53 protein-coding genes (2 of these 53 only partly in view) are annotated in these 56,266 nt (G+C 70.5%); 31 read left to right on the top strand and 22 right to left on the bottom strand.

All coding sequences use genetic code 11. From position 1 onward, the window contains the following. On the top strand, positions 1 to 1,471 hold the 3' portion of the coding sequence (locus tag ABCU91_RS01365; protein ID WP_413354487.1) for a rhamnogalacturonan lyase. 824 nt of this gene lie to the left of the window's left edge; only the last 1,471 of its 2,295 coding nucleotides appear in the window; its start codon lies beyond the left edge, outside the window; its stop codon occupies positions 1,469 to 1,471. Between the two features lie 178 nt (positions 1,472 to 1,649). On the opposite strand, the gene ABCU91_RS01360 is transcribed toward ABCU91_RS01365, so the two are convergent. Further along, complete coding sequence (locus ABCU91_RS01360) at positions 1,650 to 2,954, bottom strand: cellulase-like family protein (RefSeq protein ID WP_413354486.1); 1,305 nt, start codon at positions 2,952 to 2,954, stop codon at positions 1,650 to 1,652. After that, positions 2,951 to 6,172 carry a DUF5107 domain-containing protein gene (locus ABCU91_RS01355; RefSeq protein ID WP_413354485.1) on the bottom strand — a complete coding sequence of 1,074 codons (3,222 nt, stop codon included), beginning with the start codon at positions 6,170 to 6,172 and terminating at the stop codon, positions 2,951 to 2,953. Before ABCU91_RS01355 ends, ABCU91_RS01360 begins: the two co-directional genes overlap by 4 nt. Before the next feature lie 93 nt (positions 6,173 to 6,265). Here ABCU91_RS01355 and ABCU91_RS01350 point away from each other — a divergent pair, with 93 nt between their 5' ends. Continuing rightward, on the top strand, positions 6,266 to 7,129 hold the full coding sequence (locus ABCU91_RS01350) for a helix-turn-helix domain-containing protein (RefSeq protein ID WP_413354484.1): 864 nt from the start codon (positions 6,266 to 6,268) through the stop codon (positions 7,127 to 7,129). Between the two features lie 49 nt (positions 7,130 to 7,178). On the opposite strand, the gene ABCU91_RS01345 is transcribed toward ABCU91_RS01350, so the two are convergent. The 3 genes from ABCU91_RS01345 to ABCU91_RS01335 form a co-directional block, all read right to left on the bottom strand. After that, on the bottom strand, positions 7,179 to 7,961 hold the full coding sequence (locus ABCU91_RS01345) for an alpha/beta fold hydrolase (protein ID WP_413354483.1): 783 nt from the start codon (positions 7,959 to 7,961) through the stop codon (positions 7,179 to 7,181). A 70-nt stretch (positions 7,962 to 8,031) separates the two neighbouring features. Beyond that, entirely contained in the window at positions 8,032 to 8,301 is a 270-nt protein-coding gene (locus ABCU91_RS01340; RefSeq protein WP_413354482.1) for a hypothetical protein, read from the bottom strand. After that, entirely contained in the window at positions 8,298 to 8,618 is a 321-nt protein-coding gene (locus ABCU91_RS01335; RefSeq protein WP_413354481.1) for a hypothetical protein, read from the bottom strand. The genes ABCU91_RS01340 and ABCU91_RS01335 overlap by 4 nt, the downstream gene beginning before the upstream one ends. A gap of 155 nt (positions 8,619 to 8,773) precedes the next feature. Here ABCU91_RS01335 and ABCU91_RS01330 point away from each other — a divergent pair, with 155 nt between their 5' ends. Next, positions 8,774 to 10,906, top strand: coding sequence for a beta-galactosidase (locus ABCU91_RS01330; protein WP_413354480.1), 2,133 nt, complete (start codon positions 8,774 to 8,776; stop codon positions 10,904 to 10,906). 98 nt (positions 10,907 to 11,004) lie between these two features. Here the strand turns inward: ABCU91_RS01330 and ABCU91_RS01325 are convergent, their stop codons facing one another. The 5 genes from ABCU91_RS01325 to ABCU91_RS01305 all read right to left on the bottom strand — a co-directional run bounded on the left by ABCU91_RS01325 (position 11,005) and on the right by ABCU91_RS01305 (position 16,467). Next, the gene (locus ABCU91_RS01325; protein WP_413354479.1) at positions 11,005 to 11,964 is read right to left on the bottom strand and encodes a serine hydrolase domain-containing protein; all 960 of its coding nucleotides are present in this window, start codon (positions 11,962 to 11,964) and stop codon (positions 11,005 to 11,007) included. A 34-nt stretch (positions 11,965 to 11,998) separates the two neighbouring features. Further along, positions 11,999 to 13,090 carry a mandelate racemase/muconate lactonizing enzyme family protein gene (locus tag ABCU91_RS01320; RefSeq protein WP_413354478.1) on the bottom strand — a complete coding sequence of 364 codons (1,092 nt, stop codon included), beginning with the start codon at positions 13,088 to 13,090 and terminating at the stop codon, positions 11,999 to 12,001. A gap of 31 nt (positions 13,091 to 13,121) precedes the next feature. Then, the gene (locus ABCU91_RS01315; RefSeq protein ID WP_413354477.1) at positions 13,122 to 14,039 is read right to left on the bottom strand and encodes an NAD-dependent epimerase/dehydratase family protein; all 918 of its coding nucleotides are present in this window, start codon (positions 14,037 to 14,039) and stop codon (positions 13,122 to 13,124) included. Further along, positions 14,036 to 15,367, bottom strand: coding sequence for a Gfo/Idh/MocA family protein (locus tag ABCU91_RS01310; protein WP_413354476.1), 1,332 nt, complete (start codon positions 15,365 to 15,367; stop codon positions 14,036 to 14,038). The genes ABCU91_RS01315 and ABCU91_RS01310 overlap by 4 nt, the downstream gene beginning before the upstream one ends. 107 nt (positions 15,368 to 15,474) lie before the next feature. Continuing rightward, entirely contained in the window at positions 15,475 to 16,467 is a 993-nt protein-coding gene (locus ABCU91_RS01305) for a LacI family DNA-binding transcriptional regulator (protein WP_413354475.1), read from the bottom strand. Positions 16,468 to 16,639: 172 nt separating this feature from the next. Between ABCU91_RS01305 and ABCU91_RS01300 the strand changes: the two genes are divergently transcribed. The 3 genes from ABCU91_RS01300 to ABCU91_RS01290 all read left to right on the top strand — a co-directional run bounded on the left by ABCU91_RS01300 (position 16,640) and on the right by ABCU91_RS01290 (position 19,898). Continuing rightward, positions 16,640 to 17,602, top strand: a complete 963-nt coding sequence (locus ABCU91_RS01300; protein WP_413355357.1) for a M24 family metallopeptidase — start codon at positions 16,640 to 16,642, stop codon at positions 17,600 to 17,602. A 45-nt stretch (positions 17,603 to 17,647) separates the two neighbouring features. Continuing rightward, complete coding sequence (locus ABCU91_RS01295; RefSeq protein WP_413354474.1) at positions 17,648 to 18,466, top strand: hypothetical protein; 819 nt, start codon at positions 17,648 to 17,650, stop codon at positions 18,464 to 18,466. Positions 18,467 to 18,575: 109 nt separating this feature from the next. Next, positions 18,576 to 19,898, top strand: coding sequence for a DUF222 domain-containing protein (locus ABCU91_RS01290; protein ID WP_413354472.1), 1,323 nt, complete (start codon positions 18,576 to 18,578; stop codon positions 19,896 to 19,898). 33 nt (positions 19,899 to 19,931) lie between these two features. Here ABCU91_RS01290 and ABCU91_RS01285 read toward each other — a convergent pair whose 3' ends face one another. The 5 genes from ABCU91_RS01285 to ABCU91_RS01265 form a co-directional block, all read right to left on the bottom strand. After that, a complete protein-coding gene (locus ABCU91_RS01285) occupies positions 19,932 to 20,156 on the bottom strand; it encodes a hypothetical protein (protein ID WP_413354471.1) in 225 nt (74 codons plus the stop codon). Positions 20,157 to 20,205: 49 nt separating this feature from the next. Further along, the gene (locus ABCU91_RS01280; RefSeq protein WP_413354470.1) at positions 20,206 to 20,880 is read right to left on the bottom strand and encodes a rhamnogalacturonan acetylesterase; all 675 of its coding nucleotides are present in this window, start codon (positions 20,878 to 20,880) and stop codon (positions 20,206 to 20,208) included. Positions 20,881 to 20,885: 5 nt separating this feature from the next. Next, the gene (locus ABCU91_RS01275) at positions 20,886 to 22,844 is read right to left on the bottom strand and encodes a DUF6807 family protein (RefSeq protein ID WP_413354469.1); all 1,959 of its coding nucleotides are present in this window, start codon (positions 22,842 to 22,844) and stop codon (positions 20,886 to 20,888) included. A gap of 65 nt (positions 22,845 to 22,909) precedes the next feature. Then, positions 22,910 to 23,293: a fluoride efflux transporter CrcB gene (gene crcB, locus ABCU91_RS01270; protein ID WP_413354468.1), complete on the bottom strand. Its 384-nt coding sequence runs from the start codon at positions 23,291 to 23,293 to the stop codon at positions 22,910 to 22,912. Then, positions 23,290 to 23,727 carry a fluoride efflux transporter FluC gene (locus ABCU91_RS01265; RefSeq protein WP_413354467.1) on the bottom strand — a complete coding sequence of 146 codons (438 nt, stop codon included), beginning with the start codon at positions 23,725 to 23,727 and terminating at the stop codon, positions 23,290 to 23,292. The genes crcB and ABCU91_RS01265 overlap by 4 nt, the downstream gene beginning before the upstream one ends. Positions 23,728 to 24,002: 275 nt before the next feature. Between ABCU91_RS01265 and ABCU91_RS01260 the strand changes: the two genes are divergently transcribed. The 14 genes from ABCU91_RS01260 (at position 24,003) to ABCU91_RS01195 (ending at position 39,454) form a co-directional block, all read left to right on the top strand. Then, on the top strand, positions 24,003 to 25,778 hold the full coding sequence (locus tag ABCU91_RS01260) for an ABC transporter ATP-binding protein (protein WP_413354466.1): 1,776 nt from the start codon (positions 24,003 to 24,005) through the stop codon (positions 25,776 to 25,778). After that, positions 25,775 to 26,668, top strand: a complete 894-nt coding sequence (locus tag ABCU91_RS01255) for a hypothetical protein (RefSeq protein ID WP_413354465.1) — start codon at positions 25,775 to 25,777, stop codon at positions 26,666 to 26,668. The genes ABCU91_RS01260 and ABCU91_RS01255 overlap by 4 nt, the downstream gene beginning before the upstream one ends. A 225-nt stretch (positions 26,669 to 26,893) precedes the next feature. Next, on the top strand, positions 26,894 to 28,180 hold the full coding sequence (locus ABCU91_RS01250) for an ABC transporter substrate-binding protein (protein WP_406923303.1): 1,287 nt from the start codon (positions 26,894 to 26,896) through the stop codon (positions 28,178 to 28,180). A gap of 67 nt (positions 28,181 to 28,247) precedes the next feature. Then, entirely contained in the window at positions 28,248 to 29,240 is a 993-nt protein-coding gene (locus tag ABCU91_RS01245) for a carbohydrate ABC transporter permease (RefSeq protein ID WP_413354463.1), read from the top strand. After that, the gene (locus ABCU91_RS01240) at positions 29,237 to 30,175 is read left to right on the top strand and encodes a carbohydrate ABC transporter permease (protein ID WP_091357157.1); all 939 of its coding nucleotides are present in this window, start codon (positions 29,237 to 29,239) and stop codon (positions 30,173 to 30,175) included. Before ABCU91_RS01245 ends, ABCU91_RS01240 begins: the two co-directional genes overlap by 4 nt. 2 nt (positions 30,176 to 30,177) lie before the next feature. Beyond that, positions 30,178 to 30,834: a hypothetical protein gene (locus ABCU91_RS01235; RefSeq protein WP_413354462.1), complete on the top strand. Its 657-nt coding sequence runs from the start codon at positions 30,178 to 30,180 to the stop codon at positions 30,832 to 30,834. 202 nt (positions 30,835 to 31,036) lie between these two features. Then, the gene (locus ABCU91_RS01230) at positions 31,037 to 32,164 is read left to right on the top strand and encodes a Gfo/Idh/MocA family protein (protein WP_406923432.1); all 1,128 of its coding nucleotides are present in this window, start codon (positions 31,037 to 31,039) and stop codon (positions 32,162 to 32,164) included. A 3-nt stretch (positions 32,165 to 32,167) separates the two neighbouring features. Next, on the top strand, positions 32,168 to 33,370 hold the full coding sequence (locus ABCU91_RS01225) for a dihydrodipicolinate synthase family protein (protein WP_413354461.1): 1,203 nt from the start codon (positions 32,168 to 32,170) through the stop codon (positions 33,368 to 33,370). Next, entirely contained in the window at positions 33,367 to 34,239 is an 873-nt protein-coding gene (locus ABCU91_RS01220) for a sugar phosphate isomerase/epimerase family protein (RefSeq protein WP_413354460.1), read from the top strand. The genes ABCU91_RS01225 and ABCU91_RS01220 overlap by 4 nt, the downstream gene beginning before the upstream one ends. Positions 34,240 to 34,284: 45 nt before the next feature. Continuing rightward, on the top strand, positions 34,285 to 35,328 hold the full coding sequence (locus ABCU91_RS01215; protein WP_413354459.1) for a LacI family DNA-binding transcriptional regulator: 1,044 nt from the start codon (positions 34,285 to 34,287) through the stop codon (positions 35,326 to 35,328). Next, positions 35,325 to 36,431, top strand: a complete 1,107-nt coding sequence (locus tag ABCU91_RS01210) for a glycerate kinase (RefSeq protein ID WP_413354458.1) — start codon at positions 35,325 to 35,327, stop codon at positions 36,429 to 36,431. The genes ABCU91_RS01215 and ABCU91_RS01210 overlap by 4 nt, the downstream gene beginning before the upstream one ends. A gap of 11 nt (positions 36,432 to 36,442) precedes the next feature. Next, positions 36,443 to 38,332 (top strand): DUF2264 domain-containing protein, encoded by a 1,890-nt coding sequence (locus ABCU91_RS01205; RefSeq protein ID WP_413354457.1) that lies wholly within the window; start codon positions 36,443 to 36,445, stop codon positions 38,330 to 38,332. A gap of 175 nt (positions 38,333 to 38,507) precedes the next feature. Continuing rightward, the gene (locus ABCU91_RS01200) at positions 38,508 to 38,918 is read left to right on the top strand and encodes a DUF4383 domain-containing protein (RefSeq protein ID WP_406923311.1); all 411 of its coding nucleotides are present in this window, start codon (positions 38,508 to 38,510) and stop codon (positions 38,916 to 38,918) included. Further along, on the top strand, positions 38,918 to 39,454 hold the full coding sequence (locus tag ABCU91_RS01195) for a hypothetical protein (RefSeq protein WP_413354456.1): 537 nt from the start codon (positions 38,918 to 38,920) through the stop codon (positions 39,452 to 39,454). The genes ABCU91_RS01200 and ABCU91_RS01195 overlap by 1 nt, the downstream gene beginning before the upstream one ends. A gap of 62 nt (positions 39,455 to 39,516) precedes the next feature. Here ABCU91_RS01195 and araA read toward each other — a convergent pair whose 3' ends face one another. The 4 genes from araA to ABCU91_RS01175 all read right to left on the bottom strand — a co-directional run bounded on the left by araA (position 39,517) and on the right by ABCU91_RS01175 (position 44,671). Next, positions 39,517 to 41,019, bottom strand: coding sequence for an L-arabinose isomerase (araA, locus tag ABCU91_RS01190; RefSeq protein WP_413354455.1), 1,503 nt, complete (start codon positions 41,017 to 41,019; stop codon positions 39,517 to 39,519). Then, on the bottom strand, positions 41,016 to 42,689 hold the full coding sequence (locus tag ABCU91_RS01185) for a xylulokinase (RefSeq protein ID WP_413354454.1): 1,674 nt from the start codon (positions 42,687 to 42,689) through the stop codon (positions 41,016 to 41,018). Before ABCU91_RS01185 ends, araA begins: the two co-directional genes overlap by 4 nt. After that, positions 42,686 to 43,396, bottom strand: coding sequence for an L-ribulose-5-phosphate 4-epimerase (locus tag ABCU91_RS01180; protein WP_413354453.1), 711 nt, complete (start codon positions 43,394 to 43,396; stop codon positions 42,686 to 42,688). The genes ABCU91_RS01185 and ABCU91_RS01180 overlap by 4 nt, the downstream gene beginning before the upstream one ends. Before the next feature lie 282 nt (positions 43,397 to 43,678). Then, positions 43,679 to 44,671, bottom strand: coding sequence for a LacI family DNA-binding transcriptional regulator (locus ABCU91_RS01175; protein WP_413354452.1), 993 nt, complete (start codon positions 44,669 to 44,671; stop codon positions 43,679 to 43,681). 128 nt (positions 44,672 to 44,799) lie between these two features. Between ABCU91_RS01175 and ABCU91_RS01170 the strand changes: the two genes are divergently transcribed. The 5 genes from ABCU91_RS01170 to ABCU91_RS01150 all read left to right on the top strand — a co-directional run bounded on the left by ABCU91_RS01170 (position 44,800) and on the right by ABCU91_RS01150 (position 50,062). Next, entirely contained in the window at positions 44,800 to 46,590 is a 1,791-nt protein-coding gene (locus ABCU91_RS01170; RefSeq protein ID WP_413354451.1) for an alpha/beta fold hydrolase, read from the top strand. 36 nt (positions 46,591 to 46,626) lie between these two features. Then, positions 46,627 to 48,609 (top strand): M13 family metallopeptidase, encoded by a 1,983-nt coding sequence (locus tag ABCU91_RS01165; RefSeq protein ID WP_413354450.1) that lies wholly within the window; start codon positions 46,627 to 46,629, stop codon positions 48,607 to 48,609. Beyond that, entirely contained in the window at positions 48,606 to 49,130 is a 525-nt protein-coding gene (locus ABCU91_RS01160; protein ID WP_413354449.1) for a 2'-5' RNA ligase family protein, read from the top strand. Before ABCU91_RS01165 ends, ABCU91_RS01160 begins: the two co-directional genes overlap by 4 nt. A 561-nt stretch (positions 49,131 to 49,691) precedes the next feature. Then, positions 49,692 to 49,901 (top strand): hypothetical protein, encoded by a 210-nt coding sequence (locus tag ABCU91_RS01155; RefSeq protein WP_413354448.1) that lies wholly within the window; start codon positions 49,692 to 49,694, stop codon positions 49,899 to 49,901. A gap of 23 nt (positions 49,902 to 49,924) precedes the next feature. Beyond that, positions 49,925 to 50,062 (top strand): hypothetical protein, encoded by a 138-nt coding sequence (locus ABCU91_RS01150; RefSeq protein ID WP_400362460.1) that lies wholly within the window; start codon positions 49,925 to 49,927, stop codon positions 50,060 to 50,062. 463 nt (positions 50,063 to 50,525) lie between these two features. On the opposite strand, the gene ABCU91_RS01145 is transcribed toward ABCU91_RS01150, so the two are convergent. After that, positions 50,526 to 50,711 carry a hypothetical protein gene (locus tag ABCU91_RS01145; protein WP_413354447.1) on the bottom strand — a complete coding sequence of 62 codons (186 nt, stop codon included), beginning with the start codon at positions 50,709 to 50,711 and terminating at the stop codon, positions 50,526 to 50,528. Between the two features lie 84 nt (positions 50,712 to 50,795). Here ABCU91_RS01145 and ABCU91_RS01140 point away from each other — a divergent pair, with 84 nt between their 5' ends. From ABCU91_RS01140 to ABCU91_RS01120, 5 genes are all read left to right on the top strand, one after another. Then, the gene (locus tag ABCU91_RS01140; RefSeq protein ID WP_413354446.1) at positions 50,796 to 51,068 is read left to right on the top strand and encodes a hypothetical protein; all 273 of its coding nucleotides are present in this window, start codon (positions 50,796 to 50,798) and stop codon (positions 51,066 to 51,068) included. A gap of 66 nt (positions 51,069 to 51,134) precedes the next feature. Continuing rightward, the gene (locus ABCU91_RS01135; RefSeq protein ID WP_157532651.1) at positions 51,135 to 51,365 is read left to right on the top strand and encodes a hypothetical protein; all 231 of its coding nucleotides are present in this window, start codon (positions 51,135 to 51,137) and stop codon (positions 51,363 to 51,365) included. Then, the gene (locus ABCU91_RS01130; protein ID WP_413354445.1) at positions 51,355 to 51,555 is read left to right on the top strand and encodes a hypothetical protein; all 201 of its coding nucleotides are present in this window, start codon (positions 51,355 to 51,357) and stop codon (positions 51,553 to 51,555) included. The genes ABCU91_RS01135 and ABCU91_RS01130 overlap by 11 nt, the downstream gene beginning before the upstream one ends. Positions 51,556 to 51,808: 253 nt before the next feature. After that, positions 51,809 to 52,075 (top strand): hypothetical protein, encoded by a 267-nt coding sequence (locus ABCU91_RS01125; protein WP_413354444.1) that lies wholly within the window; start codon positions 51,809 to 51,811, stop codon positions 52,073 to 52,075. 1,173 nt (positions 52,076 to 53,248) lie between these two features. After that, on the top strand, positions 53,249 to 54,052 hold the full coding sequence (locus tag ABCU91_RS01120) for a MerR family transcriptional regulator (protein ID WP_413354443.1): 804 nt from the start codon (positions 53,249 to 53,251) through the stop codon (positions 54,050 to 54,052). Positions 54,053 to 54,151: 99 nt separating this feature from the next. On the opposite strand, the gene ABCU91_RS01115 is transcribed toward ABCU91_RS01120, so the two are convergent. Next, positions 54,152 to 54,625 (bottom strand): MarR family winged helix-turn-helix transcriptional regulator, encoded by a 474-nt coding sequence (locus ABCU91_RS01115; protein WP_413354441.1) that lies wholly within the window; start codon positions 54,623 to 54,625, stop codon positions 54,152 to 54,154. An 81-nt stretch (positions 54,626 to 54,706) separates the two neighbouring features. Here ABCU91_RS01115 and ABCU91_RS01110 point away from each other — a divergent pair, with 81 nt between their 5' ends. After that, positions 54,707 to 55,486, top strand: a complete 780-nt coding sequence (locus tag ABCU91_RS01110; RefSeq protein WP_413354440.1) for an SDR family NAD(P)-dependent oxidoreductase — start codon at positions 54,707 to 54,709, stop codon at positions 55,484 to 55,486. A 158-nt stretch (positions 55,487 to 55,644) separates the two neighbouring features. Here the strand turns inward: ABCU91_RS01110 and purU are convergent, their stop codons facing one another. Beyond that, a protein-coding gene (purU, locus tag ABCU91_RS01105; protein WP_413354439.1) for a formyltetrahydrofolate deformylase crosses the window boundary here: on the bottom strand, positions 55,645 to 56,266 show its 3' portion. Its footprint extends 257 nt past the window's final position; the window shows 622 of its 879 coding nt (coding positions 258–879); its start codon lies off the right edge, out of view; it ends in the stop codon at positions 55,645 to 55,647.

Below are 56,266 nucleotides of genomic sequence, written 5' to 3'. Positions count from 1 at the left end.
CTCGCACTCCGACGACTACCGGCTGAGCGCCGAGGACTACGCCTCCCACCTCGCCGACGTCTTCCAGGGCTGGTCGGAGCGCGACGAGGTCGTGTCGGGCCAGTGGCCCGCGACGATCGAAGAAGCGCTCGGCACCGAGCCGACGCACGACTACCCGCTGTCGCGCGCCGACGCCGAGGAGCTCGTCGACTATTTCATCGACGTCTACGCCCCCTCGCGTTCCGCGCGCAACGTGCTGCGGAATTTCGAGGGCTTCATCGTCGACGGACCCGAGTACCTCACGGTGTTCGAGGGCAAGACCGGCAAGGAGCTCGAGACGGTCCGCTACGAGCCGGGCCGCGGTGACGACGGCCTGCTCTGGGGCGATTACGCGATGTCGCGCATCGAGCCGGGCAACCGCGTCGACCGCTTCCTCTCGGGCGTCGCCTACCTCGACGGAAAGCGTCCGTCGGCGGTCTTCGCCCGCGGCTACTACACCCGCTCGACCGTCGCGACGTACGACTGGAACGGCAAGCACCTGACCAAGCGCTGGTTCGTCGACAGCGGGCACGTCCCGCTGACGAACCCGTTCAACGACGGGCCGCATGGGCGCGACGGCACCGATCCCGAGTACGGCACGCTCACGACGCAGGGCTTCCACAGCCTGAGCGCGGCGGACGTCGACGGTGACGGCAAGCAGGAGATCGTCTACGGCTCGGCGACGCTTGATGACGACGGCAGCCTGCTGTACTCGTCGTTCGACACGATGCCCGAGGGCAGCGCGACGCCCGGCGAGAACGTGCGTCTCGGTCACGGTGACGCGATGCACGTCGGCGACTTCGACCCGAACCGCCCCGGCAAGGAGATCTTCACCGTCCACGAGGGCGGCGCGTACGCCCCGTACGGCACGGCGATGCGGGATGCCGCGACGGGCGAGGTGCTCTTCGGTGCCTACTCGGGCCGTGACACCGGCCGCGGCATGGTGGGCGACGTCCGCCCCGACGTCGACGGCGTCGAGGTCTGGTCGAGCATGCCGGCGGGAACGGATGCCTCCGGCCTCCTCTCCGCCGACGGCGACACCCTGCAGCCCACCAACCCCGGCACGAACATGTCGATCCGGTGGGCCGGCGATCTCACGACGCAGATCGTGAACGGCGCGCAGACCGTGACCCCCACGATCGACGACTGGACGCGCGGGACGATGCTCACGGCATCCGGCACCCTCACGAACAACGGCACGAAGGGCAACCCGTCGCTCGTCGCCGATGTGCTGGGCGACTGGCGCGAGGAGCTGCTCGTGCGGACGGCCGACTCGTCCGCGCTGCGCATCTACGTCTCGACCGAGCCGACGGAGCACAAGCTCTACACGCTCATGCACGACCCGCAGTACCGGGCCGAGATCGCGCGTCAGCAGACGACGTACAACCAGCCCGCGTACACGGACTTCTACCTGGCGTCCGACATGTCCTTCGCGGACGTGCCGCTGCGCTGATCGGGTGACGTGAGAGGGGGCGGATGCCGGTGGCATCCGCCCCCTTCTTCGTGTTCGCACCCCGAATGCAGTTGACGACATCATGTTCTCTCGCCGAGATCACACACCGTGCGCGCGCACGACGTGTCGTCTCGGCGAGAGAACATGATCCGGACGGAGGGCGGGGGCCCGCGGCGGGTCAGCGCGAGCGGACGAGCGCGTTCACGCGCTGCTGCCACTCGCGCAGCTGCCACATCGGGTGGTGCGGGGCGGCGTTCGAGCACAGGACGACGCCCCACACCCCGCGGTCGAGGGCGGCCCGGATGCCGTGTTCCGCCAGCTCGCGCCCGGTCTCGGACTCCTCGAACCCTCCGTGCAACGGCGTGTAGCCGACCCAGCCCTCGCCGATCACCGCGGGCACACCCCGCCAGCGCGCCCATTCGGCGATCGCGATGACTCGGGATTCGATCTCGCGGTGCATCACCTCGGCGTAGCGCGGGTACTCGGCGTCGAGCCACGCGTCCCAGGCCGCGGCATCCACCCAGTCGTAGCCGTAGATCATCTGGTCGGTGACGACCGTGGCGCGCAGCTTCCATTCGGCGGGCCGGCCGTACTCCGCGAAGGAGGGCGCATCGGCGCGCAGCAGGGAGCGCAGTTCGGTGTTCGGGAAGTCGCCGCTCCCCTCGGAGCGGATGTCGATGCGCTTCTGGAGGGCGTCGAGCACGCCGTAGCTGTAGACGTGGCACTGTGCGGCCGAGAGGGTGGCGGGCAGTTGGTGCATCGCCAGGTGCGGCGGCTTGCCGATGCTCGCCGTCACGATCAGGTCGGGATGCCGCTGCTGCAGCTCTTCCAGCGCGGTCGCTCCGCCGTCGGTCACCGCCGGGAGGATCGAGTAGTCGACCTCGTTGTGGATCTCGACGAGGGCGACGAGGTCACGGCCGCCCTGCTCGTCGATCCACGCGAGCATCCGGTCCCACGCGTCCGCGAGCACCCGGTAGCGGTCCTCGAGCGGCACGGCGTCGACGGCCTCGAACCACCGGGGCGACGCGGCGAACGCGCAGGACTGCTGGTACTCCCAACTCGACAGGATCAGCACGAGGCCGTGCCGCCGCGCGGCGGCGAGCAGCGCGGCGAGGTGGGCCCGCACGTCGATCGTGTACCCGCCGGGGGTGTCGTACCAGCGCGTGCGCTGCCCGTAATACCCACCGGATGCCGCGGCTCCGAGCCCGTCGATCTGCAGGTCACGCGCGAGGTCGTCGAGGCCGAGGTCGCCGAACAGCAGCAGCGGCGCCGCGCAGATCCGGATGGCGTTGTAGCCCAGCGACGCGGCGTCGGCGCACGCGGCATCGAGGTCGGCGTACACGTCGCCCTCACCGGCGCGGGTGTACCAGGAGAAGTCCCACAGCGTGATCGCGAGACGGTCGGGGAGGTGTGCGGGAACGGGGCCTGTCGGCCCGTGCGGGGTTTCGGGGAGGTTGCCCGACCCCAGGTAGCGATCGGTCATGCGTTCATCCTCTCGTTCGCGATGGTGCGACCGTCGGCTGCCAGGTCGCGCAGCGCGGCGGCCTGCGTCCGACGCCGGTCGGGGGTGTCGAGATCGAACACGAGCAGCTCCGGTAACGAGGTGGCGAAGTAGTCGACCTCGTCGGGTGCGGCCTCGATCTGCGCGGCACGCGCGTCGAGCGCATCCCAGATCGCCTCCGCCGCGGAGGTCTCGCCGAGGCGCGTGTGGGCGGCGCCGATCCAGAATGTCCCCTCGTCGGCCGGTCGTGGAGCCACGGCGAGCGGCGTCGTCACGCGGGCCCGCTCCCAGGCGGCGCGGGCCTCGTCGTCGTCGCCGGCGAGGCGGTGCGCGTCGCCGAGGGCCACGAGTCGTTCGGCCTGAGGGACCGCGGGATGCCGCCCCTCGCCCAGATTCGCGGGAGCGTCGATCCCCGCTTCGAGCAGGGCGACGGCGGCGTCCGCACGGCCCTCGGCGCAGGCGCGTCGCGCGAGCAGGCACGCCGCGCGATCGTAGGCGGCCAGCACGACGCCTTCGCCGCCCTCGAACGGACGGAACACGCGCGTCGTCAGGATCCGCCACGCGTCATCGAGTCGGCCCACGTCGAGCAGGAGCCCGACGTGACTGACCGCGAGGTCGTCGCGGGCGTCGAGCGCGGCGGGGTGGCGTTCCATGAGCGCGAGGCGGGCGGCGGCATCCGTCCCCGTCAGCTGCGCGAGCAGATCGCGTTCGAGGACGAGGCGCGGGTCGGGGCGGCGGGCGAGCGCGGTCTCGTAGAGGTCGGCCGCCTCGGCGGGGTCGCCGCCGGTGCGCACCGTCGCGAGGGCGAGGTTGCGCAGCATGACCGGGTCGTCGCAGCCCAGGTCCCGTGCGCGCTGGAGTGCCGCGCGGGCGTCGTCGTCGCGCCCCGCGTCGAGCAGCCAGGCGCCGAGCATCCCTGCCGCAGCGGAGGACCCGGCCGCGGTGCCGGCGACGAGGGCATCGTGCTGGTCGAGTCCGGCGGGGAAGGCGCCGCCCAGGTCGAGGAGGTCGGCAGCGGCGCGCTCGGTGGCGGCGAGGTCGGGGCGACCCGCGGCATCCGCCCACGCTGCGCGCAGGATCAGCCGGACCGGCTCGAGGTTGCCGAACCCGGCGTCGCCGGTCGCCTCGCGTGCGGTCGCGGCGAGTGCCTCGTCGAGCGCGCCGGCGCGGGCGAACTCGGCGCCGGCGTCGAGCGCGGCGCGCGGGTCCGACGGCGCGGAGCCGCTGAGGCAGGCGGTGATCGGGTCGAGCGGGTCCGCCGCGCTCAGGGCATCGAGCGCCGCCCCCGCGTCACGGCCGAGCCGGCGCAGCGCGAGCACACGCAGGCGGCGGGCCTCGGCGATCGGCCCGGCGGCGTCCGCGAGCCGGAGCGCGTCCGACGGCCTGCCGTCCGCCAGCGCGAGTCGGGCACGGGCGAGGGATGCCGGTGCCGCCCACACCGCGTTCCACGCCGCGCGCGCGAATCGGCGATCGGCGTCGGCACGCTCGCCGAGACGCTCGAGCGCGAGCCCGAGCAAGTAGTGCGCCTCGCCGTCGCGGGGGTTGAGGTTGCGGCGGGTCTCGCGGGCGACGGCGGCCTCGAGGTGTTCGCGCGCCGCGGTGTACTCCGCTCGTGCGAGGTGCCACGAACCGAGCATCGTGCGGGCGCGGGAGTCGTCCGGATCACGCCGGAGCGCCTCGTAGAGGTAGGGGAGGGGCGACCGGGTGGGATGCCGGTATTGCACGAGATGTGTCGCGGCGAGCAGCAGCTCGTCGATGCCCGCGATGCGCTCGGCCGGCTCGGGCGCCGTCGCGACCCAGGGCTCGATCGGCTCCGTGTCGCGCCGGACCCATCGCACGAGGGTTGCGTCGCCCGCGACCAGCGCCACCGCGACTGCGCCCCCAGCGACCTCGATAGCGGCGGGGGAGTCGGGTCCGACGGCGACCTGGAACATCTCCCGTCTGCTGTCGACCTCGACCTCGAGGTGTGCCGCCTCGTGCGCGCGCGTCGTGATCACGCCGATGCGCGACCGGCCGCCGTCGGTCGTGACCGAGACCGCGGCATCCGTCGTCGCCTGCCGGACCGGTCCGATCGCGTGGATCGGGTACCAGTGCTGCGAGAACGTCTTCGTCTCGCCGGGGACGAGCCAGGCGAAGTCGGGCTGGTTGTCGGTGTAGACGCCGGCCATGAGTTCGACGTAGGGGCCGTCGGTGTCGGTGAGCTGGTCGTCCCACGCGCGTCCGATCGGCCCGTCGCCCCACGTCCACTGCTTCTTGCCGGGCGAGATTGCCGGATCGGCCCAGTGCACGAAACCGGCGTCGACGCCGTGGTCGTAACCGCCGAAGAAGCCGTCGTCGGTGTCGGTGATCATGTACGACGTCGGAACCGGGATGTTGCTGTAGACGTCGATGCGGTCGGCGTCGGGGCGCTCGGCCGTGAGGGCGGGGTAGTCCACGCCGTAATAGAGCCGGTCGGCGCGGGGGAACGCGGTGATCGCGCGGCGGGCATGATCGGCGACGTAGCTCACGTCGTCGGGGAAGAACGACTGGTACCGCTCGTGCGACCGGGCGGCGACGTTCGCCCACCACAGGAAGGTCTGCGGCACGTCGGTGCGGTTGTGGAGGCGCACCTCGAGCTCGATGAGGGAGGACCCCGGGCGAAGCCGCACGCCGTGGACGCCCCGCATCCGCTGCAGCGGGTCGAGGTCGCTGTGCCAGACGACCGCCGCGCGGTCGTCCTCGCGCTCGATGCGGCTGTCGACGGGCAGGAACGTCGCCGGTCGGTGATGCTGCGGCCAGTTGAATTCGACGCCACCCGAGATCCACGGGCCGGCGAGGCCGACGAGCGCCGGTTTGATGACGTTGTTCCGGTAGAAGAAGTCGTAGCCGGCGACCTTGTCGTACCCGATGTGGATGCGGCCGCCGAGCTCGGGCAGCAGCATCAGCCGGACGTAGGCGTTCTCGAGGTGGATCGCCCGCCACGCGCGGGGTCGCTTCTCGTGCGAGATCGACTCGATCATCGGCAGCGGATAGACCCGCCCGCTCGAGCCCTGGTAGACGCGCCGGTCGAGGAACGCCGGGTACGGGTCGGGGGCGCCGGGCTCGTACGTGTCGATGATGACGTCCTCGGACCAGCACGCGACCCCGCCGACGTCGAGCAGCGCCTGCTGGTCGGCGGGGGCGTCGGGGAGCAGGATGCGGCTGGGCGCGGCGTCGGGCATGGGGCGAATCTATGCGGGGTGGCGAGTTCGGGCCATGGGTTCGCGTGCGGTCGACATGGACGATTCGACGATGCGGTGCGGCAGGATGAAGAGATGCAGCGCGCGGAGGGGTTCGAGCGGCAGCGGCTGAGCGTCGTGCCGCGTCCCGTCGTCGAGGCAGCCCTCACCAAGCCGGTGACCCGGCGGATGGTGGTGACGGATGCCGGCTACTTCCCACGCGCGTCGGGTCACGCCCGGTATCGCCCTGAGGGTGCTCCCGAGACGATCGTCATCATCTGCGTGTCGGGGGCCGGATGGGTCGAGGCGGCCGGCCAACGGACGCGCGTCGGGTCGGCGACCGCGATCGTCATCCCTGGCGGTGTGCCGCACTCCTACGGGGCGGATGCCGGGGATCCCTGGACGATCTGGTGGTGCCACGTGCGCGGTTCGGACGTGCCGGAGCTGGTCGAGGCCGGGGGTGTGTCCGCGGACCGCGTGGTGCTGCCGCTGCGCGCCGTCGAGCGGGCGACCGCCCTGCTCGACGAGATCTCGACCTCGCTGGCGCGAGACACGACGCCCGCACGGATGGTCGCGGCATCCGGGATGGCGTGGCGGTTGTTCACGCAGCTCGCCGTCGACCGGCTGCTCCCGGAGCACGGGACGCCCGTCGAGCGGGCGCTGCGCTACCTCGAGGAGCGCATCGACGGCACCGTCCATGTTGGAGAGCTCGCCGCGATGGTCGGGGTGTCGCCCTCGCACCTCGCCGCCCTGTTCCGCGATGCGACCGGCGGCGGGGTCATCGCGCACCACCTCGCGCTGAAGATGGCGCACGCCCGGCACCTGCTCGATACGACCGACCTACCCGTCGCGGAGATCGCGCGCCGCGTCGGCATGGACGATGCGTTCTACTTCTCGCGGAGGTTCCGCGTCGCCCACGGGGTGTCGCCGACGGCATACCGGGGGCAGGGGAAGGGGTAGGGCGGCCTCCTGCGACGAGCGCAATAGCCCGCCGAGAACGCCGCGGGTGCTAGTGGGTGCTGTTGAGAATGAGTCTGGATGCTTCGTCCGCGGCGTCCCACTGCGGAAAGTGGCCGCAGCGCTCGAACCAGTGCAGCTCGGCGTCCGGGAACAGTTCTGTGGCTCGAGAGGCCTGACGGGGTACCGTCACCAGATCACGCCGCCCCCACCCGATCGTGACCCGGCCAGGTACCGTCCCGGCCGGGGCGCCCTGTTGCTTGGGTCCCCTTGTGAGGGCGTTCAAGGCGGCACCGGTCGACGGCGAATCGGCCAGTCCGCGCACGTCCGGCAGCACGGTCTCGGGCGAGAGGGCCCATGGCCGCGCCGACAACTGCGCCAGCAATAGAGTCCTTCCGACAGGGTTGCTCAGCAGGGCGGGCAGCATGCCTCTCAGCGCTCTGACCAGCGCGATCGAGGGCCGCAACGTCGCGCTGAAGACGACGAGTTCGCGGTGGCTCCAGAACCCGCCCGGGTCCAACGCCACAGTGTCGCCGCCGACCCCCCGCCGCGCGAGTTCGAGCACGATTCGGCCGCCCATCGACTGGCCGGCGGTCGAGACCCCGTCCAGCCCCTGCTCGCGGATGAAGTCCGCGACAGCGTCGGTCAGCGTGGCGATAGAGACCTCACCGGCCAGGGGCGGTGCCTCACCGAACCCGGGTAGGTCGACAGCGATGACCTCTCGCTGCTCCGCCAAGTTGTCGAGGATCGGGGTCCACGACCGCCACCCTGCCCCCAGACCGTGTATGAGCAGGAGCGGGCTGCCGCTTCCTCGTCGAATATGGTTCAGCGTCACCCACGCAACGCTATCCCGCGCAGATCGCGGGAAGGCCGGATCGCCACCCACACTGCCGCCGAGTCAGCGCTCAGTCTTCACCGTCCTCGCCCAGCTCATACTGCCGCCACCTCTCCCTGCCGCGGCGCGTGTTGCTCGCCACGAGGATGAACACCGATGACAGGAGCAGGAGAAGGGACGGGACGATCAGCCCCCACGGATCCGTTTCTCCAGCCTCATCGGTGAGGACGAACGCCAGCCAGATCCCGACGATCCCGCCGATGATCCCCATCGGCCCGATCACGAAGCGGGTTACCAGTTCCATCACCCTCAGAAGCCAGAAGTTCACCGCGACCATCATTCAGGCCGAGACTCAGCCGGAACCGGCTTCCGACTGCGGTCGCGCCGTGGCATCTGGACGGGCTCCTGTTTTCCGGCATCCGGCCCGTGCTCCCGCTCGAAAGCGGAAACCTGTGCGCGGTACTTCCTCAGATGGCGCGCGCCGACGATAACCCAGCCGGCGGCGACTCCCGCGAACCCCCAGCCTGTGAGACCCGCGGGGTCGTCGACGATCGAGAACACCGACAGGACGAACCACACGATCCCGGCCACCAGCATCCACCGCCCCTGCGCGCGCGTGCGGTCTATCCGCATCCGCTGCAGGATGAGCGATTCCATGGTCGCGAGTATGGCCCGCTCCGGAGAGTGCTGTCCACAATGGCAGCGAGGACGACCGTCGCCGACGACATGCCTGGACGATCCGACGGCCTCGACTCGCCTCGTCGGTTCGCGCTCCTAGGCTCGGACCCGTCCCCGCCCCCGTTGGAGTCCCGATGACGCGCGTCCACACCCTGACCGTCCGCCCGCCCGCCGCGATCGAGCTCGCGGACATCCGCCCGTCGGCAGGTGTCGACTCCGGCGTCGAGGCGACGGTCCAGTCCGTTCGGCAGGACGGCATCCCGATCTTCCCGATCACCGGTGAGATCCACTACTCCCGCATTCCCCGAGAGAAGTGGATGCCGGTGCTCACCGCCGCGCGCGCCGGCGGCCTCACCCACGTGTCGACCTACGCCCTGTGGAACCATCACGAGCCCGAGCGCGGCCGCATCGATTTCACCGACGGACTCGACGTGCGCGCCTTCCTCGAGACGGCGCGCGACGCCGGTCTCGGGCTCATCCTGCGGATCGGCCCGTACGCCCACGCCGAGGCGCGGTACGGCGGCTTGCCCGACTGGCTGGTGGACTCGGGGCTTCCGCTTCGCACGAACGACCCGGCCTACCTCGCCGAGGTCGAGCGGTGGTACGCCTTGCTCGCTGAGCAGGTTCGCGGCATCCCGCTATTCTCGATCCAGGTCGACAACGAGCTGTACGACGGCGCCGACCACCTCACCCGGCTACGCGAGATGGCGGAAGGGCTCGGCCTGCGCGCGCCGATCTGGACGGCGACCGGGTGGGGCGGGGCTCAGCTGCCGGACGGATTCCTGCCGGTCTACGGCGGATACCCCGAGTCGTTCTGGGTCGACGCCGACGTCGAGCCCGACCTGCGCAGCCACGCGAACTTCTACCCGTCGCCGCGCCGCGACGACGATTCGATCGGCGCAGACCACCGCGCCGGCGCGCCCGTGGTCGAAGCAGTTCGGGCGCCGCATCCGTTCACGACCTGCGAGCTGGGATCGGGCATGACCTCGGCGTATCACCGCCGTCTCGACGTGCCGGCCGCCGATGTCGCGGCCCTCGCGATGGCCAAGCTCGCCTCGGGCAGCGTCTGGCAGGGGTACTACATGTACGCCGACGGTCGGAATCCGCGGCGCGGGCTGCAGGAGTCGCACGCTGCGGCCGGACCGAACGACTTCCCCGAGATCGCCTACGACTTCGGCGCGCCGGTGCAGGTCGACGGCGCGACGCGGCCGAGCTGGGCGGCGCTCCGACGGCAGCACCTGATGCTCGCGCGCTGGGGCTCCGCGCTCGCCGCCATGCCCGCCTTCTTCGCCGACGACGCCGTCGACTCGCCCGACCTCACCGGGCTGCGCTGGTCGGTCCGCTCGGACGGGCGACGCGGATTCGTGTTCGTCGTGAACCGGCATCCTGGAATCGACCTCCCTCGACACGAGGGCGTGCGGTTCGAGGTCGGCGCCACCGTCTTCCCCGATGTCGACATCCCGACCGGCGCGGTCTTCGCCTGGCCGTTCGGGATGCCGCTCGGCGAGGCGATCGTGCACTGGCTCACTGCGCAACCGGTGACCGAGGTGCTGTGGCGGGGAGCGCCGCTGCTGGTCGCGGCCGCGACCGACGGCATCCCGCCTCAGCTCTCTGCCGACGCGGACGTGGCGGAGGTCGCCGCGGACCGTGGGCGCATGTGGGAGCTGTCGCGCGGCGGCGGCGTCATCGCGCGGGTACTCGTGCTCGATGAGGCGGATGCCGACGCGATCGCGGTGGCCGGCGGGCGGCTCGTCTGGGCGCCCGGCGCGGTCGTGACCGACGACGACGAGGTGACCTTCGCGGGGGATGCCGCGGTGGCCCCCCGGCTGGAGGTGCTCGGTGATGACGGGTGGGTGGCGGTCGACCTCGAGCCCGGGCATGTGGCGAAGGTCGCGGCGACCCTCGAACGGTCCGCCGGGGCGCCGCCTGCCGGTGCCGAGCAGGGCGGTCGCGCGTCGATCCCGACGGAGTGGGATGCCGCGGCGGTCGTGACGCTCGCGGTCGGTCCAGCCGACGACCGCGCGCTGCGCCTGGAGTGGACCGGCGATGTCGCCCGCGCGTGGGTCGGCGACCGGCTCGTCTCCGATGCCCTGTGGACCGGGCGCCCCTGGCGCATCCCGGCCGACCTCCGCGGCGACGCGACCGAGCTGCGCATCGAGATTCTTCCCGGGTCGCCGGCAGGGCGCGTGCGGTTCCCGAGCACGCCGCCCGTGGGGGCGGCAATCGTGCGCGCGGAGCTCGAGACGCGCACGCGCGTGCGCGTCTGAGGCATCCACATCATGTCCTCTCGCCGAGAACACACGCTGCGAACGTTCGCGACGTGTGGTCTCGGCGAGAGCACATGATCCGGCCGGGGAGAAACCCCTCAGCGCCCGGACACCACCGCGTTGTCCAGCGCGTCGAGGTCGACGCCGGGGCGCGAGACGGCGTTCGTGAGGAGGACCCAGGCGATGCCCGCGCTCGGGTGGACCCAGAACTCGGTGCCGGCCCAGCCGCCGTGGCCGTAGACGTCCTGGTCGATGAGGCCGGGCGCGCGCGAGCGGAGGTTCCACGTGAACCCCCAGTCCTGCCCGCGCTCGGCGAGGTACGGCTCGAGCCGAGGGATGTCGCCCGTCAACGGTCGCCGCATCATCGCCAGCGTCGCCGGCTGCAGGATGCCGCCGGTCGCCCCGCCCTCGATGCGCAGCAGCTCCGAGCCCAGCCACAGTAGGTCCTCGGCACGTCCGACGAGTCCGGCACCCGGATGCCGGATCGCGGCGAACCGGGCAATGTCGACGCCCGACGTTGCGGCGTCGACGACCTCGACCGAACCTGCATGGTCGAGGCTGAGCCCGTCGGCGCCGATCTCGCCGGCCCACTCACCGACGGCATCCGCCCAGTCCTGTCCGGTCGCGTGCTCGACGAGCGCCGCGATGCCCTCGAACGCGAGCGACGAGTAGCGCGAGGCGCTGCCGGCGGCGAAGTCCCGACCGCGGGTGATCAGCTCGGTGCGCAGCGGTGTCACGGGGTCGAGCGGCGGCTCCGCGATGCCGGCGGTGTGCGAGGCGAGGTGACGCAGCAGCACGACGTCGTCGCGCCCCGCGCCGAACTCCGGCACGGCATCCCGGAGCGGCGTCTCGGGTGTCAGCAGTCCGCGCTCGATCACGCGCGCCGCCGCGATCCCCAGCAGGGGCTTCGTGATCGAGAAGAGCGGATACCGATCGGATGCCGCGGCCCCGAACCCCTCCAGCGCCACCGTTCCGTCGGCCGTGGCCACGCCGAGCACGGCCGACGGCAGCCGGCCCGCCTCGACGTGCCCGCGGACGAGGTCGAACGCGGCGCTCACGCGAGGACCGCCGGGAGCGTGTGGTGGAGCGTGATCATCGGAGTCCTTCCGGGTGGGTGAATCGCAGGCCGAGACCCTCGTGTGGCACCTCGGTCAGGGTCCCGTCGACGATGGCGACGGGGGAGGGGCCGTCGAGCGCGCCGAGGGCGCCGAACGCGGCATCCTCGATGTCCTCGACGAGGACCTCCTGCGGCAGGACCAGCGCGAGCTGGCCCGACAGTTCGGGCAACAGGTGAGGGTGGAGGTCTATGCCCGCAGTGTGCGCGTCGCCCGCGATCTCGAGGAACGGGGTGATCCCGCCGACGCGGACGATGTTCGGCTGCACGACCTGCGCGGCGCCCGAGCGTACGACGTCGTCGAAGCGGTAGCGGGTGTGGACGTTCTCGCCGAGGGCGATGGGTACCCCCGACCCCGACCGCAGGCGCCTCGCGAGCTCGATGTGGCCCGCGAGGTCGTCGGCGCGCAGTGGCTCTTCGATCCAGGAGATGTCGGATGCCGCGAGTGCCTCGACGGCGGTCGTCGCTCGGTCGAGGTCCCACCGCTGGTTCGCGTCGACCATGAGCGCACGGTCCGGTCCGATGACGTCGCGCACCGCGGCGACGCGTTCGACGTCGCGGGCGAGGTCGGGGCTGCCGACCTTCATCTTCACGGCGTCGAAGCCGGATTCGACCCAGCGCTGCGCCTGCGCGAGCAGATCGTCGAGGTCGTAGTGCAGGTTGATGCCGCTGCCGTACGAGCGCACCGACTCGCGGCGGCGACCGATCGATGACGCGACCGAGACGCCCGCGGCGCGGGCCGCGGCATCCCACAGCGCGAGGTCGAGACCCGCGATCGCAATCGTCGTCAGACCGGCGCCACCTGCCTCGTGCAGGTGGCGCCACAGTTCGGGCCAGACCTCCGCAGGCTCGGCCGAGCGGCCGAGGACGAACGCCGGGATGTCGTGCTGCAGGAGCGCGAGCACCGCCTCGGCGCCGATCTGCGGGGTCCACGAGAACCCCCAGCCTTCGGCTCCGTCCGAGCGCACCACGTGGGTCGCGATGACGCCGACCGACGTGACGTCCGCAGCCCACGGACGCGTGAGCGGCACCCGGATCAGTCGGGCGCCGAGCGAGGCGATCGTGGTCACAGCAGTGCGCGGCCGGTCAGGCGAGGAAGGTTCATGCGGGCACGTCGTTTCGAGCCGCCGCGAGTTCGGTCCGCCACGAGTGCTGCGGTCGCCAGCCGAGCACGCGCGCCGCCTTGGCGTTCGAGAACGCGGGCGAGGTGCCGGTGAGACCGCGGGCGAGCTCGTCGGTCCCGGGGACGAAGCGCGGCAGGAGCTCGGCAAGAGGAGCATCGGCCAGCGCATCGTCGGCGCCGACGAAGAACACCTCGGCATTCGGGATGTCGGGCAGGGCGCCCAGCAGCAGGTCGGTGAACGTGGCGACGTCGCGGGCGTCGACGTAATTGAAGAGAGCAGGAGCCGACAGTGCCGGGTCGGCGATCCGCTCGGCGACCGTGTGCCCCTGTTGGGTCGGAGCGCCCGCCCATTCCTCGGGGGCGATGACGTAGCAGGGGCGGAACGTCGCGTAGCGGACGTCGTCGCCGGTGCGACGGTGCAGCATCGACACGGTCTGCTCGATCATGAGCTTGGACAGCGCGTACGCATTCCACGGGCGTGGTGTCGACGTCTCGTCGAGCGGCAGGGCGTCGGGCAACCAGCCCGACGGGTTGCCGTAGCCGAGCACGGTAGGGCTGGATGCCGCGACGATGCGTCCGATGCCGGCATCCACCGCTCCGCCGAGGACCGAGACCGCGAGCCCCGTGTTCGTCCGCATGATGACGTCCTCGGGGGCGCTGAACGGTACGGCGATCGCGGCGAGGTGGACGATCGAGTCGGCCTTCGCGCCCGCGAGCGTCTCGGCCGTGGCCGCCGCGTCGAGCAGGTCGATCGAGATCTGCTGGACCCCGTCGACGTCGAGGTCGTCCGAGGGGGCGCGGTCGAGCGAGACGACCTCGTGCCCGCGGGCGGCGAGCCCGGCGACGAGATTGCGGCCGAGTCTGCCGGACCCGCCGGTGACGACGACGCGACTCATGGCGTGCGCCGCAGCAGGGCGACCCCGAGGTCAGCGACCTTCACGGGCATCCCCGTCTCGAGGGAGCGGTTGCCGGCGATGCCGACGGCGATCGAGCGGACACCGTCGGTCCAGTCGGCCGGGCGTCCGAGTGGATCGTCCACGGGGCCGGCGAAGACATCGGCCAGAAGCAGGGCGTCGCCACCGCCGTGAGCCGATTCGCCCGAGACGATCGGAACCTCGACGGCCTCCTCCCAGTGGCGCTGCACGAGCAGGCGCTCGCCCATGGGGCGCAGGCTCGAGTGGGCGGCATCCTGCACCGCACTGGGGTCGACGACCGGGTGCAGACCGTCTCCGACGAGGACGGCGCCCCGCTCGACGACCTCGAGCTCGGCGCGGCCCTCGGTGCCGTTGACGGCGACGCGGTAGCCCTCCCACGGGGCGTGGGCGTTGAGGGAGTACGACAGCGTCGCGCCGTCTGAGTAGTCGACGACGAGGGCGAGATTGTCTTCGATCGTGATGCCGAAGCCGAACACGTCGCGGTCGCGGACGTAGCCGTCGTGCTGCTCGGCGTCGAGGTACAGCGCGCGCAGGCGCTCGTCGCCGCGCAGGTCGAGCTCGAACGGGTCGCGGTCGCCGTCGTGCGTGCCGCGGGCGGGCCGGTCGCCGAGGCCGCGCGCGTCGGCGTTCTCGGCGCCGTAGAAGCGCAAGGCCCCCGAGGCGAAGACGCGGCGCGGGTGCTGCCCGATCCACCAGTTGACGAGGTCGAAGTGGTGGCTGGACTTGTGGACGAGGAGGCCGCCGGAGTGCTCCTTCTCGCGGTGCCAACGGCGGAAGTAGTCCGCGCCGTGCTGCGTGTCGAGCATCCAGGAGAAGTCGATCGAGGTGACTCGACCGATCCGGCCCTCCGCGATGACCTGACGCAGAGCGGTGTTGCGCGGCGCGTACCGGTAGTTGAAGGTCAGGACGACCGATCGTCCCGTGCGCTCGGCGGCCGCCTCGATCGCGGCAGCGCTGGCCGCGTCGATGGTGAGGGGCTTCTCGACGACGACGTCGGCCCCGGCATCCATCGACCGGACGATCAGCTCGGCGTGAAGGTCGTCGCGCGCGGTCACGATGACCCGCTCGATGCGCTCGGTGCGGATCATCTCCTCGAGCTGATCCGGCTGCCAGGTGCTCGGAGCGGCGAGGCCGTGGCCCGCGAAGCGCTCGACGTAGTACTGCGCGCGCGTCGGGTTGGGCTCGCAGATCGCGACGAGGTCGGCGCGGTCGCGGTAGTCGACGGCGATGGCGTCCACGTACATCTGTGCGCGATGGCCTGCGCCGACGAGGGCGTACCGGGTGGTCATGGCTCTCCTTCGTGCCGAACTCCTCCGAGCCGGGCCACCGACTCAGGAAACGTTTTCTCGACGGTAGCATGGCTGTCATCGAGACCGCGAGGAGGACGACCGAGGGATCAGCGCGCGGGAGCGCCCGTCGTTCCGCGGAGGATGACCTCGGGTACGACGGTGTGCGTCGCCTCGGGCGACTCGCCCCGCAGCAGCGCGTGCAGGGCTCGCCAGGCGAGGGTGCCGAGTTCACCCGTCGGCACGGTGGCCGTCGTCAGGGCGGGGGAGGTGTAGCGCGCGAACGGAATGTCGTCGAAGCCTGCGATCGACAGGTCGCCCGGCACCGACAGGCCGCGCTCGGTCACCGCGCTGAGCAGGCCCATCGCCGACAGGTCGTTGAAGGCCAGGACAGCGGTCGCGCCCGAGTCGATCACGGCGTCGAGCGAACCGGCACCCGCCGCGAAGTCGACGCCGGCGGGGATCTCGACGATCTCGCAGCCGTCGAGCGTCCCCCGGGCGTCGTCGAGGGCGGCCAGGCGCTGCGCGTTCGAGGCACTCCGCTTGGCGCCGGCGAGGTAGGCGATGCGGCGGTGGCCGAGGCCGTGCAGGTGGTCGATCACCCGGCGGAGCGGGGTGCGGTAGTCGGCTGCGACACTGGGGGCGTCGCCTGCGCGGTTCACGAGCACGACGGGTGCCACCTCGGCGAGGACCTCGGCCAGAGCGGCATCCGACATGCGCGGAGCGCAGAGCACCAGGCCGTCAGACCGGCGGCGAGATTCCATGGCGAGCAGGCGTTCCTGATCCTCGTGCTCGTCCGAGTCGGCGACGAGCACGTGATAGCCGTCGGCGATGGCTGCGCGACTGAGTCCTCGCAGCATGCCCTGAAACGTGGGGTTCGAGAGATCGGGGACGACGATGGAGATCGTCTGCGTCTTACCGAGGACGAGGCTGCGGGCGAGCGGATTGGCGGAGTAACCGAGCTCGGCGGCAGAGGCGCGGACTCGCTCGGCGAGAGCCGGGTCGACGGTCGCGTTCCCGTTCATGACCCGCGAGACCGTGGCCAGCGAGACCCCGGCGTGCGTGGCGACGTCGGTGATCGTCGTCGGCTTGGCTCCTGCCATCGGCTGCCCTTCGCACCATTCCGGCGTGCGCATCGCGCGCGGTCGGTGTGGTCATACTATGCGAGGAAACGTTTTATGACAGGAGGCGACGGTGTCCGGATCCGCTGCTGACCGAGCCGCGAAACGTGAGCGGGTGGCAGGTGTGCGGCGGGATGCCGGGGGTCGCCCGCTCGTGCTCTCCTCCCACGAAGCCCTCGCGTGGTACCTCGAAGGCGCACGCACGCACGTCTCCCTCGCCGGGCCTCCGGTGGTGGCCGTTCGCGTCGACGATGACGGAGACACCGTCTTCGTGAGTGCGAACGAGGCCGATCGGTTTATCGCCGAGGAGCTGCTGCCGGAGGATGCCGGCCGCGTCGTCCGCGTGCCGTGGCATCAGTCGGTTCTCGAGGCGGCGGGTGCCGGTCTCGTCGAGGCCGAGGCCGAGGTCGCTCCCGCGTTGCGCGCGGCGCGTGCGTCGCTGCTGCCCGCCGAGGCGGATCGCTACCGCGCGCTCGGGCGCGAGACCGCGGAGGTGCTGACGGCGGTCGCGCGGGGGCTCGGCACGTCGACCTCCGAGCGAACGGCCGCGGCCGCGCTCGCCGAGGGGTTGGTCTCGCGGGGAATCGACCCGCTCGTGATCCTGGTGGCGGGCGAGGAGCGTTTGCCCCACCGGCATCCGCTCCCCACCGAGGGGCCGCTCGGGCGTCGGGCGATGCTGGTGATGTGCGGGCGGCGGCACGGCCTCATCGCGAATGCGACCCGGTGGGTCGGCGAGGCGGGTGTGGACGATCAGCGGATCCTCGAGGTGGAGGCGGCGTTCTTCGCCGCCACCCGGCCGGGCGCCCGGTTGGACGACGTCTTCGCGGCCGGGACCGCCGGCTACGCGGCATCCGGTTTCGATGCGGACGAGTGGACGAAGCACCACCAGGGCGGGCCGACCGGGTACGCGGGGCGCGACCCCCGTGCGACCACCCTGACGACGGATGCCGTCGCGTCGCCGCATGCGTTCGCCTGGAACCCGAGCGCCCCGGGCGCGAAGGTCGAGGACACCGTGCTCGTCACGGATGCCGGTGTCGAGGTACTGACGGTCGACCCGGCGTGGCCGACGGTGGAGTTCGCCGGAGTGAAGCGGCCGCGGGCGCGCGCGTTCGACTGAGGCGCGCATGCCACAGGATGGTGGCTCGGACGATCGGAGACGGCGATGGCGTTGATTCTGCACTCCCGCACGGGTGCGCGCGTCGTGGATGGGGTGCCCGGCGCCGCCGAGGTGGATGAAGCGCGGGATGCCGGGGTGACGACGCTCCGCCTCGACACGGCATCCTTCGACGCCCCCGGTGCCGACATGCGGTGGGTCGCGGACATCCCGACGCTTCGAACCGTGTTCCTGCACGACCGGGTGAGGACGCCGGACATCGCGTCGATGCGGGGGAGTGCCGTCGACGAGCTGTGCGTCTGGACACCCGGGGCGTCACCGGTTCGGAGTGAGGATATCGGGTGGCTGCGGCGGATCGATTGCGAAGCGGCATCCTTCGTGTCCGACGGGTGGGTCGACCTGCCGGACGTCGTCACGCTGCAGATCGGTCGAGTGCGGGAGGACGAGGTGCGCATCGGTGACGGCAGCGATCGGCTCGAGTTCCTCAAGCTCCGGGGCAGGTCGCAGACGGCGCGCATCGTATGGTCGCGTCCGCCCGCGCGGCTCGGCACGTTCATGACGCACAGCCTGCGGTGGAGCGATCTCGACGACCTCGCGCGGTGTCCCCGACTCGCGTCGGTGCAGGTGTACAACTTCACCCTCGACACGGCGCAGGGATCGATCGACATCTCCGCGTTCGGCGGCTCGACCGCGCTGCGAGAGCTGCATGTGGCGGAGAACCTGCCGTTGCGAGGCGTGCCGGCCGTGCTCGCCGGTGCGCCCCATGCGACCGTCCACGTCGCCCGAGACCTGCACGACGCTCCCGACGGAGCCGAGCGGGTTCACCGCATCGCAGTTCCGATCAAGAAGCCGCGCGCCGCGCGGTGACGCGGGGGGCGCCCGAATGAATGAACTCTCATCTTCGGGGTGTGGAGAGAGGCCGTTTTCGGCTGAATCTGCCGGGGTGAATGTCGGAGGTTGGTGGCAGAGTGCGGGTATGAAAGAAGCGATGGAAACCCCCGATGGTGACGCGTATCCCGCCGCCATCGCGGGCATCGTCGCGGACGCCGAAGACATAGGCCGACAGATCGCTGTGGCGCAGATCGCGGAGCTTCGCATGCTGGCAGCTGCCGGGCGGTTGGCGGATGCGCAGGGTGCTCGGAAAGACGCGAATGTCCTGCTTCACGACATGGCCCTGCGATCCATCTCGGCGGAGGTCGCCGGGGCGATGCGGATGACCGACCGGACGGTGCAACGCCGTATCGGTGAGGCTCGCGTGACCATCGAAGGGTTCCCCGCCGCGGTGGCGGCGTGGGAGGCCGGGCGAATCGTCTACGGGCATGTGAAGGCGATCGTGAACGCCGGGCTGACCCTGCCCGGAGAGATGTGGGCGGAGTTCGAAGCGATCGCCATCGAACGCTGCGAAGGTCAGACGCCGAACCGAGTCCGGGGCGAGCTCGAGATCCTCGCGCACCGAATGCACCCACGATCGTTCGCGGAACGGCATGAGGAGGCGGTCGCCGGTCGGTGTGTGCGACTCGTGCCGGGGCGGGATGGGATGAGCGATCTCATCGCAACCCTTCCGACCGTGATCGCCGAGGGGATCCACGACCGACTCACTCAGCAGACACGCGCGATCATCGACACCCGGGACGAGCGGGCGGCCGGCGAGGACGCCGACGTTGTCGCGACCGACGGCCGATCGACCGATCAGGTCCGAGCGGACGTGTTCGCCGACCTGCTCCTCGCAGGCACACCCGCGCTCGATGACACGCGTGACACGACCGCCGGTCCGCTCGGCGCAATCCGCGCTCGCGTGCAGGTCCTTGTTCCCGCCGCGACGCTCACCGGTGCGGATGACGGGCCGTGCGATCTAACCGGCCGCTCGCCGATCGACCCTGCGACCGCGCGGGTGCTGGCCGGGGCGACGCACATCTGGGAGCGCCTGTTCCACGACCCCACCACCGGGGTTACCGTGTCGACCGATTCGTACCGTGTTCCGACCGGGATGCGCCGGTTCCTGCAGGCCAGGGATCAGCACTGCCGGTTCCCCGGATGCCGCGTCGCCGCGATCCGGTGCGAAGTCGACCACACCCACGACCACGCCCTCGGCGGTAAGACAGAACTCTCGAACTTGGCCCATCTGTGCCAGAGGCATCATTCGATGAAGCAATTCACCGCCTGGAGGGTGCGACAACTGTCGGGTGGTGTCCTCGAATGGACCTCACCCCTCGGCAGGACCTACCGCGAAGACGCACCCACACCGGCCGTCGCCTTCACCCCTGCCGCAGCACATCCCGGAGACCCCGCGCCGTTCTGACGCCGTCCGACGTCAGCGGGATCCGGCCTCGCGTCAGACCGCCGAAACAGCTCCGCGCCGGCGCGCCATGAGCGCTCCGACACCGACGACAGCCGCCACGACGCCGGCGAGGCCGAGCCAGAACACGTCCAGGGCGAAGAGGTCGCCCGTGGTCCCTTCCCGATCGACACGGTCCATCTGGGCGTAAAGGTTCACCTGCGCGAGCACGACGAGCGCGAGGCCGGCGAGGATGAGCGCGGTGCCGACGGTGAGTCGCATCAGGGGTCCTCCGTGACGTCGCTGATGCCCTCACCGTACGACATCGCGGTCACGCCGTGAAGGTCGACCCTTTCGAGGGCTGATCCCCGTCGAGCCGCTCGATCGCCCGCAGGCTCTTCGCCACGAAGCGCGCGATCCGGCGCGCGCCCTCCACGCGGAAGTGCGTGTCGTCGACGAGGCCCTCCGGCCAGGCCGCTGCCTCGCCCGGTGCGTAGTGCGACAGCAGACGAGCGGATGCCTCGTCCCCGAGGTCCTCGTAGAGCCAGGTCGTGAACGCCGTGAGGTCGATGAGGTCGACGCCCTCGCTTGCGGCGAGGTCACGGACCGCGTTCGGATAATCGCCGTGCGTCGGCGTCACGCGGTCGCCGTCGAACCATCGCCGCTCGCACGACGTGCAGAGCACGGGTCGCGCGCCGCGCTCGCGCACGTCCGCCACCATCCGCCGCAACCGATCGGTGTACCCGCCGCGGGAGGCGAGCAGCTCGGGCTGCTTCTGGTCGTTGTGGCCGAACTGGATCACGACGGTGTCACCCGCGACCACATCGGTCAGGAGCGCGTCCCACGTCCCGGTTTCGAGGAACGACTCCGTCGTCGCCCCGCCGAACGCGTGGTTGCGGACAAGTGCGTCGGTGAACTCGGCGAGGCATTCGCCCCAGCCGGCCATCGGCTCCTCGCCCGCCTTCATGGGCGCGACGGTCGAGTCCCCCGCCAGGTGGTAGACCACGTTCGTCAGCCGGCACGCAGCGCCGCGACGACCTCGTCGTCCGACAGGCGGCCGTCGGCGACGAGCAGGCGGTACGAGCGGGAGACGGGGATGCCGGGGGCCAGGGTGACCGCACGATCCCAGGCGAGGGCGGCGCCGATGCCCGGGTATCCCGCGACCCGGACGAACCAGGGGTCCGCGGCCGAGGCCTCGTCGAGAGGCGCCATCGCGACCGTCGCCGTGCCCGTCGGGAACTCCGCCGACCAGGCGAGCCACGGGGCGGTCGTGCCGTGCACCGCGTCTTCGCCCCGCGCCGAGGCGGTCCGCACGTCGACATCGGTCGCGGCGGGCAGCCGCCAGGCGAGTCCGCCGTAGCCGCCGCCGACCCGGCCGTTGCTGCCCGGCCCGCCGAGGTGCAGCGTCCCGGCACGCGTGGCGAGCGAGAACGTCAGGTCGATGGTGGTCGCCCCGGGCCCGGCCTCGGCGACCGTCATCCGCCGTTGCTCGGTCAGCATCTGCGCGCCGTCGCGGCCGATCCACGCGAACTCGGCTTCGAGAGCGGATGCCGCCCCCTCGACGCGCGTCGCGACGATGCGTCCGTGGTCGCCACGCCAGACGTAATCGCGTCCGGGGGTGTAGGTGCGGCCGCCCCAGAAGTTCACGCCCGAGACGTCCTGCAGCGTGACGCCGATGCCGAGGTGCCAGTCATGGTCGGCCGGGTGCGTGTCCGACACGACGACGCCGCCGGGCGTGCTCACCGGGTGGAGGTAGGGGCGCGGGCTCGACGAGCGGGTCACGTCGGCGCCGTCGACGAGGACGGCGACCGGATGCCGCGGCTCGCCCGGCGCCGCGAGGTCGGCCAGCACGGCTGCCTCGGTCTTCGCCGCCCACGGCAGGTGCAACTCCGCGAAGGTCGCCTCGGCGTCGACGGCTCGTTCCACGGCATCCTTCACATCCGTGATGACGGCACGCGGCGAGCGACCCTCCTCATTCCACGTCACGTGCGCGGCGTCGATCGCGACGGGTTCGGTGTCGGCGACGGCATCCATCACCCGGACGAACGCCCCCGTCTCGTGCAGCGGTGCGAGGAGGGGAGTGCCGTGATCGCGGTGGTCGAGCAGGTTCTCGACGAGATCGATGCGGCCGAACTCGACGCGGCGGTCCTCGGTCTCGACGATGTCCTCGGTGTAGAAGAACCTCGCCGACCCGCGGGTGCCGCGGATGAGGACGTAGGGATCTTCTTCCTGCGCGGCGCACAGGGTCAGCGCGGAGGTGACCCGGATGCCGCGGCCGGTCGACAGGCGGATCACGCTCGTGTCGTCGCCTTCGATCGCGTTGGCGCGGTACAGGTCGGCGGTGACCTGGTTCACGTCCGACGCCGATGTGGACTGCGCGACGGCGAGAGCCGTCGCAGTGGCGTGAGCGAGTGGGTTCGCGACGACGCCGTCGAGCACCGGGAACCCGTCGAGGGTGCGGTGGCCCGCCCAGCGGCTGCGCGACCAGTAGGCGAGATCGCGGCACCAGAGGCCGACGGCGCCGATCGCCTGGATGGGGCCGAGTCCGAACTCGTCGGCGATGAGGGCGGGGATGGCGAGCGATCCGAGGCTCTGGAACCCGACCTGGACGCGCGCGCCCGAGGCCGCCGCGGCATCCGCCAACACGGCGAAGTCGGCCGACGAGAGCGCGGGCGGCTTCTCGAGGTAGAGGTCGATGCCGCGCGAGACGACGAGCCCTGCGAGGGCGGCGTGCGTGTGCAGCGGCGTCGCGACGATGACGACGTCGATGTCGTCGACGGCGTCGAGCGCGTCGGCGAGCGAGGCGAACGCCTGCGTGCCCGCCGGAAGGTTCTCGGGAGGGACCGGGGTGGGATCGGCGACGGCAACGAGCTCGACGCGGTCGCCGAGGCGGCGCAGGTTCTCGAGATGAACGGTGCCGAAGCCCTGGGCTCCGGCGAGGACGATGCGGGTTCGTCGGGGGACGGTCACGGGGACTCCTTCGTCGGCTCCTTCGAGTATGCCAGCAAGCGCTTTCCCGCGCGCCCTTCCGGAAGTCATCCGACGAGGAGGCGGCCGAGCAGGATGCCGAGGAGTCCCGCGCCGACGGCGGCCACCAGCATCCCGACCGCGTTGGCCCACGCCAGTGCGAATCTGCGCTCCCGAGCGAGACGCACCGTCTCGAAGCTCGCGGTGCTGAAGGTCGTGAAGCCGCCGCAGAGGCCCGTGCCGATCACGAGCCGCCACGCGTCGTCCAGGATGCCGCCGAGCGCGAGCTGCGTCACGAAGCCCAGCACGAGCGAGCCCGACACGTTGATGAGCAGCGTGCCGAGCGGGAATGCCGTACCGGTGCGGACCTTGATCGCACCGTCGAGGACGAGGCGGAGGACGGCGCCGACACCTCCCGCGAGCGAGAGCGCCACGAAGAGAAGGGGCGTCATCGGTCACGCTTCCGGTGCCGCGACGCGGCGAGGGCGATGCCCGTCACCGTCGCCAGCGCGCCGACCGCTACCGTGGCGAGCGCGTACAGGACGCCGACGAACGCGTCGCCGCCCGTCACCAGCACCCCGGTGTCGACGGCGAGGGCGCTGTACGTCGTGAACCCGCCCGCGAATCCGGTGCCGAGCAGCAGTCGCAGCGACCTGCGCCGGCCGGCATCCGGCCCACGCCGGGAGAGAGCCTCGAGCAGCGAGCCGAGGAAGAGAGCGCCGACGATGTTGATGAGGAAGATGGCGACCGGGATGCCGCCCACCGGCGGGATCGCCAGCGACAGGGCCTCGCGGGCGGCGGTCCCCGCCGTCCCGCCGACGAGCACGAGCAGAATCGACGACCAGGCGAGGTGCACGGGGCGCGGCGCGGGTGCTGGCGTGGTCATCGGGTCCCGGGGTCGAGGGGGTGCGGGCGGTTCCACGATAGACCCGGGCGTGCCGCGGCATCCGTCGGCGGTTCCGGGGACGCCTCTCGTCGCGGAGGCCGGGGCTCGGCGGCATCCCGCGTCCCCGGAGCGGGCGGGCGCCGCCTTCCGGGGACGCGTCTTGTCGCAGGGGTCTAGGGTGGGCGGCATCCCGCGTCTCCGGAATGGTGCGACCCGCCGCAGCCGAACCCGCGCGAGGGGTTCCGGCTTCGAACCCCCGGACCTACGATGTAAGCATGACGCGGAAAACGCTTTCCGGCCTGGATGGCCTCATCGACGGCGACCGACCGGCCCGATCGGTGCTGCGTCTGCTCGCCCGGCGGCCGGGACGGATGACCGTCGCCGTCCTCGCGTTCGCGGCGAAGGAGATCCCACTGTGGTTCCTGCCGGTCATCACCGCCGCGGTCATCGACGTCGTCGCCGGTCGCGGCGACGTGTCGCAGGTCATGTGGTGGTTCGTCGTGGCGGCGGTCCTCCTGCTGCAGAACTACCCGAACCACATCCTCTACACGCGCAGCTTCATGACGGTCGTCCGCGACACCGGCGCGGACCTCCGCAACGCCCTCGCCGAGCGGTTGCAGAGCCTGTCGATCGGCTATCACACGCGCATCAGCTCGTCGATCGTGCAGACCAAGGTCGTCCGAGACGTCGAGAACGTCGAGCTCATGCTGCAGCAGGTCACGCATCCGCTCCTGTCCGCGACGATGGTCATGATCGGCGCGATCTCGATGACGGCGATCGCCGTCCCGGCGTTCCTGCCGGTCTACGCGCTCGCCGTGCCGATCGCCATCGGCATCCGCTACGCGATGCGGCGCCGCTCGCACGCCCGCAACGCGTCGTTCCGTCGCGAGGTAGAGACGCTGTCGGCCCGCGTCGGCGAGATGGCGTCGCTCATCCCCGTCACCCGCGCCCACGGGCTCGAGCAGACCGCCGTCACGCGCGTCGCGACCGGCGCCGACGGTGTCCGGCGCGCCGGGCTCCACCTCGACATGCTCAACGGTCACGTCGCATCGGTGTCGTGGGTCGCCATGCAGTTGCTCGGGGTGGGATGCCTCGTCCTCGCCGCGACCTTCTCGCTCACCGGCATCCTGCCCATCACCCCCGGTGAAGTGGTGCTGCTGTCGACGTACTTCACGCTGCTCACGCAGGGGCTCACACAGTTGCTCATGCTCATCCCCGTCGGCGCGCGCGGGCTCGAGTCGGTCCGCTCGATCGCCGAGGTGCTGCAGGACCCCGACCTCGAGCAGAACGCCGGCAAGCGTCGCGTCGACGCCGTCACGGGCGACCTGGCCCTCGAGCACGCCTCGCATCGGTACGCCGGCGCAGCCGAGGACGCGCTCCACGAGATCGACCTGCGCATCCCCGCCGGCGCGACCGTCGCGTTCGTCGGATCGTCGGGGTCCGGTAAGTCGACGATGCTCAACCTGATCCTCGGGTTCCTCCGCCCTACCAGCGGGCGCATCCTCCTCGACGGCGACGACATGCAGGATCTCGATCTGCGCACCGTACGCCGGTTCGTGTCGGTGGTGCCCCAGGAGTCGGTGCTCTTCGAGGGGACCATCCGCGAGAACGTCGCCTACGGCCTCGGCGACGTCGACGACACCCGCATCGAGCGGGCGCTGCGCGATGCGAACGCGTGGGCGTTCGTGCAGGATCAGCCGCAGGGGTGGGACACCGTCGTCGGCGAACGCGGCGCTCGCCTGTCCGGCGGCCAGCGGCAGCGCCTCGCGATCGCCCGTGCCCTCATCCGCGACCCGAGGATCCTCCTGCTCGACGAGGCGACCAGCGCCCTCGACCCCGAATCGGAAGAGCTCGTGAAAGAGGCCCTCGGCCGTCTCATGATCGGGCGCACGACCCTCGTCGTCGCCCACCGGCTCTCGACCGTCCGGCAGGCCGACGTCATCGTCGTCCTCGAGCGGGGCGAGATCGTCGAAAGCGGCTCGCACGACGAGCTGCTCGGCCGGGGCGGCCGCTACGCGCAGCTCCACCTCACGCAGGCGGGTCTCGCATGATCGAGGTCTACCGCGATCCGGTGTACGACGGCGCCACCGATCCCCTCGTCGTGATCGTGGGCACGGGCGACTGGTGGATGTTCTACACCCAGCGACGCGCGACCCACCCCGACCCGGGTCCGGGCGTCGCCTGGGTGCACGGCAGCCGCATCGGCGTCGCGCGCTCGGCCGACGGCATCCGCTGGTCGTACGCCGGAACCCTCGAGCCGACCGCCGACGGGCTGGGGCTGGATGCCGCCGGCCCGCCCGCGAGCACGGACCGCACGCACTGGGCGCCCGAGATCGTGTTCGACGGGCATCTCTGGCGGATGTACCTGACCGAGATCGACGGTGTTCCGGACAGGTGGCCGGGGCACGCGCGCCACATCGTCGAGTACCGCTCGACGGATCTGTCGGCGTGGCATCGCATCGGTCCGCTCGCCCTCGACAGCGATCGCGCGATCGACGCGGGCGTCGCCCGCACCCCCGACGGGCGCTGGCGCCTCTGGTACAAGGACGAGGCCGCCGACTCGGTCACGAAGGCCGCGGTCTCGGACGACCTGACCGCCTGGGAATCCGAGGGAACCGCGATCGGCGGGCGGCCGCACGAAGGTCCGACGGTGTTCGAGCTCGGTGGCTTCTGGTGGATGATCGTCGACGAGTGGCGGGGCATGGGCGTGTACCGCTCCGACGACGCCGTCTCGTGGCGTCGCCAGGGTGGAGCGGATGCCGTCATCCTGGGTGCGGGCACGGTGCCGAGCCCCGGGTTCGGCCACCACGGTGCGCCGGTGCGCGACGGGGACCGCGTCTGGTTCTACTTCTTCACGCACCCGGGAGTGCCCGATGATCGCCGCTGCGCGGTTTTGCGTGTCGAGCTGGTGGTGCGGGGCACCGAGCTCGTCATCCGCTGAGAACGTCGGCTTCTGCCCGCGATTTCGGCGATGATCGACGCGGTACCGGCGGTTAGACTCCCTTTGGGACCGGTCACAGGCGCCTCTTGAAAAACGTTTCAATTGTCGCTACTCTCGTGGCAAGCGCTTTCCTGTGGGCCCGGCCCACGGCACCGAAGGAAGCCGCAATCACGGACCATGACGTCCACCAGCACTCGCAACACGGACGTTCGAGAGAGGACAAAGATGTTCAGCAAACGAGCACTTGCCGCCGTCGCACTCGCGACGGGGTCGGTCATCGCCCTTGCCGGCTGCGCCGGTTCGCCCGAGCCGGCCGGCACCTACGACCCGGACGAGAAGGTCTCGCTCGACCTCGCCTTCTGGGGCAACGACGTCCGCGCCGACCTCTACAACAAGGCGATCGAGGCGTTCAATGAGAAGTACCCGAACATCACGGTGAACACGAGCTTCCTCGCGTTCCCCGAGTTCTGGGAGAAGCGGCAGACCGAGGCGGCGGGCAAGAACCTCCCCGACGTCATGCAGTTCGACTACTCGTACCTGCGCCAGTACTCCGAGAACGGGCTCCTCCTCGACCTGGACCCGTACCTGGGCGGCATCATCGAGACCGACCCGCTCCCGCAGAACATCCTCGACATCGGCGTCGTGAACGACACCACCTACGGCATCGCGACGTCCACCAACGCCTGGGGCCTGTTCACCAACCCGGTCCTCCTCGAGAAGGCCGGCGCCGAGGAGTTCCCCGGCGGATCGTGGGACGACTACACCGCCTGGATGAAGGACATCACCGACGCCAGCGGCGGCGAGTACTGGGGTGGCGGCGACTACACCGGCCGCATCCAGAACTTCGAGCTGCAGCTGCGCGCCGAGGGCGGCAACCTGTTCACCGAGGACGGCAAACCCGGCTTCGACGAGGCGCGTCTGAAGGCGTTCTGGGAAGAGGGTCAGGAAATTCGCGACGGCATCGGCGTCCCGCAGCAGGACGTCGAGGAGGTCGCACCTCTCGGCGGCTTCGACACCGCGCTGACGGCCAGTGAGCTCACGTGGGACAACTTCGGCGCCGGCTACCTCGGCAACCTCGGCGAGGGCTACACCGAGCTGGGTCTCGTTGCGCCGCCGGTGACCGAGGAAGGGGCGAAGGACCTCTACCTGAAGCCCTCCATGCTGCACTCGATCGCGGCCAACACCGACCACCCCGAGGCCGCGGCGACGCTCGTGAACTTCCTGGTCAACTCGCCCGAGTCGGGTGAGATCTTCGGCACCAACCGCGGTCTGCCCGCGTCGGAGACGGCCCTCGCCGCCGCCGACCTCGACCCGCTCAGCGAGCAGGTCAAGGCGTACGAGGAGTCCATCGCCGACCGTCTCGGCGACGCACCTCCCGTCCCGATCGTCGGCTATGGCACTCTCGAGGAGAAGTTCCGTCAGCTCGGCGTGGAACTGAACTTCGGCACCATGACCGTCGATGACGCCGTCTCGCAGTTCTTCACCGAGATGGACGTCGCCCTCAACTCGTGACCGATCGCGGGGTCCGGATGCCGCGGCATCCGGACCCCGCACCGTCCCCCGACATCTGGAGCAGCCCGTGAGCACCACCGCGACGAGAGTCATCGTCACCGGCGAGAAGCGGCGTCGCGCACTCGCGAACAAGCGCCGGCCCGAGAACCTCAGCCGTCCCACCCAGCGCTCGCGCGCCCGCAAGGAGACGCTCGCCGGCTACGGATTCCTCATCCCATGGCTCGTCGGCTTCTTCGGCCTGACGATCATCCCGATGGGGTACTCCCTGTACCTGTCGTTCACCCGGTACAACATCTTCACCCCGCCCCGCTGGATCGGGTTCGACAATTACGTCCGCCTGTTCACGAACGATCCGCAGTTCATCCAGTCGGCGCAGATCACCCTCATCTACGTCTTCGTCGGAACGCCGATCACCCTGATCGCGGCGCTTCTCGTGGCGATGCTGCTCAACTACCGCGACAAGGGCGCCGGCTTCTTCCGCTCGGCGTTCTACGCACCCTCGCTCATCGGCGGGTCGGTGTCGGTCGCGATCGTCTGGCGCGCGATGTTCGGCTCCGAGGGTCCCGTCGACTCGTCCCTGTCGGCCATCGGCATCGACCTCGGCGGGTGGATCGGAAACCCGAGCCTCGTCCTGCCCGCCATGATCATCCTGTCGATCTGGCAGTTCGGCGCGACGATGGTCATCTTCCTCGCCGGACTCAAGCAGGTGCCGAAGGAGCTCTACGAAGCGGCCGAGATGGACGGCGCCGGACCCTGGTACCGCTTCCGCGCGGTGACCCTGCCGATGCTGTCGCCGGTCATCTTCTTCAACCTGCTGCTGGGTCTCATCGGCGCGTTCCAGGTGTTCGCTTCGGCGTACATCATCTCGAACGGCTCCGGCGGCCCTGCCGGCATGACGAACTTCATCACGATCTACCTCTACAAGCGAGGCTTCAGCGACGGCCAGATGGGCTACGCCGCCGCCATCGCCTGGGTCCTGCTGGTGGTCGTCGCGATCATCGCCTTCATCCTCTTCCGCACCCAGCGCTCCTGGGTGCACTACGCCGGAGACAACCGATGAGCACCTCCAACGTCGCCACGACCTCGGGCGCGGCATCCACCCCCGTCTTCGCCGCGCAGCAGACGATCGCCGCTCCGCCGCAGCGCCGTCGTCGTGTGAAGCGCAAGACCTGGCAGACGGTCATCTGGCTCGTCGTCCTGATCGCGCTGACCGCCCTCGTTCTGTACCCGCTCGTGTGGCTGGGCATCTCGACGCTGAAGCCGAACTCCGAGTTCGGCCAGAACCCCGGGCTGATCCCGCAGCAGCCGACCTTCGACAACTATCTGAAGGTCTTCGACGGCATCGCCGGCGTCCCGCTGTGGCAGTTCTTCGGCAACTCGCTGATCCTCGCGGTCCTGGCCGTCGTCGGCACCGTGTTCTCCAGCGCGCTGGCCGCCTACGCGTTCGCCCGCATCCAGTTCAAGGGCCTCGGGATCCTGTTCGCCGCGATGATCGGCACGCTGCTGCTGCCGTTCCACGTCGTGATCATCCCGCAGTACATCCTGTTCAACAATCTGGGCCTGGTCGACACGTTCTGGCCGCTCGTCCTTCCGAAGTTCCTGGCGACCGAGGCGTTCTTCGTCTTCCTCCTCGTGCAGTTCATGCGGCAGATGCCGCGCGACATGGACGAGGCGGCTCGCATCGATGGCGCCGGACACGTCCGGATCTTCTGGGCGATCATCCTGCCCCTCGTGAAGCCGGCGCTGATCACCTGCGCGATCTTCGCCTTCATCTGGTCGTGGAACGACTTCCTCGGGCCGCTGCTGTACCTGACGAGCCCGGAGAACTACCCGCTCCCGATCGCTCTGCGCCTCTACAACGACCAGTCGTCGACGAGCGACTTCGGCGCGACGGTCACGGCTTCGTTCCTCGCGCTCGTGCCGGTGCTGCTCTTCTTCCTCGTGTTCCAGCGCTTCCTCGTGGATGGCGTCGCAACGCAGGGCCTCAAGGGCTGACGATGGCCGGGACGCGAGCGGATCGGCGCGCGGCGCGTGCCGCGGTGCGCGCCGACCGCTCCGGCAGCGGTCCCGTCCTCGACGAGCGCCCACCGTCCCGGTTCCCCGGCGCCGCCGCGAAGTTCGCGCTCTTCGGCGAGGTCCTCCTCGTGGGGCTCCTCGTCGTGTTGGTGGGCGCGCTGGTCGTGACCCTGCCGATCGCCCTGGCGGCCGGCATCCGTCATCTCGGCCGCTACATCGCGGCGGACGACTCCCGGCTCGGTCTGTTCTGGCGCGATGTGCGCGCCGGGATCGCCGGCGGCAGCGTCGTCGGGCTCATCGCAGCCGTGGTCGCCGTCGTGCTGGCCATCGACGTCGACCTCGCACGGTCCGGGTTCCTGCCCGGCGGCGTCGTCATCGAAGCCGTCGGCTGGGCCGGCCTCGCCGTGCTCGCCGTAGGGCTGCTGATCGCGGCTGGCGCGTGGGATCCGCGGACCGGCTGGCGGGCGGCCGTGCGCAGCGTTCCGGTGATCGTCCGGAGCGACCTGCGAGGACTCGTGTTCTACATCGCGGCCGCTGCGCTCGTCGTCATCCTGACGTGGATGCTGCCGCCCCTGCTGCCGGCGGCCCTCGGCTGCGCGGTGCTCGCCGTCGTCGCGGTGCCCGTCCGGCAGCGCTGAGTCTCGGTTCTTGCGCAAACCGACCGCCGGTGTCACACTGGGGGAAAGCGCTTACCCATCGACCTCGCCGTCGCCCGACGACGGCGCCAGGCACTGCACGCGAACAACAGACGAGGACCACACCGTGTCAGAGACGACCATCACCGCACCCGCCCCGGCGGCTGCTTCCGCCGCCCCCGCCGTCCGCGAGATCGGCATCATCATGAACGGCGTCTCGGGCCGTATGGGCTACCGCCAGCACCTCGTGCGCTCCATCCTCGCCATCCGCGAGCAGGGCGGCATCGAACTGCCCGACGGCTCGAAGGTCACCGTCAAGCCGCTCCTGGTCGGCCGCAGCGAGTCGAAGCTCGCCGAGCTCGCCGCGAAGCACGGCATCGAGGACTACACGACCGACTTGGATGCCGCACTGGCAGACCCGCGCTGGGAGATCTACGCCGACTTCCTCGTGACGAAGGCCCGCGCGACGGCGCTCCGCAAGGCGATCGCCGCAGGCAAGACCATCTACACCGAGAAGCCGACGGCGGAGTCGCTCGAAGAGGCGCTCGAGCTCGCGAAGCTCGCCGCCGAGGCCGGCGTCAAGACCGGTGTCGTCCACGACAAGCTCTACCTGCCGGGTCTGCAGAAGCTCAAGCGCCTCATCGACTCGGGCTTCTTCGGCCGCATCCTTTCGGTCCGCGGCGAGTTCGGCTACTGGGTCTTCGAGGGCGACTGGCAGCCCGCGCAGCGTCCCTCGTGGAACTACCGCGCCGAAGACGGCGGCGGCATCATCGTCGACATGTTCCCGCACTGGAACTACGTGCTCGAGAACCTCTTCGGCAAGGTCGACTCCGTCTACGCGCAGGCCGCCGTGCACATCGCCGACCGCTGGGACGAGAAGGGCGAGCACTACACCGCGACCGCCGAGGACGCCGCGTACGGCGTCTTCGAGCTCGAGGGCGGCGTCGTCGCTCAGATCAACTCCTCGTGGACCGTCCGCGTGAACCGCGACGAGCTCGTCGAGTTCCACGTCGACGGCACCCACGGCTCCGCCGTCGTGGGCCTGTTCGGCGCCAAGATCCAGCCGCGAAACGCGACGCCCAAGCCGGTGTGGAACCCCGACCTCGAGGACACGCACGACTACGACGCCGACTGGCAGCAGATCCCGACGAACGACGTCTTCCTGAACGGCTTCCGTCAGCAGTGGGAGGAGTTCCTCGTCTCGTACGTCGAGGGCACCGACTACGAGTTCGACCTCCTCGCCGGTGCGCGCGGTGTGCAGCTGGCCGAGGCGGGCCTGCGCTCCAGCCGCGAGGGCCGCAAGATCGAGCTCGACGCGCTGTCGCTGGACTGACCGATGACCGACCTCACCCTGCTCTCGGAGGACGGCGCGCTCCGGCGCGTCCCCCTCGTCGACACCTCCGGGTACACCCGCCCCGAGGGGCCGCTCCGCAGCCGTGTCGCGTACGCGGCCGCGCACGTCGTGCCGAAGACGCACGCCGACAACACCCCGGGCCAGCCGGCTGACATCGACTGGGATGCGACCCTCGACTTCCGCCGCAACGTGTACTCGTGGGGTCTCGGCGTCGCCGACGCGATGGACACCGCGCAGCGGAACATGGGGCTGGATGCCGCGGCCACCCGCGAGCTGATCTCGCGCTCCGCCGAGGTCGCCCGTGAAGAGGGCGGGTCCGTCGCCGTCGGCGTGAACACCGATCACATCGACGAGGAGCGGATCACGCTCGACGAGGTCGTCTCGGCCTACCTCGAGCAGCTGCACTTCACCGAGGAGCAGGGTGCGGGTCCGGTCCTCATGGCCTCCCGTCACCTCGCACGGGTCGCCGAGAGCGCCGACGACTACCGCCGCGTCTATGACGCAGTGCTGTCGCGGGCGACGACGCCGGTCGTGCTGCACTGGCTCGGCACCGCCTTCGACCCGCAGCTCGCGGGGTACTTCGGCGCAACCGACTGGCAGACGGCATCCGCCGTCCTGCTCGAGGTCATCGAGGCGCACGTCGACAAGGTCGCGGGCGTCAAGATGAGCCTGCTCGACGCGGCCTCCGAGGTCTCAGTGCGCGAGCGCCTGCCGGAGTCGGTGCGCATGTTCACGGGTGACGACTTCAACTACGTCGGCCTCATCGGCGGTGCGGACGTGCCCGACGCCCCGCAGCCGCCCCGGGACCCGGCATCCACTCGGCAGCACTCCGACGCCCTGCTCGGTGCGTTCGCGGCGCTGACACCGGTCGCCTCGGCCGCGATCCAGGCGCTCGACGCGGGCGACCCGGCGCGCTACCTCGAGGTGCTCGCGCCGACCGAGGCGCTCTCGCGCCAGGTGTTCGCCGCCCCGACGTTCTACTACAAGACGGGTGTCGCCTTCCTCGCCTGGCTGAACGGGCACCAGCCCGCGTTCCAGATGGTCGGCGGACTGCACTCGGCGCGCAGCCTGCCGCACCTATCGCGCATCGTCGAGCTCGCGAACGAGGCGAAGGCCTTCGAGCGTCCCGAGCTCGCCGCCGAGCGGTGGAACGGGATGCTGCGACTGAACGGTCTCGACGCGTGAGCGCCGTCGACCCGCGCCTGTCGATCAACCAGGGCACCATCAAGCACGCCGATCTCGCGACCGCACTCCGCGTGACCGTCGAGGCGGGCGTGCAGAGCATCGGCCTGTGGCGGGAGCCGGTGCAGGAGGTCGGTCTGGCGACCGCGGCATCCATGCTCACGGACTCCGGGCTGCGGTTCTCGACGCACTGCCGGTCGGGCTTCTTCACGATGCCCGAGGGTCCCGCGCGTCGCGCGTCGATCGATGACAACCTCGTCGCGATCGAAGAGGCGGCGACGCTCGCCGCAGCCGGTGCGCCCGGCTCCGAGGCGGTGCTCGTGCTCGTCGCGGGCGGACTCCCCGAAGGATCCCGCGACCTGGTCGGGGCTCGTGAGCGGGTGCGCGACGCGCTCGGCGAGCTCGCTCCGCACGCCGCGGAGGCCGGGGTCACCCTCGCCATCGAGCCGCTGCACCCGATGTACGCGACCGACCGGTGCGTCGTCTCGACCCTCGGGCAGGCGCTCGACCTGGCGTCGGGCTTCGATCCGTCGGTCGTGGGGGTCGCCGTCGACACGTTCCACATCTTCTGGGACCCCGACGTGCTCGACGCGATCGAGCGGGCCGGCCGCGAGGGCCGCATCGCCACGTACCAGGTGTGCGACTGGAAGACGCCGCTCCCCGCGGACGTGCTGCTCGGCCGCCACTACCCGGGCGACGGCGTCATCGACCTGGCGGGCCTCACCCGCGCGGTCGCCGACACCGGCTACTCGGGCGACGTGGAGGTCGAGATCTTCAACGCCGACGTGTGGGCGACCGAGCCGCTCGAGGCGGTCCGGCGGGCGGCCTCGGGGTTCGCGGCATCCGTGTCGCCCTTCCTCGGCGCTCGTTGACGCGCCGCTCGGAACGCCGACGGACCCGCCCGTAGACTGCGCACCATGACGGACCGCACCCTGCGTCGAGTCGCGCCCACCGGCGCGGTCACCCTCGACGACGTCGCCCGCGAGGCGGGCGTCTCGCTCGCCACCGCGTCGCGCGCCCTGAACGGATCGACCCGGAAGGTGGCGGATTCGTACCGGGAGCGGGTCGAAGCGGCGGCGGCCCGCCTCGGGTACACGGCCAACCTGTCGGCGCAGGCGACGGCTCGCGGGACGTCGGCGATCATCGCGCTGCTCGTCGCCGACATCGCCGACCCGTACTTCGGGCTCATCGCGTCGGGCGTCGCCCGCGGTGCGGACGAGGCGGGCCTCGTCGTGACGGTCGCGATCACGGAACGCGACGCCGAGCGCGAGGTGCGACTGGTCCGCGCGCTCCGGGGCCAGCGCCCGCGGGGACTGATCCTCGCGGCGTCACGGACCTCGTCGGGGCCGAACCCCGACCTCACCCGCGAACTCGACCTGCTCGGTGCCATGGGGGGCCAGGTGGTCGCACTCGGGCCGGGAGCCGGCGCCGTGCGCTCGCTGATCCTCGACAACCGCAGCGGGGCCGAGGCTCTCGGCCGCGCGCTCGTCGACCGCGGCTACCGCGAGGCCGTCGTCCTCGCGGCAGAAGAAGGCACGGCGACCAGCGACTCCCGTGTCGACGGCTTCACGGCCGGGTTCACCGGGGCCGGCGGGACGCAGCCGCGCGTCTACCGCGGCGGGTTCACCCGCGAAGCGGGCTACGAGGCGATGACGCGCGCTCTCGAAGACGGGGTCGGCACCGGCACCGTCGTCGTCGGCATCAGCGATGTCGTGGCGATCGGCGCGCTCACGGCCATCCGTGCCGCCGGTCGCGCGGCGGGCGAGGACATCGCGCTCGCGGGGTTCGACGACATCCCCACCAGCCGTGACGTGACCCCCGCCCTCACAACGGTCCGCGTCCCGCTCGAAGAGGTCGGGTACCAGGCGTTCCGCGCGGCGACGGATGCCGAGTGGGAGCCGCACCCCGATGACCTGAAACTCGAAGTCCTGCTGCGCGAGAGCACCCCGCCGCGCGCATGAGCATCGTCATCGCGCTTGACAGCTTCAAAGGCTCGGTCGCCGCTGCCGCCGCATCGGCCGCCGTCGCCGCCGGCTGGCGCGACGCCGACCCCGCCGCGGACATCGCGCTGCGTCCGATGGCGGACGGCGGCGAGGGCACGCTCGACGCCTTCGCCGCCGCCGTCCCGGGCGCCGAGCGACGGCCGGTGCGGGTACGCGGCCCCCGCGGCACCGCCGTCGACGCCTCGTGGCTCCTGCTCCCGGACGGCACGGGAGTCGTCGAGCTCGCCTCCACCAGCGGTATCGAACTCCTCGGCGACGACCGACTGCCGTGGGATGCCGACACGACGGGGTTCGGGCAGGCGATCGCCGCAGCGCTCGACGCCGGTGTCACCCGACTCGTCCTCGGTATCGGTTCGTCGGCGTCGACCGATGGCGGCAGCGGGATGCTGCGTGCCCTGGGGGCGCGCATGGTCGACGCCGACGGGCGGGACGTGCCCGCCGGCGCGCGCGGACTCGCCGCCGTCTCGGCGATCGACCTCACCCACGTGCGTCCGATGCCGGCAGGCGGGGTGACGGTCCTCAGCGACGTCACGAATCCGCTGACGGGGCCGTCGGGCGCGGCAGCCGTGTTCGGCCCGCAGAAGGGGCTGACCGCCACCGACGTCGAGGTCGTCGACGGCGCGCTCGAGCGGTACGCGGCGTGCATCGCGCGTCACGCCGCAACCGCCGATCCGCTCCTGCCCGGTGCGGGCGCCGCCGGCGGGACCGGCTTCGCCCTCGCCGCCTGGGGTGCGGATCTCGTCCCGGGCGCGGAGCGGGTCGCCGAGCTCGTCGACCTCGCCGGTGCGGTGGCCGCGGCATCCCTCGTCGTCACGGGTGAAGGCTCGTTCGACGGCCAGTCCGCGGCGGGCAAGGTTCCCGCCTTCGTCCGCGGGCTCGCGACGTCGCGATCGGTGCCCGTCGCGGTCGTCGCCGGTCGGATCGGAGCGGATGCCGACACGTCGGGGTTCGCGCACGCGCTCTCGACGACCGAGCTGGCCGGGAGCGCGGCCTCGTCGATGGCCGAGCCCGAGCGGTGGCTGCGCGAGGCCGGACGAGCCCTCGCGAGCCGGCGAGGCTGACGGAGACGGCCGTGGTCTCCGGGGAGTGGTCGCGAGCCGACTGGCTCGCCCACGCCGACACGCTGCTCGACGCCGCCCGGCGCCACGCCTCACCCGGCGGCGGACGCATCCACTTCCCGGGAGCCGAGGGCGGCTACGGCCACGACATCGACGGTCTCGAAGGGTTCGCTCGCACGCTGCTGCTGGCGGGGTTCCGCATCGCGGGGGAGCGTGGCGACGGCGTCGATGATCTGATCTCGTTCGTGCGCCGCGGGGTCGAGACGGGCGTGGACCCCGGAGCGCCCGATCGGTGGGTACGACCGGACGAGCACGGGCAGGCGAAGGTCGAAGCGGCATCCATCGCCCTCGTCCTCGACCTCACGCGTCCCTGGGTCTGGGACGCGCTCGACGCCGTCACGCAGCAGCGCGCGATCGACTGGTTCGCGCCCGTCGTGGGCGACGACGCGTATCCGCGCACGAACTGGGTCTGGTTCCGCATCGTCGTCGAGACCTTCCTGCGCTCGGTGGGCGGCCCGTGGTCCGCGGCCGACATCGAGACGGACCTCGCATGCCATGACTCGTTCGTCCGCGAGGACGGCTGGCTGTCCGACGGCGACGAGCGCTCGTACGACCACTACGTCGGCTGGGCGCTGCACGTGTACCCCGTCCTGTGGTCGCGGATGTCGGGGGCCGCCGAGCTCGCCGGGGGTCGGACGGCGGGGGACGTCGCCCGGCTGGATCGCTTCCTCGACGATGCGCTCGCCCTCGTGGGCGGCGACGGCTCGCCCCTGATCCAGGGCAGGAGCCTCATCTACCGGTTCGCTGCCGCCGCGGTGTTCTGGGTCGGCGTCATCGCCGAGGTGCCGTCGCACTCGGCAGGCCGCCTGCGGCACGCGGCGGAGCTCATCGTCCGCCACTTCGTCGACCGGGGTGCTCCCGACACCGATGGCGTCCTGACGATGGGATGGCACGGCGAGTGGCGCACCCTGGCGCAGTCCTACTCCGGGCCGGGGTCGCCGTACTGGGCGGTCAAGGGGCTCCTGGGCATCCTGCTGCCGGCGGATCACCCCGTCTGGGCCGCACCGTCGGAGCCGCTGCCGATCGAGTCGGGTGACGTCCTGCGCGCCGTGGCCTCGCCTGGATGGATCGTGTCGGGGACGGCGGCCGACGGCATCGTCCGTGTGTTCAATCACGGCACGGATCACTCCGGCCTGGGCGTGGTGTCGACGGACTCGCCGCTCTACGCGCGCATCGGCTACTCCACCGCGACCGCACCTCTGCTGGACGCGACGGCGTGGCTCGAGCCCCTCGATCAGTCGGTGACGCTGACGGATGCCGACGGCCGCAGCACCCACCGGAGCGGGATGCGGCTGCTCGGCGCGCGCGTCGACGCCGGCATCGGCGTGGCGTCGGCGACGTGGGACGCTCATTGGATCGAGCCGGCCCCGACGACCCACGCACATGGATCGGGGTTCACCGGAGAGGCGCGTCGCGCCGGCCGCGTCCGCGTGGATTCGCTCGTCCGCGGCGGTGTCGAGGTACGGGTCGTGCGGGTGGACGGTGTCGCGGCCGACGCGGTGCACCTTCGCGTCGGCGGATGGGCGGTCGCGGGCGGCGACCCGGTGTCCCAGGTGGGCGGCGCGGTCGCCGAGGCGGCCGCGGACGGGGTGACCAGCGGCATCCGCTCGCTGACCGGCGGAGCCGCCGGTGCGGTGAGCAGGCAGGACGCCAGTCCCCTCGGCGCGGGCGCTGTCGTACCCGTCGTGGATCTTGAGCCTCGTGGTGAGGCGATCGTGGTGCTGGACCTGCGCGGTGCCGGCGCGCCCGTGCGGACGGAGGCGGTCGTCGAACGCGATGGCGACAGCGTGTCGATCACGTGGCCCGACGGTCATCGGTCGCGGACGCGGCTGCCGTCGGCATAGCCGCCCCATAGCAGGGCCTCAGGAGGCGTCACAAGCCCTGCGAAATGGCGCGGGCGCATCCCTACAGTCGCGACGAGGGTCTGGATGCAATCCGTTCCGGGCCCCGCACCGAATGCTGTGTAGCACCTGAATGCACGGCCCGCGGCATCCGTCGCACCAATGGAGGGACAATCGCATGACCAGCTCACCCAACCGCCTCGTCGCCGTCATCTTCGGCGCCGTCTACATCCTCGTCGGCCTGCTCGGCTTCACCGCCACGGCCGGGGTCGACTTCCTCGCCACCGATGGCGGGCTCCTGCTCGGCATCTTCATGGTGAACCCGCTGCACAACATCGCGCACCTGCTGATCGGCGCGGCGCTGCTCATCGGCGGCCTGTCGAACGTCCGTGCCGCGAAGGGCGTGAACATCGTCGTCGGTGCGGCCTACCTGCTGCTCGGCATCGTCGGCTTCTTCATCGAGGGCAGTGCCGCCAACATCCTGGCGCTGAACGCCGCCGACCACTTCCTGCACCTCGGTAGCGCGATCGTGCTGCTGGGTGTCGGCCTCGCCGCCGACAAGCAGGTCTCCACTCGCGCAGCCGTCTGATGTCGCCGTCCGCTCTGGTCCGCTCCTGGCCGACGCTCGCCGCGTGGGGCGCCGGACTGCTGCAGCTCGGACTCGGCGCGGGCGCCATCACCAAGGGCGCTGACGTCGCAGCTCGCGGCGTCGGCGTCCTCCTGGTCACCGTGGGGGCTTCTGCACTCATCTGGGGTGCCGTGGCCCTCACCAAGGGCCGCCTCGTCGCGCCGCGCGGGGCGATGATCATCGGGCTGGCCGGCATCGCCGCGACCACGACCGTGCTCCTGGTCAATCCCGTGCAGATGAGCGCCTACCCGGTCGCGGTCGCGCTCGCGCTGTCGCTGGTCGTCGGCGTCACCGCGGCCGTCGCGGTCCGGCGGTCCGCACGGCGCGAGCCGTCCGCAGCTCGCACCGCCGCGCGCACGAGCGTGTGGGGCCTCGTCGTCGGGGCCTTCCTGCTGTCGGGCATCGTCACGCCGGCGCTCGCCGCGACCCCCGTCGGGAGCGATGCCCCCGGCGCCAACGTCAACGAGGTGTTCATGCCCGGCCACGGCGGGCACTGAGCATTCCGCACGAGAACGGCCCCGGCATCCGATGAGGATGACGGGGCCGTCGTCGGTTCCGGTTACAGTCCCTGCGCGAGGCGGTAGTACGCCTGGTTCCAGCGGAGCTCCTTCTGGAACCCGCGCACCGTCGTGTCCTCGTCGATGACGAGGAGCTCGGTGCCGGCGATGTCGGCGAAGTCACGGAACACCTCGATGCCCACGGCCGTCGTCATGACGGTGTGGTGCGCGGCGCCGGCGGCGAGCCAGCACGCGGCCGAGGTCGCGAAGTCGGGTGAGGGCTTCCAGACGGCGCGGCCGACGGGGAGCTTGGGCAGGTCGGGCGCATCGACGTTCTCGACGACGTTCGCGACGAGACGGAACCGGTCGCGCATGTCGCTCATCGCGACGACGAGGGCGGGCCCGGCATCCGCCGTGAACACGAGGCGCACGGGGTCGGCCTTGCCGCCGATGCCCAGCTCGTGCACCTCGAGGCGCGGCTTCGAGGTCGTGAGCGTCGGCGAGACCTCGAGCATGTGCGCCCCGAGGATCCGCTCGGCACCGGGCACGAGGTCGTAGGTGTAGTCCTCCATGAGGCTCGCGCCGCCGGGCAGACTCGACCCCATGACATTCGCGACACGCACGAGGATCGCCGTCTTCCAGTCGCCTTCGGCGCCGAAGCCGTAGCCCTCGGCCATGAGGCGCTGAACGGCGAGGCCGGGCAGCTGCGTCAGCGCGCCGAGGTCCTCGAACGACGTCGTGAACGCCCCGAAGCCGCCGGCCTCGAGGAACGAGCGGAGCCCGATCTCGATCGCGGCGCCGTCACGCAGCGACTGGTGCCGCTCCGCGCCGGGGAGCAGCTCGTCGGCCACGTCGTACGAGGCGACGTACTCCTCGACGAGCGCGTCGATCTGCGCATCGGATGCCTGGGCCACGGCATCCGCCAGTTCGTTCACGCCCCACGTATTGACCTGCACGCCGAACTGCAGCTCGGCCTCGGTCTTGTCGCCCTCGGTGACGGCGACGTAGCGCATGTTGTCGCCGAAGCGGGCGAGCTTGAGCGTCTTCACGGCCTGCCAGCCGGCGGCGGCGCGCTCCCAGTCCTCGATCTGCTGCACGACGACGGGGTTCGAGACGTGGCCGACCACGGTTTTGCGGGGAACGCCGAGTCGCGTCTGGATGTACCCGAACTCGCGGTCGCCGTGCGCGGCCTGGTTGAGGTTCATGAAGTCGAAGTCGATGTCGTTCCACGGCAGCTCGACGTTCGCCTGCGTGTGCAGGTGCAGCAACGGCTTGCGGAGCGCGTCGAGTCCCGAGATCCACATCTTCGCGGGGCTGAACGTGTGCATCCACGCGATGACGCCGATGACCGAGTCGTCGGCGTTCGCGTCGAGGGCCAAGCGGCGGATCGAGTCCGAGTCCTTCAGGACGGGCTTCCACTCGACTTTCACGGGCAGGCCGGCGAGGCCCTCGGCGACGGCCTGCGACTGCTCGGCGACCTGCCGCAGCGTCTCCTCGCCGTAGAGGTTCTGGCTGCCGGTGACGAACCAGACGGTGTACTGCTCGAGGCTGGTGGAGAGGGTCATGCTGTTCCTTCGTTCTTCGATGAGCGGATGCCGCCGAGCGGCAGTGCGGTGACGGCGGCCGCCTCGACGGCCAGGCCGTCGCGGTAGCGCGCGAGGTAGTCGGCGAACCCGGCGACGTCGGCCGGCTCGGGGGTGGCGGTGTCGGGGGCAGCGCCCGCGAATACGTGGTCGGTGAGGTAGGCGGTGAGCTCCGGGGACGCGTCCGGTCGCCCGGGCGTCGATCCGGCGGCATCCTGCGTCCCCGGAACCGACCGGCGCGCGACCGCGAACGCGGCGAGCACGGCCATGCCCCACGCGCCGCCCTCGGCGGCGGTGTCGCCGACCGAGACGGGTGCGTCGAGCGCCCCGGCGAGGAACCGCTGGGCGACCCCAGCGGTGCGGAAGACGCCGCCGTGCGCGAACATCTGGTCGAGCCCGACGCCCTCCTCCGCGAGGGTCTGCATGCCGATCGCGAGCGTCGCGAACACGCCGTAGACCTGCGCGCGCATGACATTCGCGAGCGAGAACTCCGCGTCCGGCGTGCGCACGACCAGCGGACGGCCCTCGTCGAGTCCGGCGATCGGCTCGCCGCTCAGGTGGTTGTATGCGAGGACCCCACCGGCATCCGCTGCGCCCTCAAGGGCCTCGCGCAGGAGCGTCTCGTAGACGGCATCGGTCGAGAGCGACTGACCGGATGCCGCGGCGAACCGCGCGAACAGCGCCGTCCACGCGGCGAGCTCGCTCGCGCCGTTGTTGCAGTGGACCATCGCGACGGGATCGCCGGCGGGCGTCGTCACGAGGTCGATCTCGGTGTGGACCCGCTCGAGCGGGCGCTCGAGGACGACCATCGCGAAGGTGCTCGTGCCGGCGCTGACGTTGCCGGTGCGCGGCGAGACCGCGTTGGTCGCGACCATGCCGGTGCCCGCGTCGCCCTCGGCGGGTGCGGCGACCGCGCCCGGGCGCAGGGTGCCGGTGGGGTCGAGCAGGGCGGCGCCTGCGGGGGTGAGAGTTCCGGCATCCGCCCCTGCGGGGAGTACCTCGGGCAGCAGCTCGGTGAGGCTGCGGCCGGCGAGGAAGTCCGCTGCGTGTGCGTCGTAGGTCGCGATGCGGTCGCGGTCGTAGCCGCCGTCCGGGCCGATCGGGAACATCCCCGACGCGTCGCCGACGCCGAGCACGAAACGGCCCGTGAGCTTCTCGTGCACCCACCCGGCGAGGGTGTTGATCTGCGCGAGCGAGGCGAGATGCGCCTCGTCGTCGAGGACGGCCTGGTGCAGGTGCGCGATCGACCAGCGGAGCGGGATGTTGACGCCCAGCAGGTCGGTCAGCTCCGCGGCTGCCGCACCGGTCGAGGTGTTGCGCCACGTGCGGAACGGGACGAGCAGGTTCCCTTCGGTGTCGAAGGCGAGGTAGCCGTGCATCATCGCCGAGACGCCGATGCCGGCGAGGTCGGTCAGTTCGGCGCCCTGGCGGCGGACGTCGGCGACGAGGTCGGCGTAGGCGGCCTGCAGCCCCGACCAGATCGCATCCTCGGAGTAGGTCCAGACGCCGTCCTCGAGGGCGTTCTCCCATTCGTGGCTGCCGACTGCGAGCACCGTGGTCGGGTTCGACGCATCGACGAGGCACGCTTTGATGCGGGTCGAACCGAGCTCGATGCCCAAGGCGGCGGCACCGGAAGAGATGACCGCGCTCATCGGCGGGCGTCCGTGCTCTGGCCGTACACGTTCTGGTAGCGGTTGTAGAGGGCGTCGATCTTGTCCTGCGGGATCGGGATCAGCTCGCCGCCCTGCCGGGCGAAGTGCACGGTGCGGGCGGCGTCCTCGCACATGACGGCGGCCTTGACGGCATCCTTCGCGCTCACACCGATCGTGAACGGCCCGTGGTTCTGCATCAGGACGGCGCGGGAGCGGTGACCGCTCAGGGTCTCGACGATGCCGCGGCCGATCGAGTCGTCGCCGATGATCGCGAACGGTCCGACCGGGATCGGTCCGCCGAACTCGTCGGCCATGCCGGTGATGACGCAGGGGATCTCCTCGCCGCGCGCGGCCCAGGCGACGGCGTAGGGGGAGTGGGTGTGCACGACGCCGCCGACCTCGGGCATGTTCCGGTAGACGTAGGCGTGCGCCGCGGTGTCGCTCGAGGGAGAGCGGTCGCTTCCGGCGCTGCCGGGCACGACGTTGCCGTCGAGGTCGCAGAGGATCATGTTCTCGGGCGCGAGGTCGTCGTACGAGACGCCGGACGGCTTGATGACGAACAGGTCCGCGCTGCGGTCTTCACCAACGCGAACCCGACCCGAGACGTTGCCGCCGGTCCAGATGACGAGGCCGTAGCGGACGAGTTCGGCGTGCAGGGCGGCCACGTCCGCGCGGACGGCGGCGATCGCCTCATCGAGATCGGTCATGGGGTCGATGTTATCGGTAACATCCCTAGCGCACCAGCGCCGGCCGGCGTCGATGTCGAGGCGGCACCGGGCACATGCTGCGCTAACTCCTCAAGATCGGGCCCGTCGCCCCTGCCCGAACCCGAGTCGGGTCCGACCCACGGCGAATCTGAGGAGTTAGCGTCGGTGCCGCGCCGCTCGCCCCGGCACCGACCGCGGACAAACCGTCCAGGGATGCCTCCGCCAACCCGGAGGAGGCCCCCGGACTCGGAATCTCCGCGGTTGTGGCCGTCGCGCCCCGTGTCAGCCGCGCGGCGCGGCGCTCGACGCGCGGGCCACGAGCACCGGCTCCGCCGCTGCGTCGACGGCCGGCAGGCCGAGGGCCTCGGCGACGACGCGCCGCGCCTCGCCGGCCGTGTCCACGCGCACCGTGGTGAGCGCGGGCGTGTAGAAAGCGGCATCCGCGTTGTCGTCGAACCCGGTGACCGACACGTCCTCGGGAACGCGCAGTCCCTCGGCGACGAGCCCCGCGATGAGCCCGAGCGCCATCTGGTCGTTCGCCGCCGCGACCGCCGTCGGCCCGTCGGCGTCGCGCACCGCCTGCCCCACCTCGCGGGCAGCCGCCGCTCCCGCCGCCGCGCTCCAGTCGCCGTGCCAGATCGCTGCGGGACGGATGCCGGCGGCCGCCAACGCGGCATCGACACCCTCATCGCGGGCCGTGGCCTCGAGCCAGTCGGCCGGGCCAGCGAGCCGCGCGATCCGGCGATGGCCCAGTGAAACGAGGTGGTCGATCGCGAGCGCGGCTCCCGCGCGCTGCCGCTCGGCTCCCTCGCCGGTGTGAAGGGCTGCGAGCGGGACCCGGCCGGCGACCTCTTGCAGGGCGGGCAGGGTCGCGGTGTGCGGGGCGACGACGATGAGCGCATCGACGCCCTGGGCGAGCAGTCGCTGGGCGGCGTCGGTGACGGATGCCGGGTCCGCGGCATCCGCGTAGGCCGTCGCCAGCCAGCGGTCCGCGGCACGGGCCGCCGCATCGAGCGCGGCGATGCCCGCCCCAGGGCCCCAGAGCGTCGCGTCGGAGGCGATGACCCCGACGGTCCGAGTCGTCGAGGTCCCCAGGGAGCGCGCCGCATTGTTGACGCGGTAGCCGAGTTCGGCGATCGCCGCCTCGACGCGGGCACGGGTCTCGGGGCGCAGGTTCGGACTGTCGTTCAGCACGCGCGAGACGGTCTGCGTCGACACCCCCGCGCGGGCGGCGACGTCGCGCACGCTCGCGCGCATCGTTCCAGCCCGTCCCATGGCGCTCACTGTAGCCCCGCCGCGCCGGACACCCTTGCACGTGTCGTCACCTGCTGTCGAGGAGCGGCGACCCGCAGACGCGGCCGTTAGCGTGGAGGATTCACGCCGACACGCGGAGGAGGGACCGGATGCGGCTGCTGCAGCGACTCGCGCTCGGACGCTTCTACGCGCGCCTGCCCGAGTGGGTCCGCATCGTGGTGGCGGTGGCCGCCGTAGTCCTCGGCATCGTCATCGTCATCCGGCCGACCACCGCGCTCGGCGTGCTCGCGTGGCTCATCGGCGGCGGCATGGTCCTGACGGGCGTGCTCGATCTCACCGGACGCGACGGCGACAAGGAGCGCCCCCGCTGGCGCACGGTCACCGGCGGCGCGTGGGTGGTCGGCGGGCTCATCGTGCTTCTCACCCCAGGGCTGACGGTCCGCGTCGTCGCGACGCTCGTCGGCATCCTCCTCCTCGCGGCGGGTGCAGCGGGTCTGGTCGCCGTGTTCGCCAAAGGGCGCACGCTCGATGCCCGTATCGCGGATGCCGCGTTCTCGATCTCCGGCGTGATCTTCGGCGTCCTGGCGCTCTTCTGGCCCGACATCACCCTGCTCGTCGTGGCTGTGGTCTTCGGAGCGCGTCTCATCATGAGCGGGGTCACCGACCTGTGGACCCGTCTGCGTCGCCGTCGTGACACCGAGGCGGAGCGTCGACACGAGCCGCGGCGGTTCCGCCGGTGGGGGCGCACCGTGACGGCGCTCGTGTCGGTGGCGCTCGCGGTGACGACAGCGCTCGTGACGGTGCCGCTGCGCGAAGGCTCGACCGTCGTCGACGACTTCTACGCCGCGCCCCGTGACATGCCGGGGGAGCCCGGACGGCTCGTCCGCGCCGAAGCGTTCACCGCCGGCATCCCCGTCACGGCGACCGCCTGGCGGATCCTCTACACGACGACCGGTGTCGACGGCGCGGTGCGCGTGGCCAGCGGCGTGGTCGTGGTGCCGAAGGAGGGCGACGGGCAGTGGCCGATCGTCGACTGGAACCACGGCACGACCGGGTTCTCGGAGAGTTGCGCGCCGTCGCTGCAGCCGCGAGGGCTCTGGTCGGGTGCGCTGTACATCCTGCCGACGATCATCCGGCAGGGGTGGGCGGTCGTCGCGACCGACTACATCGGCCTGGGCACGGAGGGCCCCCACCCCTATCTGATCGGACCGCCCAGCGCGACGGCGTCGCTCGACGCGGTGCGCGCCGCGCGGGAGCTGCAGGATGCCGACCTCGGCACCCGCACGGTCATCTGGGGGCACTCGCAGGGCGGTGCTGCCGCGCTCTGGGCGGGCTCGATGGCGCGCGAGTACGCGCCGGAGCTGTACGTGCAGGGCGTCGCGGCGCTCGCACCGGCGAGCGATCCGCCCGCACTCGTGCAGAACATCTCGAGCGTGACCGGTGGCAGCATCTTCGCCTCGTACGCGTTCGCGGCGTTCTCGTCGATCTACGACGACGTCTCGTACGACCAGTACGTGCGACCCGGCGCCGACACCGTGCTCAGGCAGATGTCGGAACGGTGTCTGTCCGATCCGTCGATCGTCGTCTCGGTCGCAGCGTCGCTCGGCATGATCGGCGACCCACGGCTGTTCTCCGAGCCTCCGGCATCCGGTCCCCTCGGCGAGCACCTGCGGGACAATGCGGCACCGCTCCGGCAGAACGCGCCCGTCCTGCTCGCGCACGGCGGGGCGGACAGCGTGATCCCCGTCGCGACGCAGACCGCATTTGCGAAGCGGATGTGCGCGGCGGGTCAGGTCGTCGACTACCGCATCTACGACGGGTACGAGCATGCGGCGGTCGTCGAGCGTCCGTCGCCCCTGCTCGATGAGCTCATCGACTGGACGGCGGCCCGGTTCGCCGGCGAGCCGGGACCGGAGAAGTGCTCGACCACGAGGGAATGAGCCGGGCCGTCCGGACGCGCCCATAGGGTGGGACGCATGACCGAGAACACCCTTCCCTCCGGCATCCAACTCGACGAGCTGAGCGCCGACATCCGGCCGCAGGACGACCTGTTCCGCCACGTCAACGGCGCGTGGCTCGAGCGGACCGAGATCCCCGAGGACAAGGCGCGCTGGGGGTCGTTCCACCTCATCGCCGAGCAGGCCGAGCAGGACGTCCGCGCGATCATCGAGGAGTCGACGGATGCCGACCCCGGCACCGAGACCCGCAAGATCGGCGACCTGTACGCGAGCTTCATGGACACCGCCGCGATCGAGGCGAAGGGCGCCGAGGCGATCGCGCCGCAGCTGGCCTTCGTCGACCAGGTCACCGGCATCCCGAGCCTGCTGCAGACCGCCGGATCGCTCGAACGCGAGGGCGTCGCGGGGATCTTCAGCACCTACATCGAGCCGGACCCCGGCAACCCGCAGCGGTACATCCTCTTCCTCGTGCAGGGCGGTCTGTCGCTGCCCGACGAGAGCTACTACCGTCTCGACACCTTCGAGAAGACCCGTGCGGCCTTCCGCGCGTACGTCGCGACGGTGTTCGGCCTCGCCGGCGTCGCCGACGCCGAGGCGCAGGCCGACCGCGTGCTCGCGCTCGAGACCGAGATCGCGTCGCACCACTGGGACAACGTCCGCAGCCGCGACGCGGTCGCGACCTACAACCTGATGAGCTGGGATGCCGCGGTGCAGCTCACCGGCGTCGACCTGGCGCCCTGGCGCGACGCCGTCGCCCCCGGCAAGGCGGGCGTCATCGAGGAGGTCGACGTCAACCAGCCGAGCTTCTTCGAAGGACTCGGCACCCTGCTGGTCGAGGACCGGCTCGAGGACTGGAAGGCGTGGCTGCGCCTGCAGGTCATCCGCGCGTCGGCGCCGTTCCTGTCGCAGGCGTTCGTCGACGCGAACTTCGCGTTCTACGGCACCGAGATGACCGGTGTGCCCGTCAACCGCGAGCGCTGGAAGCGCGGTGTCTCGCTCGTCGAGGCGGCCCTCGGCGAAGCGGTCGGCAAGGTGTACGTCGAGCGTCACTTCCCGCCGCGCGCGAAGGAGGAGATGGACGTCCTCGTCGACAACCTCATCGAGGCGTACCGGCAGTCGATCTCGTCGCTCGAATGGATGACGCCGGCCACGCGCGAGCGCGCGCTCGAGAAGCTCGAGGCGTTCACGCCTAAGGTCGGCTACCCGGTGAAGTGGAAGGACTACTCCGACCTCGAGATCGACGCCGCCGACCTCATCGGCAACGTCCGCCGCTCGAACGCGTGGCAGCACGACCAGCAGCTCGCGAAGCTCGGGGCGCCGATCGACCGCGACGAGTGGTTCATGACCCCGCAGACGGTCAACGCGTACTACAACCCGCTGATGAACGAGATCGTCTTCCCGGCCGCGATTCTGCAGCACCCGTTCTTCGACATGGAGCGCGACCCGGCCGCGAACTACGGCGGCATCGGCGCGGTCATCGGCCACGAGATCGGTCACGGCTTCGACGACCAGGGGAGCGCGTTCGACGGCACCGGTGCACTGAACGACTGGTGGACCGACGAGGACCGCGCCGCGTTCACCGAGCGCACGGCGACCCTCATCGAGCAGTACAACGCGCTCGTGCCGCAGGGGCTGTCGGCGGATCACACCGTCAACGGTGCTCTGACGATCGGCGAGAACATCGGTGACCTCGGCGGCCTCGGCATCGCGATCAAGGCGTACCGGCTGCACCTGAAGTCCTCGGGCTCGACGGATGCCGACGGTCCCGTCATCGACGGGCTCACCGGCATCCAGCGTCTGCTGCTGAGCTGGGGGCAGATCTGGCAGCAGAAGGGGCGGGATGCCGAGACGATCCGTCTGCTGACGATCGACCCGCACTCGCCCAACGAGTTCCGCTGCAACCAGATCGTGCGCAACATTGACGAGTTCTACGCGGCCTTCGACGTGACCCCGTCGGACGAGCTCTGGCTCGACGAGGACAAGCGCGTCACCATCTGGTGACCGCGGTGCGCGGCGCGCCGGTTGTCAGCATCGAGCTCGAGTTCGATGCGGCGACCGAGCGCGCCGTGCGCGCGGAGTGGCAGGCGCTCGCCGACGCCGGGCTGTCGAGTCTCGCCGCGCACACGTCGCCCTCGAACGCGCCGCATGTGACGCTGCTCGTGCGTCCGTCGGTATCGCTGGCGTCGGTGCCGTTGCCGGCCGCCTTCCCCGTGACTCTTGGTGCGGTGGTGCTGTTCGGCGCGGGGGAGCGGCGGGTGCTCGCACGCTCGGTCGTGCCGTCGGCCGAGCTGCTCGCCCTGCACGCGGCGGTGCACGAGGCCGCTGGCGCGGGTGACGACGCTCCGCACACCGCGCCGGGCGAGTGGATGCCGCACGTCACCCTCGCGCGCCGCATCAAGGTCACGGACCTCGAGCGCGCGCTGCCGCTGCTCGGTGAGCCGATCACCGGCACGGCTCGCGGCCTGAGGCGGTGGGATGCGGCATCCGCCACCGTCACCGAGCTCGGGGTGTTCGCGCGCTGAGCTGGGACCGCGCCGAAAACGTGCCGCAGAGGTTTCGGCGCGATCCGGTTTCGGCAGGGGTTTTCGGTGGATGCATCTTCGGTGTGTCGCGTTCGTCTGCGATGCCTCGGTCGGTCGTGCCGAAAACGATCGTTTTCGGCGGCCCGGTGCGTGACCTCTCTACTGGCTCCGGAGCGGCCATTGCTAGCGCCGTAAACAAGCGGACGTAGAAGCGCTCAGGGTGTGGCGCCTCTCAGCGCATATGGCGCAGAGCGGTAACGCCCCCAAAAATCAGGCAGAGCTGACCTACGAGTGTGAAATAGGGCCCGACGCTTCTCGGGTCGAGAACGATAAGCACAACGCTGGCTACTGCGACGACACTCGCGGCGACGAGGAGGACGACCCACAGCGTACGAAGTGGCCTGCGACGGGCCGCGCGCTCCCCATTCATGCCTTGACTATGTCAGCTGGTAGCGCTCGGCGGGCAAAATGGTTCCTCTGCCGCGAAAAAAGCAGGTTAAACATGCCGCAGGAACGCGTATTCGCGCACCGTTACGCCTGCATCCCTGCCATCATCGTCCGATGGGCCTCCGGCTAAAAGTCATCCTTCTGCTCCTCGGTGGCGGAGGAGGCGTCGGCGTGGGATTCGGCCTCGCGATCGTGTTCAACCTCCCGTGGGGATGGCTGCTCGTCGCCGGGGGCGCGATCGCCCTGATCTTCGGATTCATTCTCTTCGTCCGACTGAAACAGCGTGACGCGCCGCAGACGACTCCGGGAGACCACCAACCGTGACTAGTTCACAGAGGTGGGGCGGATTGGCGGTCGGGATCGTCTTCGCGCTGATCGGCCTGCTTCTCGGATCCTCAACAGCGGCGTTGGTTCTGATCGTTGGCGGTGTGATCATCGCCGCCGTTCACGCGGGCCTGTTACTCGCCGCTCATCGCAACAAGTGAGCGGCACAACTGACCGGCTCTGACAGCCTGCACCGTCGCAGTTCCGCCAGAGACGTCTGCCACAACCCGGTAGCGGTCGCCGTTTGTGGCGCGCCCAGTTCGGCACCTCGGGCACAGGCGCCGAAAACGATCGTTTTCGGCTCGCTACCCGTGGCCGCGCAGAGGGACCTTCGTCAACGTCAGTCAAACGCGTATTGTGGTGGGCGTCCTTCATAGATGACTCTTGTCAGGATGCGCTTCGGAGCGATCGATAGCGACGAGAGATCTTGGGGTTCAACTTGGAGCCAAAGCAACGACGGACGCTGTTGACAACTTCCGTCATCGTCATCGTGGCGAGCTGCATCACCCTCGTGGTCGCACTGCTCAATGAGCGCCCGCTGGTCAGTGTGGTTATCGCCGGGGCAGGTATCGGCGCCGGCGTCGTCCTGCTCTTGTGCGTGCGACAATCGCGTCGAGACTGAGGTCACTCACGGGGGAGCGCTTCGATCTCACGTTCTAGGGAGGCAATTTCGTCGTTGAGATCGTGAACTCGCTCGTTGAAACCTCCCCCGCCGATGCCGGGTAGAGCGAGTCCGCTCACGATCGCGTCCTGGCGCTGCGACCTCAGCTGTTCCAATCGATGCGATAGCTGTTCCCTCGATGTGGTCATGCTTGAATCCTCCCTCGGGGACGATCCTCATGGCAGTGTCAGTTCGCTAGATGGGCGGAACACTTTCACCCCCGCAGGCGCCCGGTGACGCGCTTACCCGCCAGTGGCAACGATGAAGATGACGCCTTCACCTACGCGCTCCTGCGGCCGTGCTGGGCTCGTCGCGATTCCGCCACGAAGGCTGATCGCACCCCCGGGTCCGAAGGCCTGATGATCACCGTCGATGATCGTCCCGTCGACTGTCCTTTTATGTATCAAAAACGTCCGCAGAAACTCGATTACGGACGCCGTTTTGGAGCCATCGTCGAACGGCGCGGCCGCGCACAGCCGAGAACGATCGTTTCGGCTAGCGACTGACTATCGGATGGAGAGGTGTGTTACTCGCCCTAGCGGTGCGTGCGAGCAGAGCGCGAGGATGCAGGCATGACGCACAACGATGGCGATTCATCGCCTCGCCGGTATCGGTGGAAGTACGGTCCGCTTCGTCTGGTGATGCCGTGGGTCTGCGTGGTCGTCGGCGTCGGCATGGCCATCAAGGGGCTAGTAGCCCCCGAGAACGACGGAACGACGTTCGTGGTCTTGGGTGTCGGGTTCGTGATCCTCGGCGTGGTCGCCGCGATCGTCGCGCGCTGGATGGCAAAACGTGGCATCTGACACGTCTTCTTGGAAGAGCTACCTGGCGCTCGGCCTGATCTTCATCGCGGTTTCCGTAGCGGCGATGCTGTTGCTTTCCGCAGGAGTCGACACCGGCAGGCTCTCCTCCTGGGCCCTTCTCGGTATCCCGATGGGGCTGGCGATCATCGGAATAGCGTTCCACAGGAAGCGAAAGCAATCTCGTCGCTGACCTCACCCGCCGATGCTCTCGAAGGTGACGCACCGGTCGGATGGTGACCTTCGGCTGCTCCGACCTCTCATCTACATGGCCCGCCAGAAACGTCTGCCAAAACTCGGTTCCGGGTCACCTTTCTGGCACCCCATCTGGCCGCTCCACGCCCTGCGAGCCGCAAACGATCGTTTTCGGCGGATGCTGGGCAGATGGCAGGTCCGCCGAGGTGACCCCACTAGCCACCGCTGGTTGCTCTCGATACGCTCGCGGCATGACAGGCGACCGGGAACACGCGCTCGCTCGCCGCAACATCTTGTGGGCGTACATCGCTGTTATGGATCAGCCAGAGAAGCTCTTGGCGGCTTGCGCGACTGCATCAGGTGACGCGAACGATGTCCGGCGTGCCGTGGAGAAAGCATTCAATCTCACCGCACTTGCCGCGGACGCAGTTCTATCAATGCAGATCCGACGTTTCACTCCCCGCGAGCGAGAGCGGATTGAGGACGAGCTCGAAGAACTGAAAGCAGCCCTGGCCTGACGAAACTGCCCGCAGAATCAGATCTCACAACACGACACCTAGGCGACGATCGACCTCCCCTCAGCACCGGGTCGACCAGGAGAGGCTGGCTGATATTGATCGCCACCGCGCTCGGCGTCGTCGGGAAACTCGCGATCCTGTCGCTACCTCGATAGTCGATTCACCCGAAACGTCTTCTTGCTACCGCGAGAGAGGGTCGGCGCTATCCGGAGTCTCGGTCCGGTCGTCCCGAGAACGTATGCCTGGCTTCATGAAGACCACGCAGGCCCCGCCGCAGAGAGCCAGTGAAGCTACACCCGCGACGCTGGACCAGCCAGGGCCTGATCCCACCTCTGCAGCGACGAGATACCCCGCGATCCCGCTTGCGATACCGACGACTGCCGTCCAGATCCAAGCCCACCGCCTTGAGTACACGCAAGAAACCTACCGCGAGGGATGCAGCCGGTGGGGTGCGACTCATTGTGGGCGGAGGGTCGCTTGAATCGCCGCTTAGGTGTCAGACCAGCCACAAAGGCCAGCCGAAACCCGATAACGCGCGCCGTCTCTCGCGGGCCACATTGTGCATCGCGTGGGCCCCCGCTGAAACCGATCGTTTTCGGCAGCCGCTTGGTTGGTCTGGTCAACGCACCACAAACCACAGCGCCATTCACACTCGCAATGCCACGATGAGGCATGCGGCATCATGACGACATCTTGCGAAGCATCGATCGGCTAGTCCATGAGGAACGCCAGCGACTGATCGCGAAGTACTCTCAGCACTCAACCCTCGGCACTGTGTCGGAGAGCGGCGGATTCGTTGCAGATGTCCTTGTCGGATACCGCGCCGGACTCACGAGAGCGCTGATGCCATTGCTTAGCGAGACAGGGTTGCAGCGTGCCATCGAAGGTTACGAGCGCGGCTTAGCCCCGGGTAAGGCCGATCGCATGCGGCAGGCTCTCGTAGCGGCGGTCGAGATGCCCGAGTGAGCCTCGACTCAGGTGCCGACGCCATTCCGCCGAAAACGATCGTTTCCGGCTCTGCGCGGCCAGGCAGTTCGTCGGCGGCCGCAAGAGCAGGGTTCGGTGGCAGCCTCTGCACGAGGTGCTCAGAGCGTCACAACGAACGAGGCGCACTCGGTTGAATCCGCCGGGGCTTGACCCTTTCACGGTGTCAGACTGTGGCCTGGGATCACCATGTTGAGTATCGGAGAGTTCGCCCGCCTCGCCGGCGTTTCGGTGCGGATGCTGCGTCACTACGACCGGCTCGGTCTGCTGCGTCCGCAGAGGGTCGACCCCTTCTCGGGGTACCGCTCCTACGGCGCGTCGCAGTTGGACCGCGCGAATCGACTGGTCGCGCTGAAGGACCTCGGCTTCACGCTGGAGCAGGTCGGCCGCATGCTCGACGACGGGATGTCGTCGAGCGAGGTCGCCGCGCTCCTGCGCGAGCGGCGGGTCGAGCTCGCGGCCCAGATCGATGCGGACCGGCAGCGCCTGCACGAGGTCGAGACGAGACTCCGATCGATCGAGAAGGAGAATCCCATGTCCGAGTACACCGAAGGGGCGCTGCCCGAGCTGACGATCGTGCAGCTGTCGGCGAAGGTCGACGAGATGGCGCAGATCGAAGGGGAGATCGGCGGCATGTTCGAGCGCGTCGGCGCGCTGATCGATGCCGCCGGTGCGACCCGCGTCGGTCCGGGCGTCGCCGTCTACACGACGGTCGACGACGGCATGATCGCCGCGGCGGCGGAGCAGATCGGCGATGCGCCCGTGCCCGATGGACTCGAGCGCGCGGTGGTGCCGCGGCATCCGCGTGCCGTCTCCACCCGCTTCGACGCGGCCGACCTTAGCGGCATCCAGGCTGCATGGCAGGCGCTCGTCGCCGAGATCGAGCGCCGCGGGCTGCGGTTCGACGGCCCGGCACGCGAGATCTACGAGCAGTCGCCCTACGACGGTCCCGGCTCGCGCTGGATCGTGGATCTGCAGCAGCCCGTGGCCTGATTATTCGGCGGTCGTGCTCCGGGGACCCGAATTGTCGCGCGGTCGCGGTGACGACGATTCAGGTCCTTGGAAGCGCCCGCCGGACGGCTCAGGCCTGGGTCACGCCTTCCAGCCGGGCTCATCGCCGAGGCCGGTGAGGATGCGTTCGGTGATCGTCCGCAGGTGCTTCTGCTGCGCGACGGTGAGTCGATCGAGCACCGCACGCTTCACCAGATCGACGTGGCCGGGGCCCGCCGCGCGACGAGCCTCGGCCCCCGCATCCGTGAGGATCGCGAGGGTGTACCGGCCGTCCGCCGGGTCGGTCTCACGGCGGAGGTATCCGCGCGATTCGAGGCGCGTCGCCGCGCGCGACAGGCGCGAGAGCGAGCTGTGGGCGTACCCGGCGAGCGTGCTCATCCGCAGCCGTCCGTCCTCGGCGCGGGACAGGGCGTAGAGGATGCCGTACTCGAAGTGCGTGAGTGCGGCATCCCTCTGCAACTGAGCGTCCAGCGCTGCGGGCAGCCACTCGAGGAGCGTCGCCAACGACGACCACGTCTCGAGGTCGTGGGGGGAGAGGTCGTCGGCCGCAGTCATCCTCCGAGCGTACGTCATGACTTGCTCAGTCAAGTGATTCGGGCTACCGTCACTTGCTCAGTCAAGTGAAAGGCATCGTCCATGGACCTCCAACTGCGTGACACGCGCGCTCTCATCACCGGGTCGACCCAAGGCATCGGCTTCGCGATCGCCGAGGCCCTCGCCTCCGGAGGCGCCGCCGTCATCCTCAACGGGAGGGATGCCACCCGCACGCACGCGGCGGCCGAGCGGCTCCGTGCGCTCATCCCCGGAGCGGACGTCGGCGTCGCGCCCGGGGACGTCGCCGACCCGGCTGCGCTCACGGGCCTTCCCGAGGTCGACATCCTCGTCAACAACGCCGGCGCGTTCGGGCTGAACGAGTTCGCCGACGCCGACGATGCGGAGTGGCAGCGTTACCTCGACGTGAACCTGACCGCCGGCGTCCGCCTCTCGCGCCGCGTGCTGCCGGGCATGCTCGAGCGCGGATGGGGTCGCATCCTGTTCATCGCGAGCGAGTCGGGTGTGAACGTCCCGGCCGACATGATCCCGTACGGCGTCTCGAAGGCGGCGACGATCGCGCTCGGCAACGGCCTCGCGAAACTCACGCGGGGTACGCAGGTCACGGTCAACACCGTGCTCGGCGGGCCGACCTACTCGGACGGCGTCGCGGCCGTGATCGAGTCGATCGCGGCGGCGCAGGGCGTGCCGGCCGACGCCGTCGCGGCATCCGTCATCGGGCGGAACACGACGACGCTGCTGCAGCGCTTCATCCGACCCGAGGAGATCGCGGCGCTCGTCGCGTTCCTGGCGAGCCCGCGCGCGTCGGCGATCAACGGCGCCGCGCTCCGGGCCGACGGCGGGGTGCTGACCGGGACGCTGTGACGCCGGCGTTCCGGGGACGCAAGTTGTCGCCTCGACGCCTCGCGGGCGACGAATCGCGTCCCCGGAACCCGGGCAGCGCACGTTCCAGGGACGCGAACCGTCGCCCCGACGCCGCCCGCGCGACGAATCGGGTCCCCGGAACGGCCCCGCGCCCCCCGTCAGAAGACGATCGTGTGGTTCCCGTGCCGGATGACGCGGTCCTCGGCGTGCCAGCGCACCGCGCGGGACAGCACCTGGCGCTCGACGTCGGCGCCGCGGCGCACGAGCTCGGCGGTCGTGTCGGCGTGGGTGACGCGGATCGTGTCCTGCTCGATGATCGGACCCTCGTCGAGGTCACCGGTGACGTAGTGGCTCGTCGCGCCGATGAGCTTCACGCCGCGTTCCTTCGCCTTGCGATACGGCTCGGCGCCGATGAAGGCGGGCAGGAACGAGTGGTGGATGTTGATGACCGGCACACCGAGCTCGGCGAGGAACTCCGGCGACAGGATCTGCATGTACCGGGCGAGCACGACGAAGTCGACGTTGCCCTTGAGCAGCTCGAGGATCTTCGCCTCGGATGCCGACTTGTCAGGACCCGGCGTCGACGGCACATGGAAGAACGGCACCCCGAACGAGCGGACGTCGTCGGCGGAGGTGGTGTGGTTCGAGACGACCATCGGCACCGTGATGGGCAGTTCGCCGCGGCGGTTGCGCCACAGCAGGTCGAGCAGGCAGTGGTCCTGCTTCGACGACAGGATCGCCATGCGCTTGGGCACCGACTGGTCGGTGAGCGACCACTCC

Source organism: Microbacterium phoenicis, assembly GCF_047302325.1.
GTDB lineage: Bacteria > Actinomycetota > Actinomycetes > Actinomycetales > Microbacteriaceae > Microbacterium.
Note: the sequence above shows the minus strand (reverse complement) of the source record. Positions and strands in the feature narration are given on the sequence as shown.

Excerpts from the sequence above, each read along its gene's own strand:
- ABCU91_RS01255 (WP_413354465.1), top strand. The coding sequence starts at position 25,775 with ATGATCGAGGTCTACCGCGATCCGGTGTACGACGGCGCCACCGATCCC.
- ABCU91_RS01125 (WP_413354444.1), top strand. The coding sequence starts at position 51,809 with ATGACAGGCGACCGGGAACACGCGCTCGCTCGCCGCAACATCTTGTGG.
- ABCU91_RS01215 (WP_413354459.1), top strand. The coding sequence starts at position 34,285 with ATGACGGACCGCACCCTGCGTCGAGTCGCGCCCACCGGCGCGGTCACC.
- ABCU91_RS01170 (WP_413354451.1), top strand. The coding sequence starts at position 44,800 with ATGCGGCTGCTGCAGCGACTCGCGCTCGGACGCTTCTACGCGCGCCTG.
- ABCU91_RS01260 (WP_413354466.1), top strand. The coding sequence starts at position 24,003 with ATGACGCGGAAAACGCTTTCCGGCCTGGATGGCCTCATCGACGGCGAC.
- ABCU91_RS01235 (WP_413354462.1), top strand. The coding sequence starts at position 30,178 with ATGGCCGGGACGCGAGCGGATCGGCGCGCGGCGCGTGCCGCGGTGCGC.
- ABCU91_RS01350 (WP_413354484.1), top strand. The coding sequence starts at position 6,266 with ATGCAGCGCGCGGAGGGGTTCGAGCGGCAGCGGCTGAGCGTCGTGCCG.
- ABCU91_RS01115 (WP_413354441.1), bottom strand. The coding sequence starts at position 54,625 with ATGACTGCGGCCGACGACCTCTCCCCCCACGACCTCGAGACGTGGTCG.
- ABCU91_RS01305 (WP_413354475.1), bottom strand. The coding sequence starts at position 16,467 with ATGGCAGGAGCCAAGCCGACGACGATCACCGACGTCGCCACGCACGCC.
- ABCU91_RS01145 (WP_413354447.1), bottom strand. The coding sequence starts at position 50,711 with ATGACCACATCGAGGGAACAGCTATCGCATCGATTGGAACAGCTGAGG.
- ABCU91_RS01175 (WP_413354452.1), bottom strand. The coding sequence starts at position 44,671 with ATGGGACGGGCTGGAACGATGCGCGCGAGCGTGCGCGACGTCGCCGCC.
- ABCU91_RS01310 (WP_413354476.1), bottom strand. The coding sequence starts at position 15,367 with ATGACCACCCGGTACGCCCTCGTCGGCGCAGGCCATCGCGCACAGATG.
- ABCU91_RS01355 (WP_413354485.1), bottom strand. The coding sequence starts at position 6,172 with ATGCCCGACGCCGCGCCCAGCCGCATCCTGCTCCCCGACGCCCCCGCC.
- ABCU91_RS01200 (WP_406923311.1), top strand. The coding sequence starts at position 38,508 with ATGACCAGCTCACCCAACCGCCTCGTCGCCGTCATCTTCGGCGCCGTC.
- ABCU91_RS01340 (WP_413354482.1), bottom strand. The coding sequence starts at position 8,301 with ATGATGGTCGCGGTGAACTTCTGGCTTCTGAGGGTGATGGAACTGGTA.
- ABCU91_RS01240 (WP_091357157.1), top strand. The coding sequence starts at position 29,237 with ATGAGCACCTCCAACGTCGCCACGACCTCGGGCGCGGCATCCACCCCC.
- ABCU91_RS01195 (WP_413354456.1), top strand. The coding sequence starts at position 38,918 with ATGTCGCCGTCCGCTCTGGTCCGCTCCTGGCCGACGCTCGCCGCGTGG.
- ABCU91_RS01250 (WP_406923303.1), top strand. The coding sequence starts at position 26,894 with ATGTTCAGCAAACGAGCACTTGCCGCCGTCGCACTCGCGACGGGGTCG.
- araA (WP_413354455.1), bottom strand. The coding sequence starts at position 41,019 with ATGACCCTCTCCACCAGCCTCGAGCAGTACACCGTCTGGTTCGTCACC.
- ABCU91_RS01330 (WP_413354480.1), top strand. The coding sequence starts at position 8,774 with ATGACGCGCGTCCACACCCTGACCGTCCGCCCGCCCGCCGCGATCGAG.
- ABCU91_RS01185 (WP_413354454.1), bottom strand. The coding sequence starts at position 42,689 with ATGAGCGCGGTCATCTCTTCCGGTGCCGCCGCCTTGGGCATCGAGCTC.
- ABCU91_RS01120 (WP_413354443.1), top strand. The coding sequence starts at position 53,249 with ATGTTGAGTATCGGAGAGTTCGCCCGCCTCGCCGGCGTTTCGGTGCGG.
- ABCU91_RS01230 (WP_406923432.1), top strand. The coding sequence starts at position 31,037 with ATGAACGGCGTCTCGGGCCGTATGGGCTACCGCCAGCACCTCGTGCGC.
- ABCU91_RS01285 (WP_413354471.1), bottom strand. The coding sequence starts at position 20,156 with ATGCGACTCACCGTCGGCACCGCGCTCATCCTCGCCGGCCTCGCGCTC.
- ABCU91_RS01135 (WP_157532651.1), top strand. The coding sequence starts at position 51,135 with ATGACGCACAACGATGGCGATTCATCGCCTCGCCGGTATCGGTGGAAG.
- ABCU91_RS01265 (WP_413354467.1), bottom strand. The coding sequence starts at position 23,727 with ATGACCACGCCAGCACCCGCGCCGCGCCCCGTGCACCTCGCCTGGTCG.
- ABCU91_RS01180 (WP_413354453.1), bottom strand. The coding sequence starts at position 43,396 with ATGACCGATCTCGATGAGGCGATCGCCGCCGTCCGCGCGGACGTGGCC.
- ABCU91_RS01210 (WP_413354458.1), top strand. The coding sequence starts at position 35,325 with ATGAGCATCGTCATCGCGCTTGACAGCTTCAAAGGCTCGGTCGCCGCT.
- ABCU91_RS01155 (WP_413354448.1), top strand. The coding sequence starts at position 49,692 with ATGGGCCTCCGGCTAAAAGTCATCCTTCTGCTCCTCGGTGGCGGAGGA.
- ABCU91_RS01165 (WP_413354450.1), top strand. The coding sequence starts at position 46,627 with ATGACCGAGAACACCCTTCCCTCCGGCATCCAACTCGACGAGCTGAGC.
- crcB (WP_413354468.1), bottom strand. The coding sequence starts at position 23,293 with ATGACGCCCCTTCTCTTCGTGGCGCTCTCGCTCGCGGGAGGTGTCGGC.
- ABCU91_RS01290 (WP_413354472.1), top strand. The coding sequence starts at position 18,576 with ATGAAAGAAGCGATGGAAACCCCCGATGGTGACGCGTATCCCGCCGCC.
- ABCU91_RS01360 (WP_413354486.1), bottom strand. The coding sequence starts at position 2,954 with ATGACCGATCGCTACCTGGGGTCGGGCAACCTCCCCGAAACCCCGCAC.
- ABCU91_RS01315 (WP_413354477.1), bottom strand. The coding sequence starts at position 14,039 with ATGAGTCGCGTCGTCGTCACCGGCGGGTCCGGCAGACTCGGCCGCAAT.
- ABCU91_RS01295 (WP_413354474.1), top strand. The coding sequence starts at position 17,648 with ATGGCGTTGATTCTGCACTCCCGCACGGGTGCGCGCGTCGTGGATGGG.
- ABCU91_RS01110 (WP_413354440.1), top strand. The coding sequence starts at position 54,707 with ATGGACCTCCAACTGCGTGACACGCGCGCTCTCATCACCGGGTCGACC.
- ABCU91_RS01335 (WP_413354481.1), bottom strand. The coding sequence starts at position 8,618 with ATGGAATCGCTCATCCTGCAGCGGATGCGGATAGACCGCACGCGCGCG.
- ABCU91_RS01225 (WP_413354461.1), top strand. The coding sequence starts at position 32,168 with ATGACCGACCTCACCCTGCTCTCGGAGGACGGCGCGCTCCGGCGCGTC.